General features: G+C 62.2%; 39 protein-coding genes and 2 pseudogenes. 18 read left to right on the top strand and 23 right to left on the bottom strand.

Annotation, left to right across the window (positions count from 1 at the left end; all coding sequences use genetic code 11):
• Positions 1–197: pseudogene (locus EOD15_RS01730) on the bottom strand (leucyl aminopeptidase family protein); the annotation flags it as partial.
• A gap of 116 nt (positions 198–313) precedes the next feature.
• Between EOD15_RS01730 and EOD15_RS01725 the strand changes: the two are divergent.
• A complete protein-coding gene (locus EOD15_RS01725; protein WP_127321198.1) occupies positions 314–1135 on the top strand; it encodes a tetratricopeptide repeat protein in 822 nt (273 codons plus the stop codon).
• 87 nt (positions 1136–1222) lie between these two features.
• Here the strand turns inward: EOD15_RS01725 and EOD15_RS01720 are convergent, their stop codons facing one another.
• The 9 genes from EOD15_RS01720 to EOD15_RS01680 form a co-directional block, all read right to left on the bottom strand.
• A complete protein-coding gene (locus EOD15_RS01720; RefSeq protein ID WP_127321199.1) occupies positions 1223–2245 on the bottom strand; it encodes a type II secretion system F family protein in 1023 nt (340 codons plus the stop codon).
• Between the two features lie 9 nt (positions 2246–2254).
• Positions 2255–3268, bottom strand: coding sequence for a type II secretion system F family protein (locus tag EOD15_RS01715; protein ID WP_127321200.1), 1014 nt, complete (start codon positions 3266–3268; stop codon positions 2255–2257).
• A 29-nt stretch (positions 3269–3297) separates the two neighbouring features.
• Positions 3298–4800 carry a CpaF family protein gene (locus tag EOD15_RS01710; RefSeq protein ID WP_127327689.1) on the bottom strand — a complete coding sequence of 501 codons (1503 nt, stop codon included), beginning with the start codon at positions 4798–4800 and terminating at the stop codon, positions 3298–3300.
• Between the two features lie 29 nt (positions 4801–4829).
• Positions 4830–6113: a CpaE family protein gene (locus EOD15_RS01705; RefSeq protein WP_127270395.1), complete on the bottom strand. Its 1284-nt coding sequence runs from the start codon at positions 6111–6113 to the stop codon at positions 4830–4832.
• Positions 6114–6138: 25 nt separating this feature from the next.
• Positions 6139–6873, bottom strand: coding sequence for a CpaD family pilus assembly protein (locus tag EOD15_RS01700; protein ID WP_127408251.1), 735 nt, complete (start codon positions 6871–6873; stop codon positions 6139–6141).
• A gap of 14 nt (positions 6874–6887) precedes the next feature.
• Positions 6888–8408 carry a type II and III secretion system protein family protein gene (locus EOD15_RS01695; RefSeq protein WP_127270396.1) on the bottom strand — a complete coding sequence of 507 codons (1521 nt, stop codon included), beginning with the start codon at positions 8406–8408 and terminating at the stop codon, positions 6888–6890.
• Positions 8405–9217, bottom strand: coding sequence for a Flp pilus assembly protein CpaB (gene cpaB / locus EOD15_RS01690; RefSeq protein WP_127408250.1), 813 nt, complete (start codon positions 9215–9217; stop codon positions 8405–8407). Before cpaB ends, EOD15_RS01695 begins: the two co-directional genes overlap by 4 nt.
• 214 nt (positions 9218–9431) lie before the next feature.
• On the bottom strand, positions 9432–9950 hold the full coding sequence (locus tag EOD15_RS01685; protein WP_127268812.1) for a prepilin peptidase: 519 nt from the start codon (positions 9948–9950) through the stop codon (positions 9432–9434).
• A gap of 172 nt (positions 9951–10122) precedes the next feature.
• Positions 10123–10305 carry a Flp family type IVb pilin gene (locus EOD15_RS01680; RefSeq protein WP_063171181.1) on the bottom strand — a complete coding sequence of 61 codons (183 nt, stop codon included), beginning with the start codon at positions 10303–10305 and terminating at the stop codon, positions 10123–10125.
• A gap of 334 nt (positions 10306–10639) precedes the next feature.
• Between EOD15_RS01680 and EOD15_RS01675 the strand changes: the two genes are divergently transcribed.
• The 3 genes from EOD15_RS01675 to EOD15_RS01665 all read left to right on the top strand — a co-directional run bounded on the left by EOD15_RS01675 (position 10640) and on the right by EOD15_RS01665 (position 12437).
• Positions 10640–11062 (top strand): pilus assembly protein N-terminal domain-containing protein, encoded by a 423-nt coding sequence (locus EOD15_RS01675; RefSeq protein ID WP_013533687.1) that lies wholly within the window; start codon positions 10640–10642, stop codon positions 11060–11062.
• A gap of 137 nt (positions 11063–11199) precedes the next feature.
• Positions 11200–11781, top strand: coding sequence for a TadE/TadG family type IV pilus assembly protein (locus tag EOD15_RS01670; RefSeq protein ID WP_127322255.1), 582 nt, complete (start codon positions 11200–11202; stop codon positions 11779–11781).
• Between the two features lie 38 nt (positions 11782–11819).
• Positions 11820–12437: a TadE/TadG family type IV pilus assembly protein gene (locus EOD15_RS01665; protein ID WP_127322256.1), complete on the top strand. Its 618-nt coding sequence runs from the start codon at positions 11820–11822 to the stop codon at positions 12435–12437.
• A 37-nt stretch (positions 12438–12474) separates the two neighbouring features.
• Here EOD15_RS01665 and EOD15_RS01660 read toward each other — a convergent pair whose 3' ends face one another.
• Positions 12475–13395, bottom strand: coding sequence for a PhnD/SsuA/transferrin family substrate-binding protein (locus EOD15_RS01660; protein ID WP_164761979.1), 921 nt, complete (start codon positions 13393–13395; stop codon positions 12475–12477).
• A 143-nt stretch (positions 13396–13538) separates the two neighbouring features.
• On the opposite strand from EOD15_RS01660, the gene EOD15_RS01655 reads away from it, so the two are divergent.
• The 9 genes from EOD15_RS01655 to EOD15_RS01615 all read left to right on the top strand — a co-directional run bounded on the left by EOD15_RS01655 (position 13539) and on the right by EOD15_RS01615 (position 23468).
• Complete coding sequence (locus EOD15_RS01655) at positions 13539–14780, top strand: phosphopentomutase (protein WP_127408249.1); 1242 nt, start codon at positions 13539–13541, stop codon at positions 14778–14780.
• Positions 14773–15663, top strand: coding sequence for a bifunctional DNA-formamidopyrimidine glycosylase/DNA-(apurinic or apyrimidinic site) lyase (gene mutM, locus EOD15_RS01650; RefSeq protein WP_127321822.1), 891 nt, complete (start codon positions 14773–14775; stop codon positions 15661–15663). The genes EOD15_RS01655 and mutM overlap by 8 nt, the downstream gene beginning before the upstream one ends.
• 127 nt (positions 15664–15790) lie before the next feature.
• Positions 15791–16564 carry an enoyl-CoA hydratase gene (locus tag EOD15_RS01645; protein ID WP_127321821.1) on the top strand — a complete coding sequence of 258 codons (774 nt, stop codon included), beginning with the start codon at positions 15791–15793 and terminating at the stop codon, positions 16562–16564.
• 182 nt (positions 16565–16746) lie between these two features.
• Positions 16747–17013 carry a 30S ribosomal protein S20 gene (gene rpsT / locus EOD15_RS01640; protein ID WP_027039558.1) on the top strand — a complete coding sequence of 89 codons (267 nt, stop codon included), beginning with the start codon at positions 16747–16749 and terminating at the stop codon, positions 17011–17013.
• A 925-nt stretch (positions 17014–17938) separates the two neighbouring features.
• A complete protein-coding gene (gene dnaA, locus EOD15_RS01635) occupies positions 17939–19414 on the top strand; it encodes a chromosomal replication initiator protein DnaA (protein ID WP_245463546.1) in 1476 nt (491 codons plus the stop codon).
• A 304-nt stretch (positions 19415–19718) separates the two neighbouring features.
• On the top strand, positions 19719–20837 hold the full coding sequence (gene dnaN, locus EOD15_RS01630; protein ID WP_127408248.1) for a DNA polymerase III subunit beta: 1119 nt from the start codon (positions 19719–19721) through the stop codon (positions 20835–20837).
• A gap of 205 nt (positions 20838–21042) precedes the next feature.
• Positions 21043–22188, top strand: coding sequence for a DNA replication/repair protein RecF (gene recF, locus EOD15_RS01625; RefSeq protein ID WP_127318963.1), 1146 nt, complete (start codon positions 21043–21045; stop codon positions 22186–22188).
• A 31-nt stretch (positions 22189–22219) separates the two neighbouring features.
• On the top strand, positions 22220–22975 hold the full coding sequence (locus EOD15_RS01620; protein WP_127318965.1) for a molybdopterin-synthase adenylyltransferase MoeB: 756 nt from the start codon (positions 22220–22222) through the stop codon (positions 22973–22975).
• 4 nt (positions 22976–22979) lie between these two features.
• Positions 22980–23468, top strand: a complete 489-nt coding sequence (locus EOD15_RS01615; protein WP_127318967.1) for a GNAT family N-acetyltransferase — start codon at positions 22980–22982, stop codon at positions 23466–23468.
• A 33-nt stretch (positions 23469–23501) separates the two neighbouring features.
• Here EOD15_RS01615 and EOD15_RS01610 read toward each other — a convergent pair whose 3' ends face one another.
• Positions 23502–24503: a D-glycerate dehydrogenase gene (locus EOD15_RS01610; protein ID WP_023811391.1), complete on the bottom strand. Its 1002-nt coding sequence runs from the start codon at positions 24501–24503 to the stop codon at positions 23502–23504.
• A gap of 218 nt (positions 24504–24721) precedes the next feature.
• Between EOD15_RS01610 and EOD15_RS01605 the strand changes: the two genes are divergently transcribed.
• Positions 24722–25282 (top strand): SH3 domain-containing protein, encoded by a 561-nt coding sequence (locus tag EOD15_RS01605; protein WP_127267923.1) that lies wholly within the window; start codon positions 24722–24724, stop codon positions 25280–25282.
• A 68-nt stretch (positions 25283–25350) separates the two neighbouring features.
• Here the strand turns inward: EOD15_RS01605 and EOD15_RS01600 are convergent.
• Positions 25351–25514: pseudogene (locus EOD15_RS01600) on the bottom strand (DUF4260 family protein); the annotation flags it as partial.
• A 19-nt stretch (positions 25515–25533) separates the two neighbouring features.
• The gene (gene irrA / locus EOD15_RS01595; RefSeq protein WP_024503471.1) at positions 25534–25965 is read right to left on the bottom strand and encodes an iron response transcriptional regulator IrrA; all 432 of its coding nucleotides are present in this window, start codon (positions 25963–25965) and stop codon (positions 25534–25536) included.
• Between the two features lie 243 nt (positions 25966–26208).
• Between irrA and fabA the strand changes: the two genes are divergently transcribed.
• The 4 genes from fabA (at position 26209) to EOD15_RS01575 (ending at position 30571) form a co-directional block, all read left to right on the top strand.
• Positions 26209–26724, top strand: coding sequence for a 3-hydroxyacyl-[acyl-carrier-protein] dehydratase FabA (fabA, locus tag EOD15_RS01590; protein ID WP_013527885.1), 516 nt, complete (start codon positions 26209–26211; stop codon positions 26722–26724).
• 50 nt (positions 26725–26774) lie between these two features.
• Entirely contained in the window at positions 26775–27995 is a 1221-nt protein-coding gene (gene fabB, locus EOD15_RS01585; protein ID WP_127318969.1) for a beta-ketoacyl-ACP synthase I, read from the top strand.
• 13 nt (positions 27996–28008) lie between these two features.
• A complete protein-coding gene (gene fabI, locus EOD15_RS01580) occupies positions 28009–28821 on the top strand; it encodes an enoyl-ACP reductase FabI (RefSeq protein WP_127318971.1) in 813 nt (270 codons plus the stop codon).
• A 205-nt stretch (positions 28822–29026) separates the two neighbouring features.
• The gene (locus EOD15_RS01575) at positions 29027–30571 is read left to right on the top strand and encodes a bifunctional diguanylate cyclase/phosphodiesterase (protein ID WP_127318973.1); all 1545 of its coding nucleotides are present in this window, start codon (positions 29027–29029) and stop codon (positions 30569–30571) included.
• Positions 30572–30586: 15 nt separating this feature from the next.
• Here EOD15_RS01575 and EOD15_RS01570 read toward each other — a convergent pair whose 3' ends face one another.
• From EOD15_RS01570 to EOD15_RS01530, 9 genes are all read right to left on the bottom strand, one after another.
• Positions 30587–31606 (bottom strand): class I SAM-dependent methyltransferase, encoded by a 1020-nt coding sequence (locus EOD15_RS01570; RefSeq protein ID WP_127318975.1) that lies wholly within the window; start codon positions 31604–31606, stop codon positions 30587–30589.
• Between the two features lie 106 nt (positions 31607–31712).
• Positions 31713–33860 carry a polyribonucleotide nucleotidyltransferase gene (pnp, locus tag EOD15_RS01565; protein ID WP_127318977.1) on the bottom strand — a complete coding sequence of 716 codons (2148 nt, stop codon included), beginning with the start codon at positions 33858–33860 and terminating at the stop codon, positions 31713–31715.
• Between the two features lie 276 nt (positions 33861–34136).
• A complete protein-coding gene (gene rpsO / locus EOD15_RS01560; RefSeq protein WP_281035278.1) occupies positions 34137–34448 on the bottom strand; it encodes a 30S ribosomal protein S15 in 312 nt (103 codons plus the stop codon).
• Between the two features lie 140 nt (positions 34449–34588).
• Complete coding sequence (gene corA, locus EOD15_RS01555) at positions 34589–35683, bottom strand: magnesium/cobalt transporter CorA (protein WP_127270701.1); 1095 nt, start codon at positions 35681–35683, stop codon at positions 34589–34591.
• A gap of 44 nt (positions 35684–35727) precedes the next feature.
• Positions 35728–36738, bottom strand: coding sequence for a tRNA pseudouridine(55) synthase TruB (gene truB, locus EOD15_RS01550; protein WP_127318979.1), 1011 nt, complete (start codon positions 36736–36738; stop codon positions 35728–35730).
• Positions 36738–37178: a 30S ribosome-binding factor RbfA gene (gene rbfA, locus EOD15_RS01545; RefSeq protein ID WP_127318981.1), complete on the bottom strand. Its 441-nt coding sequence runs from the start codon at positions 37176–37178 to the stop codon at positions 36738–36740. Before rbfA ends, truB begins: the two co-directional genes overlap by 1 nt.
• 125 nt (positions 37179–37303) lie before the next feature.
• Complete coding sequence (gene infB / locus EOD15_RS01540; RefSeq protein ID WP_127318983.1) at positions 37304–39874, bottom strand: translation initiation factor IF-2; 2571 nt, start codon at positions 39872–39874, stop codon at positions 37304–37306.
• Entirely contained in the window at positions 39871–40521 is a 651-nt protein-coding gene (locus EOD15_RS01535; protein WP_023811407.1) for an RNA-binding protein, read from the bottom strand. The genes infB and EOD15_RS01535 overlap by 4 nt, the downstream gene beginning before the upstream one ends.
• 38 nt (positions 40522–40559) lie before the next feature.
• Positions 40560–41053: helix-hairpin-helix domain-containing protein (locus EOD15_RS01530; protein WP_245463545.1), on the bottom strand; the 494-nt coding region annotated here is incomplete at its 5' end.

The following is a 41053-nucleotide window of genomic DNA, read 5'->3' as shown; positions in this document are numbered from 1 at the left end:
ATACCAAACAAGGCGCCGCCGAGCGCCCCGTTTTCGCCGGGCACGACCAGCGTCCTGCCTGCCTCGCCGGAAAAGCCGTTGGCCCTGGCCCAGGCGACAGCGGCCGGCGCAAGGCCGGCCGCGTCCAGACCGTCCCTGGCGACCAGATGGACCGGCAGCGCGCCCGGCAATGTCTTCCCGACGAGTTCGACAGGCATGCGATGTTCTCCGTGTGAGTCGCCGTTCTTAACCGTCCGTTAGGGTTAACAGAATATTTCTGCGGGAGGGAAGACGGCCACGCAATGGCCGCGCATGAATGGAGGCTTAGGTGGCCATGCCGACCAACCGCAGGATCAACGCCAGGGGAAAACGGCTCATCACCACGGCCCTTGTGCTGGCGCTGGCGGCGGGCGTCGCCGGCTGCGGAACCGACAAGCTCTCCACCGGCTCTATCGCACGCACCAGCGGCAAACCGCTGGAAAGCATGTCGGCCGGGGAACTGCACAATGCCACCGGCGCACTCGGCCAATCCTACGCGAAGAACCCCAACGACAAGCGGATCGCGACGAATTATGCGGCGGCATTGCAGATGGATGGCGACGCCGATCAGTCGCTGGCAGTGATGCGCAAGCTCGCCATCGCTTTGCCCAAGGATCGTGACGTTCTTGCCTCCTACGGCAAGGCGCTGGCCGCCAATGGCCAGTTCGAGGCGGCACTCGACGCCGTGCGCCGCGCTCAAACACCGGAATATCCCGACTGGAAGCTGGTGTCGGCCGAAGCGGCCATCCTCGACCAGACCGGCCAGAAGGACGATGCGCGCCAGCTTTACCGCAAGGCGCTCGACCTTAAGCCGAACGAGCCTTCCGTGCTCTCCAATCTTGGCATGTCGTATGTGCTGGAAGGTGACCTGCGCACCGCCGAAACCTATATGCGCTCGGCCGCGCAGCAGCCGAATGCGGACAGCCGCGTCCGCCAGAACCTGGCACTGGTCGTCGGCCTGCAAGGCCGGTTCGACGAGGCCGAGAAGATCGCCTCGCAGGAGCTCTCGCCCGAACAGGCGCAGGCAAACGTCGCCTATCTCAGGCAGATGCTGGCCCAGCAGAATGCCTGGAGCCAGCTCAAGGACCAGGACAAGCCGAAATCCGCGACCAACTGAGACCACAATCCCAACAACCTCAAACGAAGAAGCCGCGCTGCATGCGCGGCTTCTTCGTTTGAGGGAATGCAGGAATTTGCCTTGCCGCTACTGGGCGTTTGTTGCCGGCGCCGGATGATCGCCGAAGATACCGCGCTGGCTGACCTGAATGCCGGCGGGACCCAGGATGATGGCGAAGAGCACCGGCAGGAAAAACAGGATCATCGGCACTGTGAGCTTTGGCGGCAGGGCAGCGGCCTTCTTCTCGGCCGCATTCATGCGCATGTCGCGGCTTTCTGCGGCAAGCACGCGCAGTGCATGCGCCACCGGCGTGCCGTAACGCTCGGCCTGGACGAGCGCCTGCGACACCGACTTGACCGAATCCAGGCCGGTGCGGCTTGCCAGGTTCTCGTAGGCCTGCTTGCGCTCCGGCAGGTAGGAAAGCTCGGCGTTGGTGAGGATGAACTCTTCCGCCAGCGCCACCGATTGCGCGCCGATCTCGTCGGCGACCTTGCGCAGTGCCGCTTCCACCGACATGCCCGATTCGACGCAGATCAGCATCAGATCGAGCCCATCCGGCCATGCCATCTGGATCGACTGCTTGCGCTTGGTGGCGCGGTTGTTGACGTAGATGACCGGTGCGTAGAAGCCGCCGTAAGCAACGAGGATGCAGACGAACAGCCTGATGACCAATGGCTTGTCGGGCAGTCCTCCGAGCACGAAGATGTAGATTGCGGCCAGCGCGAAACCGACAAAAGGAAGCACGAGACGGAAGAAAAGAAACCGCGTCAGCGGATTCTGTCCACGAAAGCCGGCCACCTTGAGTTTCTGCAAGGTGCCTTCATCGGCGAGCGCGCGTCTCAGATCCAGCCGGTCGACAATGTTGCGCATGCCGATCGACTGTTCCTCGCGCAAGCCCTTGCGACGGCGGTCGGCCTCGACCGCAAGCCGGGCGCGCTGTTGCGCACGCAGTTCGTCGCGTTCCAGCGCAACGGATTTCATGCGTGACTTGAGCTGGTTTCCGCCAAACGCCGGCAGCAAGGTGAAGACGGTCGCAAACACCGCTATCGCGACCAGCATCGCGATCAGGAAGCTCGGATCCGTCAGGGTCTTGATGACTTGCTCGGTCATGCCAGCATCCTAGACTTCGAAGTTCATCATCTTGCGCATCACCAGGATGCCGATCGACATCCAGACCGCAGAGCAACCAAGGATCAGGTTTCCGACGCTGGTGTTGAAGAGCGGCATCAGGTAGGCCGGGCTCGACAGGTAGACGAGAAAGGCGACGATGAAGGGCAGCGCGCCGATGATCGCGGCGGACGCCTTCGCTTCCATCGACAGCGCCGCGACCTTGGCTTTCATCTTCTTGCGATCGCGAAGCACGCGCGAAAGATTGCCCAGCGCCTCGGAGAGATTGCCGCCGGCCTGCGACTGTATCTGGATAACGATGCCGAAGAAGCTTGCCTCGGTGCAAGGCATGGTTTCGGGCATGCGCAAGGTCGCGTCGGGGATAGAGAGGCCCATCTGCTGTGAATCGACGATGCGGCGAAACTCGGTCTTCACGGGTTCGGGCGATTCGTTGGCGATCAAGCGCACGGCGTCGTTCAGCGGCAGGCCGGATTTGACCGCGCGCACGATGATGTCGAGCGCATTTGGAAATTCGTTGAGGAATGCCTTGACCCGGCGGGCGCGACGAAACGTGACGAACCAGCGCGGCAGGCCCAGCCCCCCGGCCAGCAGCACGCCCGGCAAGGCGATCAGCGGGGCTCCGGCCACAAAGGCGACAATCGTCAAAACGACGCCGCATATTGCGGAATATATATAGAAACGCTCGATGGTGGTCTTGAGGCCGGCCTGACGAAGCTGGGCTTTCAGCGGCGGTTTCTTGACGCGGCTGTCCTTGGTTTTCTGCTTGGCGTCGAGTTCGTTGAGCGAATCCTGAACCGATTTGCGCCGCTTGACGGCTTCCGCCACGCGGTCACGCGAGGCCTTGACGACGGAGCGATCCGTCTCGGCGGTCTTGATCGTTTCGAGCCGCTTGCCGACCTGTTTCTCGTTGCTGATCCGGGTGAACAGAAATGCATAGGCGACGGCGCCGGCGCTGAAGCCGGCGAGCACGACAAACGCCAGTACTGTGCCGTCAATTCCAAACATTGGCCCGAACCCTTACACCCCAGCATGCGTCAGTCAGCGCGTTTCTCCATCGCCTCGAGCGCAATGGCGAGACGCTGCTCCTCGCCGTAATAGCGTGCGCGCTCCCAGAAATGCGGACGGCCGATGCCCGTCGATACGTGCTCACCCAACAGCCTGCCGTTGGCGTCCTCACCCTTGATGTTGTAGAGGACGATATCCTGCGTGATGATGACGTCGCCTTCCATCCCGATCACCTCGGTGATGTGGGTGATGCGGCGCGATCCGTCGCGCAGGCGCGCCGCCTGGATGATCACGTCGATGGAGCCGACGACGATTTCGCGCACTGTCTTCTGCGGCAGCGAATAACCGCCCATCGCAATCATGGATTCGATACGGTTCAGGCATTCGCGCGGGCTGTTCGAGTGGATCGTGCCCATCGAGCCGTCATGGCCGGTGTTCATCGCCTGCAGAAGATCGAACACCTCGGGTCCGCGCACTTCGCCGACGATGATGCGCTCGGGCCGCATGCGCAGACAGTTCTTGACCAGGTCGCGCATCGTCACCTCACCCTCGCCCTCCAGATTGGGCGGGCGGGTTTCGAGGCGCACCACATGCGGCTGCTGCAATTGCAGCTCGGCCGAGTCTTCGCAGGTGATGACGCGCTCCTCGCGGTCGATATAGTTGGTCAGGCAATTGAGCAGCGTGGTCTTGCCCGAACCGGTGCCGCCCGAGATCACGATGTTGCAGCGAACACGACTGATGATCTTGAGAACTTCGGCGCCCTGCGGCGAGATGGCGCCGAACTTGACCAGCTGATCGAGCGTCAGCTTGTCCTTCTTGAATTTGCGGATGGTGAGCGTGGCGCCATCGATGGAGAGTGGCGGCGCGATGACGTTGACGCGGGAGCCGTCGGGAAGGCGCGCGTCGCAGATCGGGCTGGATTCGTCGACGCGGCGGCCAACCTGGCTGACGATACGCTGGCAGATGTTGAGGAGCTGCTGATTGTCACGAAAGCGGATACCGGTCTGTTCGACCTTGCCGTTGACTTCGATGTAGACGTTCCTGGAGCCGTTGACCATGATGTCGGCGATGTCGTCGCGGGCGAGCAGCGGCTCGAGCGGCCCATAGCCGAGCACGTCGTTGCAGATGTCCTCGAGCAGCTCTTCCTGCTCGGCGATCGTCATTGCGAAGTTCTTGATCGCGATGATGTCGTTGACGATATCGCGGATTTCCTCGCGCGCACTTTCAGGATCAAGCTTGGAAAGCTGCGACAGATCGATGGTGTCGATGAGCGCGGAGAAGACCTGGCTCTTGGTGTCGTAATAAGTTTCGCTCTTTTCGCGCTGTGCCCGCTTCGGCTCAGGCGCCAATGGCGGTGCCTCGACGGCACGGCGCGCCGGCGGCGCGACAGGCGCGCTTGGCGCCGCCGCGGGCCGGGTCAGAACCGCCGTGTCCATGGAACTTGCAGCCGGCGGCGCAACCGGCGCCGGTGCTGGCTGGCGAAATTCCGGCGTGAACCGGTTGCCGTCGTCGCTGCCTCTTTTACCAAACATGATCGACTACCGATTCCACTGCTGAAGCGTCACTTCTTGTTGCGCGAGAGCTTGCCGAGCAGGCTGCCGAGCCCGGCCTTCTTCTTGATCTTGATTTCGCTGCGCCCGGTCAGCACATGCGCCATTTCGTTGATCATCGCGACGACCGGGTTCTTGGCATCCATTTCGCCAAGCATGCGTCCGTTGTTGGCGGCATTGCCGAACAGCAACGGATCAAACGCAATGACCGACATCGGCGACAGGCCGAGCGGCTCGGCGAAATCGGACGGCGAAATCTCCGGGCGCTTCGGCACGCCGGCCTGGTTGATGATCAGCTTGGGCGGCGGATCATTGGGACGAAGCCGCTTGAGCATATCGACGAGGTTCTTGGTGTTGCGCAGATTGGCGAGTTCCGGTGTCGCGGTGATGACGATCTCGTCGGCCTTGACCAGGGTGTTCTTGGTCCAGCCCGTCCAGGCATGGGGGACGTCGAGCACCAGAAGCGGCACGCTGCGCTGGGCGGTGTCGATGAGCTGCGCGAAGGCCTCGGGATCGAAATCATAGACCCGTTCGAGCGTCGAAGGCGCGGCGAGCAGCGACAGATGCTCGGCGCACTGGGTCAGCAGCCGGTCGAGATAGACTTCATCGATGCGTTCCGGTGAAAACACCGCCTCGGCGATGCCTTGCGCCGGATCCTGGTCGAAATTGATGTTGGCGGTGCCGAAAGCCAGATCGAGATCGGCGACGACCACTTCGGATTTGAACAGGGAGGACATCGCCCAAGCCACATTGTGGGCGATCGTCGAGGAGCCGACACCGCCCTTGGCGCCGACAAAGGCGATCGAGCGGCCGAGCGGCTCGGCTTCCGGATCGATGAAAATCGACGACACCACGCTGACGATGTCGGCCATCGAGACCGGAGCGATCACATATTCGGAAATGCCGTTGCGGATGAGCTCGCGGTAGAGGCCGACATCATTGTAGTGGCCGATCACCACCACCTTCGACGTCGGATCGCAATATTCCGAGAGCTGGGCGAGTTGTTCCAGCAATTGCTTGGGCTCGCTGCGCGATTCCAGCAGGATCAGGTTGGGCGTCGGCGCCGACTGGTAGAATTCGATGGCAGTGGGGACGCCGCCCATATGGACCTTGAGATGCGCCTTCGTCATACGGCGGTCCTCGCCGGCGCGCTCGACCGGGTTGGCAACACCCTCGGTCTCGCAGAATGCCTGGATCGAAATGCGCGGGATCGGCCGCAACGCCTGCATCGCGGCGATGTCCTGCTGCGAGGTATCGCTGCCGTCTACAGGAGTGTCATAGGCCAGATTGTTCATGTTCGTGTACTCCGAACTGCGATCGTTAGTAGCTAACTTCGCCTTCTGCTTCCCAATCAAAGAAGGGTTGATTTCGGTACCCATCGATGACTTTCCCACGCTGCTCGGCGTCGATAGGTGCCTGCTTGCGCGGTCCGAGCAGGTCGGCCGGATTGGCCATCTGGGCGGCGAGGTTGTTCTGATACGAGCAGCCGAAATCGGCGTAGTGCTTGTTTTCCGAGGTCTCCACCAGATCTTCGGGCCAACGCCCGCATTTGTCGGTCTGAGCTTTCACCGAGATATAGGCGACGCGAATCGGGGCCGAGGCTTCGGCGGAAGCGGACTGATAAGAGGTCATGACAATCCGGTTGCGTTTGATGCCGCTGGCAACCGCCAGCCTGACAAAATCGCGGCTGGCAGCGGCCGCCGCGATCTCGTTGGCCGAGCCCACAGGGATAGCGATCGTCACCGCCGGAGCGGCGCTCCTGTCGTAGCCGTCGAGAAAGCCCGAAAGCGTGTCACGCTGAGAGCCCGTCATGCCACGATCACCGGCGCCCACCGGCAGGTCTATCTTCTGGTTCTTCTCCGCGATCACGATCGGATGGTTGGTGCGATAATCGTCCGGGATGGCGCCGACCGTGACGCTGTCGCGCTGGGCGCAGCCGGTGAGCAGCGCCGCCACCGCAACCGCCAGGACAGGAACGAACCGCCGGCAGACCTGCGAGCCGCCAAAGCGCATCGATGCGGCGATGGTGCTTGCCTTCAATGCTGACTGAGACATGTCCGCTTCCCCGCTCACTTGTAGATGAAGCCGACGACGCCGTGGTAGCGGCCGTTGGGCTTGTCGGTCTGCATGGTGCCGTAGACGCGATTGACTCGGCCAAGGAACATGGCAGCGCCATCGCTGGCGGCGTTGAAATTGTCGTCCGGCTTGGCAAGGTCATTGCGCGCCACCGGCTTCACCAGATAGGGCGTGATGATGATGACGAGTTCGGTCTCGTTGCGCACGAAATCTCTGCTGCGGAAGAGCGCGCCGAGCACCGGGATCTTTGTCAGTCCGGGCAACCCGTTGACGGCTTGCCTGACATCGTCGCGAACCAGGCCGGCGATCATCATGGAGCCGCCCGAGGGGAGTTCAACGGTCGTATCGGCAAGACGTTTGCGCAGCGACAGTGCATTCATGCCGGGGCTCGTCACGCCTGAGGAGAGCGATACGGACCCCTCGGTTGTCGGCTCGGAAACCGACGTCCTAACTTTCAGGCTTATGCGACCGGGAGACAACACCACCGGCTGGAATTCCAGGCCGATGCCGTACTCGATCTTTTCGATGGTGTAGGTCTTCAGGCCGGTCTGGTTGTCCTGCGATACGTTTGCTGAGACACCTGAAACCATATTGTATTCACCGCCGACCTTGAAGGTCGCCTTCTCCCCGGATACGGCGGTCAAGGTCGGCTCGGCCAGGGTTTTCATGACCCCGGACTGCTCCATGGCGTTGACATAGGCCTGCAGCGCCGACGAGCCGATCTGAAAGCCTGAATTCGACAGCTGCTTGCCGAGACCGGTGAAATTGTCGCTGAGCGCACCGTAGCTGATGCCGTTGCTGCCGCCGCTGCCGACCATGTTGACGCCGAGCTGCTTCATCACGGAGCGGCTGACTTCGGCGACCGTGACCTTCAGCGTGACCTGGTCGTCGCCAATGATCTGCAGCAGGTTGACGATCTTGCTGGTGCGGCGCTCCTGGTCCGGGTTGTCGATGTCGACACCGCTCTGGGCCGAACCGCCGGCTGCGGTCTGCGAATATTGTCCTGTCGTCGCTTCACCACCCGAAACGAAGATCGTCGCCAGGTCGACCGCGCGTTTTGCGTCCAGCGGCGTGTCGACCGTTCCAGTCAGGACGACGTTGTCATTCAGAAGTTCCACCTTGATGGCCGACGTCGGCAGGAAGCGTCTGATATAATCCTCAAGACCGGCAACGTCGCGTTCGACCGCCAGGTCCAGGCTGACGATCTGCTCGCCATTCGGGCCGAAGACAAAGATGTTCGTCTCGCCGACCGACTTGCCGAACAGATAGATGCGCCTTGCAGTGCGGGTCACCGCGTCGGCAACCGCCGGGTTGGCCACGAGAATGTCGTAGGCATCGCTCGGCAGGTCGATGACCACCGACTTGTTGAGGCCGAGTTTGACGCGCTGAGTGGCCGTCGATGCCGTGACCTGCGCGTTCTTTGCCTCGACAACGCTGCCTTGCACATTCGTTCCGACGAGCAGCAGGCCGAATGCCGCGGCTACGATTGCCGGCAGTTTGCCACCTAGCCTCATTTCCTTGCCCCCACTTCGGAAACTTCGCCCGACTTGATCAGCCTCACCGTTCCTCTGCGGCCATTGCCGGAAACGAGATAGTCCGCCTCACTCAGATTTTTTTCCTGCGTGTCCGCGACCGCCCGCAACGCCAGGGTCAGGCGATCCGCCATCTGCTGGGCGACGGTGATGATCTCCGCCTGCTTGGGCGTCAGTTCCAGCGTGGCGGTCTGGCCTACCCTGGTCTTCTTGCCTTCCTCGTCCTCCTGAATGGTCTGGTCGATGGCCAGGACACGGATGTTCTTGAGGATGGTCTCGGTGTTGAAGCCGGCGGCGCCGCCGGCGGCATCGGCCCTGCGGGTCATGATGACGTCGACGAAATCGTTGGGAAGAATGAAGCCCCCGGCCGACGTATCGGCCGAGATGGCCGTGGCGACCGCCCGCATGCCGGAAGGCAGGATCGACGACATGAAGCTCTGCCCCTCGCCGATCAGCTTGGAGCGCCGCAGCGGTTCTCCGGCATACATCGCCACACGGGCAACGGAACTCTTCAGCTTGTCCAGCGCCTCGGGCTCGGCGGTGCGGGTGATGAAATTCGCGTTGACGCCGTCGGCGGGCCAGGATTGCCAGGCGATGTTGTTTTGGATCGGGTTGCCCATCGGAACGTCGCCTGAAAGCACAAGCACATCCTGGAGTGCCACCGCCGGGGCCTGGGGACCGGAATCGACGACGACCTGGGGCGGCGGTGCCACCATGTTCTTCGCGACATAGCCAGCGCCACCCGCCGCGGCCACCGCCACGCTCAGAATTATCAATCGCGATGCTGGCATCTGTCCGAACCCTTGCCCTGGCAAACCACGTAGCCAAGCCGGACTTTGCAGCGGCAATCGTCAAAACAAGGTTAATGTAATGCTTACGATCGTGATTAATTTAAGGTTTACATAAATTAGCCGGAATGTGGTCTGAACGGCCAAAATGGCCGGGCCGGCCCTGTTGAGAACGGGGTTTCGGCAATGCTGACAGACAATAAAAATAAGATCGTGCTCAAGTCGCCAGCCTGGCAAGCGCCCATACCATCAAAGGCGAATCCGGATAGGTCAGCAACCCGCCAAGGCCGAGGGCGACGCCATAGGGGACACCTTTTGCCTCGTCGGCGAAATGGCGCAGAAACGGATTTTGGCCGGTAACGGCCGCAAGCAGCGACTTCCGGTAGAGGATGATCGCGAGCGTCAGCAGGCCGCCGATGATTGTCGAGGCGACCAGATACTCCACGAGATTGATATTGAGGCCCATCCACATTGCGGTGGCGGCCAGAAGCTTGGCGTCGCCGCCGCCCATGCCGCCCATTGCAAACAGGCCGAACGTCACGGCCAGGACCAGGGCGCCGGCGGCGAAATGTCCGCCATAGGCCGCCCAGTCCATGCCTGTCAGGGGCGCGACCAGCGCGAAGACGACGACGAGCAGCACCGGCACGCGGTTGGCGATCGTCATCGACAGCATGTCGGAGATCGCGGCAAACAGCATGCAGAACGGAAAAACGACGAAGATCAGGGCTTCAAGCATCGGCGCCACGCCTATTGTCCGATTTCATAGGGCTCAATCTAAGCATGTTCGATTAACGATTGATGAGGCCAGGAACGAAAAGACGACCTATATTGGCAGCGGCATAGAAAAAGGGCCGCCACGCGGCGGCCCTTTTCCAGAAATGTAATGCAAGTGCTCGGCGATAAGCCGATCAGCTGCCGCTCGGCGTGCCGTTCAGGGTGCTGCCGATGTTGGTGAACTTGGCGTTCAGCGCATTGCCGAGCGTGCCGGCGCCAGTGATGATGGCGAGCGCGATGAGAGCGGCGATCAGACCATATTCGATCGCGGTCGCGCCGGATTCGTCCTTCACAAAACGTGCGATGAGATTAGACATTCGAGAGCTCCTACTCCACGTGTTACAGCACTTCCGTCAACTTCTGTGATGGTTGATCGGATGCTGCCAATCTAGGGAGAAGCTCTTTCGATCGACTTAAGAAACAGCCTTACCGATTCCTTTCCCGGTTCGAACATATTGCGTGGTTAACTTCGCGCTAAAGTACCGCCGCGCCTTCCAGTCCCGGGTTTGGCAGGCTTGCGAACCCGACCGGACCGCGCCTCGCGGGCGCTCTTGTCGGCCATTGCACGATTGGCGACATCGCATGCTTAACCGTTGGTTCACCAATCTCGTTCATGTTCCGTTGATCAGTCCGCCTGCGTGGAGCGCCTCAATGGCCCAGCCGAGATCGTCAATCCTGATTGCCGCGCTTCTTGCCGTCTCGAGCTTCGTCGCGCCCGCCATGGCCGGCGCCGGCATCGAGGTCACGATGAATCAGGCCAAGATCGTCAAACTGTCGCGTCCCGCCGACACCATTGTGGTCGGCAACCCGGCAATCGCCGACGCTTCGGTGCAGGACGCTTCGACGATCGTGCTCACCGGCAAAGGCTTCGGCGTCACCAATCTGGTCGTGCTCGATACCGACGGCAGTCCCATCGTCGATGAGCAGGTTACCGTCGTGCGGCAGGCCGCTTCGTCGGTGCGCATCTATCGGCGTGCCGAAATCCAGACGATGTCCTGCACGCCCTATTGCGAAAGCTCCTACAAGAGCGAAGCGGAGAAGTCTTCCGAAGCGGAGATGAGCGTCAGCCGATAGGTGGCGTGACCGGCTGCCGTTCCGGTTATTGTCTGGTTAAGAGGCCTGCGCCGACTTTAACGATCATCCAAACCGGACCTCAATCGGTTTGCGCTAATGCTCCTTCCGAGACCGCATAGAGATCGGCAGGATTGGACATGAGCACGGAATTCGGCTGCGCAGGCGACCACAGAGTGAGACGCCCAAGGTTTTTCGCCCGCTTCCTTCGTGACCGGCGCGGCGCCACGGCAATCGAATTCGCGATCCTTTCGGTCCCCTTCGCACTGCTTGTCTTTGCCATTCTGGAAAGCTGCATCTCGTTTGCCGGCCAGGAAGTGATGGCGAACGTCACCGACGATGTCGCGCGCAAGCTGCGCACCGGCCAGTTGAGGGCGGCTGACGTTGCCGGAACCAATTTGAGGGACATGATCTGCACGAAACTGCAGATCATCGTTTCCCAGGATTGTCCCAATCAACTGCTGGTGGATCTTCGCCAATATACGTCGTTCGCCGATGCGGCCACGGCTGGCTTCAAGATCCAGAACGGCGATGTCGTACTGACGAAAGGCACCGCAACCCAATCGTTCTCAGTGACAGCGGGTGCGGCGGAGTCGAGGAACATGCTGCGGGTCTTCTACAAGTGGCCGATCATGACCGACCTCATGGCGCAGTCGATGGGCGGCAACAAGACGCTGCATTTCGCATCGGTGACCTGGCAGAACGAGCCGTTCGACAACTGAGCGGAATGCACGAGCAGTATAAGAAAAGGGCAATGGGCATGATGCGTGCGGGGGCACATCTTATGATTACGGGAGTTTGGCGGAAAGCAAGTCGATTCTGGTCCGATCGGCGTGGCATCGCGGCGGTTGAATTCGCGTTGATCATGCCAATTCTGCTGATCATGTACTTCCTCACAATGGAAGCGTCGCAAGCCATCGAGACCAGCAAGAAGGTCAGCCGTATCGGCAGCATGGTGGCCGATCTCGTCACCCAGCAGACGAACGTCGCCAAGGCGGATGTCGACGCCATCATGCAGATCGGCAGCGTCACCCTTCAGCCCTACAACCGCTCGACCCCGACCATCACCATCACGGCGATACAGGTCTCGGCCGATGCTACGAAGGCACTGGTGGTGTGGTCACGCAAATTGGTCGCCGGCGTCGCCAGCCCTGGCGCCGCCGCCACCACCGAGACAACGGTCCCGGCGTCGCTCAGAGTCGCCAACACTTTTCTCATCCGCGTCGAAAGCAACCTCGGCTATACGCCGGTCATCGCGTGGAGCGCGAGCAGTCAACAGAAGCTTGGACTGACCTCGGCTTTCAGCAACATAACCATGGGCGAAACCTATTTTCTGCGCCCCCGCAGAAGCATGGCGATCCCTTGCAGCGACTGTTGAACACAGAAGCAGCCAGGCGCTGCGCAGGCCGCTCCAGCTACTGCTGCGGCCCACGCTCCGAAACGAAGCGCACGATAGCAGCGGCCATCTCGTAATCTTTTGGCGCCACGCGAGCGAAGCCGCCGGAATGTCTCGATTCCAGGAGATCGTAGATATCGGGCGTCGTCGACTTGAGGTTGGTGAGGAACACGGCAAGCCTGCGCTTGGCTTCCGGGTCGAGATCGCTGCGGACCGCATGGGGGCCGTATCTCAACAGGCCCGACGTCCATACGATCCGAAGCGCCGTCACCGAGAGCCCTGCCGCCTCCAGCCTGGCCTGCGTGCCCGACGGTTCTCGCGGGCCGTCGGCAGCGGCCGTCACCCAGCCGAACAGGCTATCGGCCTTGCCGTCGACCAGCATCGTCTCGGCCGCCGCGGCCGAATCGGCACGGGCCAGAAACGGTGCATCTTCCGCGATCTTGCGGCCTTCCGCGGCCAACGCCGCCAATGGCAGGAGAGAACCGCCGACGCTGTCCGAAGGCGCCATGGCGATACGATGGGGGTCCATCGCCGCCAGGGCAGGCAGCTTGCCGTCCCGCGTCAGCAGAACGGAGCGGATGCCGATCGCGCCGTCTGAATCAACCGGAGCGACAAGCGGCTCGATACATAAGCAGCGCTGCGAGGCCGTTGCATAGGCGGTGGCCGAATAGATCGCATATTCGATGCGGGAATCGGCCTGCGCCTCGATCAGCGCGGCATAGTTGCGGGCAACGACAAACTCGACCTTCATGCCCAAGGCCTTGGTGTAGGCGTCGGTCAACACAGCCAGCCCCGGAACGGCATTGCCGGCGCCTGGCTCGGCAACGATGCCGATACGAAACGTGCCGATATCATCGCGCCAGTCGGCATGCGCCGGGTTGGACCAGAGCCCGACGAGCGTCAGCATGAGAGCGGCATAAGTCTTCAGCGCAACCCTCATGACAGGAACCACAGTCTGTTGTCCTCGATCCATGCCCATCCCAGTACACTGGACTATCACGCCAAGCCGTTGCCGTTTGGTTTCCGAATTGCCAATGAAGTCGCGGAACCCTATGTCTGGTCGGTCAAACTGGCAACAACTCGATGGCGCGCGCTTTCCTCTTCGTTCTGGACTCCTTCGGCATCGGCGGCGCGGCCGACGCCGACCGCTACGGTGACGCGGGCGCCAACACATTCGCGCACATCGCAGAAGCCTGTGCGGAGGGCCGCGCGGATCGCGAAGGGCTTCGCAGTGGACCGCTGTTTGTCCCCCACATGGCCTCGCTCGGCCTTGGCAAGGCCGCCGAAACCGCGACGGGACTGGGGTTTGCCAACAGCGGGGCGGATCTGCTCCCAACTGCCTTTCACGGCGCCGCACAGGAGGTTTCGAGCGGCAAGGATACGCCATCCGGCCATTGGGAAATCGCCGGCCTGCCGGTGCGCCTCGACTGGGGCTATTTCCCGGATACGATTCCCGCCTTTCCGGCCGAACTGACCGAGGCGATCATCCGCGAAGGCAAGGTGCCGGGCATTCTCGGCAATTGCCATGCGCCGGGCACCGAGATCATCGAGCGCTTCGGTGAGGAGCACATCCGGACCGGCAAGCCGATCTGCTACACATCGGTCGACTCGGTCCTGCAAATCGCAGCGCATGAAGTCCATTTCGGCCTCGACCGGCTTTATGAATTCTGCCAGGTGGTGCGCAGGCTGGTTGACCCGCTGAGGATCGGACGGGTGATCGCGCGGCCGTTCGTCGGCGAAACCACCGTCACTTTCGAGCGGACATACAACCGTCATGACTACGCCGTGCCCCCGCCGGAACCGACCCTGCTCGACCGGCTGACGGCGCGTGGCAGCCGTGTCATCGCCGTCGGCAAGATCGGCGACATCTTCGCCCATCGCGGAATTTCGCAAGTGCGCAAGGCGGCAGGCAACATGGCGATGTTCGACGAGGCGCTGGGTGCGATGGATGATGCCGGCGACGGTGACCTCGTCTTCGCCAATTTCGTCGACTTCGACACCGAATTCGGTCACCGCCGCGATGTCGCAGGCTATGCTGCCGCGCTCGAGGCCTTCGACCTGCGGCTGCCGGAGGCATTTGCGAGGCTGCGGCAGGGCGATCTTCTCATCCTGACGGCCGACCACGGCAACGACCCGACCTGGGGCGGGACCGATCACACGCGCGAGCGCATTCCGGTGATCGGCATCGGACCGGGCTTCAAAGGTGGCGACATAGGCTTGAGAACGACATTCGCCGACATTGGCGAGACCGTGGCCGAGCATCTCGGGCTGGCGCCCGGACGCTACGGCACGTCTTTCTATACGGCGATCGGCGGTCATGCCTGAATTGCCGGAGGTCGAAACCGTCCGGCGCGGGCTGCAGCCGGTTCTGGAAGGCGCTACCATCGCCCGCGTCGAGGCGCGCCGACCGGATCTGCGCTTTCCATTTCCCGAGAAATTCGCGCAGCGGCTGACCGGCAAGACGATCACGGCACTCGGCCGCCGGGCCAAGTATCTGACGATGGACCTGGAAGGCGGCCCCATGCTGATCTGCCATCTCGGCATGTCGGGCTCATTCCGCATAGAGGCGGCCGATGGCAGCGACATGCCCGGCATCTTCCGGCACGACCGCTCGAAGAGCTCCAATCACGACCACGTCGTCTTCCATGTCGTGTCTCCGGCCGGTGCCCGGTCCCGCGTGATCTTCAATGATCCGCGCCGCTTCGGCTTCATGCTGTTTGCGGAAGGGCTGCCGGACGTTCATCCGATGCTGGCTGGACTTGGCGTCGAGCCTACGGGCAACACGTTGGACGGTGCGATGCTTGCCTCATTGATGAAGGGGCGGCGATCGCCGCTGAAGGCAGCGCTTCTCGACCAGAGGCTGATCGCCGGGCTCGGCAATATCTATGTGTCGGAGGCGTTGTGGCGCGCCGGCCTGTCGCCGCTGCGCGAGGCGGGCACGATCGCCAGGCCCGGAAAGAAAGCCCAGGCCCAAAGCGAACACCTCGCGCAAGCCATTCGGTCGGTGATATCCGATGCGATCGCAGCCGGCGGTTCCTCACTGCGGGACTATATGCAGACCGACGGGTCGCTGGGCTATTTCCAGCACGCCTTCGCCGTCTATGACCGCGAAGGCGAGGCCTGCTCCAAGCCCGGTTGCGGCGGCCACATCGAACGTGTCGTGCAGAGCGGCCGATCGACCTTTTATTGCCGGACGTGTCAGCGATGAGTTAGAGCAATTCCAAGTGTGAAACTGTTTTCCGTTCGGAATTGCGTCAAGACAGGGACATGGAGCGGTTCTGCTCTGCGTGAAACGGTGAACCGCTCCAGACGAGCGTGAGCAAGGAGAAGCAGCCATGGCCTATGACACGATCATCACCGAGACGCACGGCAAGGTCGGGCTGATCACGCTGAACAGGCCGCAGGCGCTCAACGCGCTGAACTCCCAGATACTGACCGAACTGGTGGCGGCCGTGAACGGTTTCGGTGCCGATCCCGGTATCGGCGCCATGGTCATCACCGGTTCCGAAAAGGCTTTCGCCGCCGGCGCCGACATCAAGGAGATGCAGTCCATCTCCTACGCGGACGCCTACGCCCAGGACTTCTTCGTCGGCTGGGAGGAACTGACGCGGGCGCGAAAGCCAATTATCGCGGCGGTGGCGGGCTATGCACTCGGCGGCGGCTGCGAGCTGGCGATGATGTGCGATTTCATCATCGCCGCCGACACGGCCAAGTTCGGCCAGCCAGAGATCACCCTCGGCGTCATTCCAGGCATGGGCGGGTCACAAAGGCTGACCCGCTTCGTCGGCAAGTCGAAGGCGATGGACATGTGCCTGACCGGGCGGATGATGGATGCCGCCGAGGCCGAGCGTTCTGGCCTGGTGTCGCGGGTCGTGCCCGCCGGCGAACTTGTCGAGGAGGCGTTGAAGGCGGCAGCCAAGATCGCGGCTTTCTCGCTGCCATCCGTGATGATGGCAAAAGAGGCTGTCAACCGCGCCTTCGAGACGACGCTTGCCGAAGGATTGCGGTTCGAGCGCCGGCTGTTTCACTCGCTGTTTGCATTGGACGATCAGAAGGAAGGCATGGCGGCCTTTGCCGAGAAGCGGAAGCCGAATTTCACCAACCGCTGACACCAATCCCTTGGCTGCGAAGAAGATGACTGTTGGCCGCCAAAAAGAAGGCCAGGCAGCGTTGACGCGCCGGAAAAGCTGAACTATAAGCCGCACCAACCGAGGCGGCCCCGTGGCTGCCCGTTTGTTTTTTGCGCCCTGCGGCATCCCGCATGCGCCGACCAGATCAGAAGAGAGGCATCATGGCCAATACATCCTCGGCCAAAAAGGCAACGCGCAAGATCGTCCGCCGCGCAGCGGTCAACAAGAATCGCCGCTCGCGCGTCCGCACCTATATCCGCCAGGTCGAAGAGGCTCTTGCCTCCGGTGACAAGGCTGCCGCACAGGCCGCCTTCAAGATCGCGGAGCCGGAATTGATGCGCGCCGCGACTAAGGGCGTAATTCACAAGAACACGGCGTCCCGCAAGGTGTCGCGACTGGCTCAGCGGGTCAAGGTACTGTCGGCCTGACATTACTTGCCTAGACTGACGTTCTTCGAACCCGGCCGTTTGTGCCGGGTTTTTTCGTTTGCCGGCAAGCACTTAAAAAGAATGTCCGGAAACGGCGTCTTAGGCGGATTTCACAATTGGGAATAGTTTGCCGGCATATGCATGCCTGCTGTTGATCGGCATGCTTGAAAAGGGCAGACCTAAAGATTCTTAACTGTCAGAAATAGATTATATTTTTCAAACAGTTACGGATGGTGTTCCACAGCTTGTCCACACCGGGTCGACCCGATCGGGGACAAGTCGCTGTCAAGCGAATTATTTCAGAATATTTCTGTCAGCGCCCGGTTTTTCATATTCGCCGGAAAAGGGTTTGAATCACAATGGCTTTGTAAAATTGTGCCGTTGCGGCACGCCACTCGAACCCGCCTCCAGTAACCAGATTCCTTAAAAATCCGTTAGACGTGGCCTTGCCCTATCCACAGCGATTTCGGTAGTGTCGATCTATCGAAAGGGACGGGCTCTGGCTCTTAACCCAAGCCTGAATCGGCCAGCTTAAATTGGCGGGATTTGCAACGCGGATCAAGTCCGCGGACGGTTTTGGTTTGTCTTTTTCGATACGGTAGGGGACTGGCGTAACTAGACATGGCAGGTAGACGGCGCGCCGGCGCTCTTTTCGCCGGACGGTGTTGTATTGCCCTGACATACCCAACGCGGACTGGCTTCCATGGGCCGGCACCGGTTCCCGCGGATAATGGGCGACGTTCATCTGCCGGCGGCGGTAGCGGACAGCGTAGCAAAGACTTAGGTCGCCGGAACCGGATGCAGGAGGCGCATCCCCGGTGGAAAACAGGTACGGAAGGACAAGGAAAAGATCATGCAGAGCGGCATTGAAAGGGAACTTACGGGCGACCTCCCATTTCCTGGAACTTTGATCGGAGCAAACGACATGGCGGTGTCCAGCGACGCGGAACAGAAATTCGACCGGGTCAAGACCCAGTTGAAGGCGCGCCTGGGAACCGAAGTCTATTCGAGCTGGTTTGGCCGCATGAAGGTCGCCGAGGCTTCCAAGGGCATCGTCCGCATCTCCGTGCCTACCGCCTTCCTGCGTTCATGGATCAACGGCCACTATCTCGACCTCATTTCAGAGCTGTGGAAGCAGGAGGATGCCGATCTCCTCAAGATCGACATCGTCGTGCGCACGGCAACTCGTCAGGGACGCAGCCAGGCCGAGCCAGAGGTAACGCCAGCACGCAGCAAGATGACACGGCAGACGCAGACGGCACTTGCCGCCGGCACAGTCAGCCCCAGCCGGGTGGAGCGCGCACCGGCTCCGCGTCCGGGCACACCGATCGAGAGCGAATTTCGCCACAACGTGCTGGGGTCGCCGCTCGATCCGCGTTACACGTTCGGCTCCTTCATCGAGGGACCGTCGAACCGGGTGGCCTTCGCCGCCGCCAAGGCGGTAGCGGAATCGCAATCGAGCGCAGTGCGCTTCAATCCGCTTTTCCTTCACGCAACCGTCGGGCTCGGCAAGACACATTTGCTGCAGGCCATCGCTGCGGAATCGCTGAAACAGAACCCCAAGTCGCGCGTCGTCTATCTCACGGCCGAGTATTTCATGTGGCGCTTTGCCACCGCGATCCGCGACAACAACGCGCTGACGCTCAAGGAACAGCTGCGCGACATCGACCTGCTCATCATCGACGACATGCAGTTTCTGCAGGGCAAGTCGATCCAGCATGAATTCTGCCACCTCATCAACATGCTGCTCGACAGCGCCAAGCAGGTCGTCGTCGCCGCCGACCGGCCGCCATCGGAACTGGAATCGCTCGAACCGCGGGTCCGTTCGCGCCTCAATGGCGGTGTCGCGCTTGAAATGTCGGCGCCCGATTTTGCCATGCGCCTCGGCATGCTCAAATTGCGCCTTGCCACGGCCAGGGGCGACGACGCATCGCTCGACATTTCGGAGGAGATCCTCAATCACGTCGCCCGCACCGTGACCGGCAGCGGACGCGAGCTGGAAGGCGCCTTCAATCAGCTTTTGTTCCGTCAATCCTTCGAGCCGCAGATCACCATCGACCGGATCGACGAAATCCTCGGCCACATCTATCGCACCGGCGAGCCGAAGCGTGTCCGTATCGAGGACATCCAGCGCATCGTGGCGCGTCACTACAATGTGTCGAAGACCGAATTGCTGTCCAACCGGCGCACGCGCACCATCGTCAAGCCGCGGCAGGTCGCCATGTACCTGTCGAAGGTGATGACGCCGCGCTCGCTACCCGAGATCGGACGGCGTTTCGGCGGCCGCGATCACACCACGGTGCTGCATGCCGTGCGCAAAATCGAGGACCTTTCCGGCAACGACAACACGCTGGCGCAGGAACTTGAGCTTCTGAGGCGGTTGATCAACGACCAGGCCTGATCCTCCGGGGATGGCTGAGCCGGAACAATACCGGAATTCAATGGCTTGCCAGTGCGGCGCTGGGCCTGGATCGGGCTCGTGGCGCCGCCTGGAAGCGATCTGGATTTCGGTTTTACGACACTGGCTCGCGGACTTCGGGCGCGTTATCCCCAGAAAGCCCGCGTAGCCGGCCTGAACCGGTGGCGCGGGCTTGCGTTTGCTGGTTTTTTCCTGTCAGTTTACGCAGATTCTGAGCCTGTTCAGACCTTTCGCGGGACGCCGCTCACTGGTGACCCGTCATTCATTCAAGCGAGCCTGTTTCGTCATGCGTGTTATCCTGGAACGGTCCAATCTCCTGAAGTCGCTCAACCACGTCCATCGCGTGGTCGAGCGGCGAAACACCATACCGATCCTGTCCAACGTGCTGCTCAGCGCCGAAGGCGCCAGCCTTGAAATGAAGGCGACCGATCTCGACCTCGAGGTGACCGAAGCGACACCCGCCAAGGTGGAGCGCGGCGGGGCGACGACAGTCCCGGCACATCTGCTCTACGACATCGTGCGCAAGCTTGCCGATGGCGCCGAGGTGATGCTGAAGACGGACGAGGACGGCAACGCCATGACGGTGACGTCTGGCCGCTCGAGCTTCCGCCTTCAGTGCCTGCCGCAATCCGACTTCCCGGAGCTCTCGGCCGGATCGTTCTCGCATATCTTCCGTCTCGACTCGGTTGCCCTGAAAGGCCTGATCGAGAAGACCCAATTCGCCATCTCCACCGAGGAGACGCGTTATTACCTGAACGGCATCTATCTGCACACGCATGAGGTCGGCGGCAAGTTGAAGCTGCGCTCGGTAGCGACCGACGGCCACCGCCTGGCGCGCGCCGAGATCGATGCGCCAGCGGGTTCCGAAGGCATGCCGGGCATCATCATTCCGCGCAAGACGGTGAGCGAGCTGCAGAAGCTCGTCGACGATCCGGATGTCGCGGTCACCACCGAACTGTCGGACACCAAGATCCGCTTCACGATCGGCAGCGTGGTTTTGACCTCGAAGCTGATCGACGGCACCTTCCCCGACTATCAGCGGGTCATTCCGACCGGCAACGACAAGAAGCTGATCATCGACCGCCAGAGTTTTGCCGCCGCTGTCGACCGCGTCTCGACCATCTCTTCCGAACGCGGCCGCGCGGTGAAGCTCTCGATCAGCGAGGGTCAGGTGACGCTTGCGGTCAACAATCCCGATTCAGGCAGCGCCACCGAAGAGCTGTCCGCCGACTATTCATCCGGTCCGATCGAGATCGGCTTCAACGCGAAGTACCTGCTCGACGTTGCCGCGCAACTGACCGGCACGGAAGCCAAGTTCATGCTGGCCGACGCCGGCTCGCCGACGTTGATCCACGACATGGCCGACGAGACCGCACTCTATGTGCTGATGCCGATGCGGGTGTAGCGGCGCGGTGTCAGCACTTCGGTCCTGTTGTGGACCGGCAAGCGCGATATTTACGGCAACTTCTAGAGCAATTCCAGGAAAAGTGTGAAGCGGTTTTCCCGGGAAAGGCGCATAGCGCTTTCCCTTGGGAATTGCGTTAAAACAAAGAGATAGATTGGTTTTGCGTTTCCGTGAAACGATGGAACGCTCTATAGGCGGATAGCGGTTGCCGGCACAGAACCACATAAGTAAGCTTACACTTACCAATTTCCGAAACTACGCGGCGCTGACGATCGATCTGGCGCCAGGTGCCGTGGTTTTTTCCGGCGACAACGGCGCCGGCAAGACCAATCTCCTCGAAGCAATCTCCCTTTTGACACCGGGGCGTGGTTTGCGCCGCGCCCCTTACGTGGATGTCGCACGCGACGGCGGCGACGGCGGCTTTGCATTGCATGCCCGGCTCGACGGACCTGACGGCCAGGTCGAGATCGGAACAGGCATTTCCGGCGGCGACACCGCCGGCGAAGGCGGCAGGCGGGTGCGCATCAACGGAGCGTCGGCGCGCTCGGCCGAGGACATGCTGGAATGGCTGCGCGTGGTGTGGCTGACGCCAGCCATGGACGCGTTGTTCACCGGACCGGCCGCGGATCGCCGGCGATTTCTCGATCGGCTCGTGCTGGCGATCGATCCCGGGCACGGGCAACGTGCGATCGACTACGAGAAGGCTATGCGCGGTCGTAACCGGCTGCTTACCGAAAACTCCCGGGACGACCGCTGGTTCGACGCTATCGAGACGCAGATGGCCGAAACCGGTGTGGCGATAGCCGCGGCGCGGGCCGAAATGGTGCGGCTGCTCGCCACCATGATCGACAGGCTGCCCGACACGGGACCATTTCCGCGGGCCGATATCGGCCTTTCGGGCGATCTGGAAGCCGAAATCGCCGCCGCGCCGGCGGTCGATGTCGAGGAGCGCTTCCGTCGGACGCTTGCCGGGGGCCGTGAGCGCGATCGCGCCGCCGGGCGCACCCTCGACGGCCCGCACCGTTCGGATCTGGTGGTTCGACACCGCCCCAAGGCGATGCCGGCCGAACTCTGCTCGACCGGCGAGCAGAAGGCACTGCTGGTCGGCATCGTGCTGTCGCATGCAAGGCTGACCGGCGAAATGTCGGGCATGACGCCGATCCTGCTGCTCGACGAGATCGCCGCGCATCTCGACAGCCGGCGGCGCGCGGCGCTGTTCTCCATCCTGGAGGAACTGAACTGCCAGGCGTTCATGACAGGAACCGATGCTGCGCTGTTTTCCAGTCTCCAGGGACGCGCGCAATTCCTGACTGTCGACCATGGGACGGTTGGGCCAACCGAAGGCCCCTGACAAGGTTTTTCCGTCCCTGTATGATCAGGCAATGACCACTGCCGCCCTGACCGCAGACGAGATCGAACGCTATGCCCGCCACATCGTGCTGCCGGAGATCGGCGGCGCCGGCCAGCAAAGGCTGAAACAGGCCCGGGTGCTGGTCATCGGCGCTGGCGGACTGGGCGCGCCGGTGCTTGAATATCTTGCCGCCGCCGGCGTCGGCACACTCGGCGTGATCGATGACGACACCGTTTCGCTGTCCAACCTGCAGCGCCAGGTCATTCACGGTACCGACACTGTCGGCCTGCTGAAGACCGATAGCGCCAAGGCGGCAATCGCTCGCATCAATCCCAACACCACAGTCGAACCGCATACGTTCCGGCTGACCACGGACAATGCGCCCGCCCTCGTCGCCCGCTATGACATCGTCGTCGACGGTTCCGACAATTTCGAAACGCGCTATGCCGTGGCCGATGCCTGCGCGAGCGAAGGCAAGCCGTTGGTGCATGCCGCCGTCGGACGCTTCGATGGTTCGGTGACGGTGCTGAAGCCATTCGAAGACGCCAAGGACGGCAAGCCCAACCCAAGCTATCGCGATCTGTTTCCCGAGGCGCCGCCTCCGGGCCTGGTGCCGTCCTGCGCCGAAGCCGGCGTGCTTGGCGCGCTGACCGGCGTCGTCGGCACGCTGCAGGCCATGGAGGCGATCAAGCTGATCACCGGCGTCGGCGAACCGCTGGTCGGCCGGCTGCTGCTCTATGACGGGCTGGCAGCGCGCTTCGACACCATCCGCTACAAGAGAAGCTGAATTCTTGGACCGGAACGAAGCTGTCTCCATCACGCGGATCCCGGTCGATTTCGACCGGTGGGACGATGTGCTCGCACTGATCATGCGTGCCTTCGCCTCGATGGACGGCATCATCGACCCGCCCTCCTCGGCCCACCTTTTGACCGCCGACAGCCTGCGGGACAAGGCGCGGCAGGAGACCGGCTTCGTGGCGCTCAAGGGCGACAGGATCGTCGGCTGCGTCTTTGCCCTTGAAAAAGTGACAGAGTTTTATGTCGGCAAGCTCGCCGTCCCGTCGGACTGCCAGGGACAAGGCATCGGCCGGCGGCTGATGCAGGCGGTCGAAGACCTTGCTCGCAGCCGCGGCAAGGCCGCCATCGAGCTTCAGACACGGATCGAGCTGACCGGGAATCATGAGGCCTTTGCTCGCCTCGGCTTTCGCGAAACTGAACGGACGGCGCATGAGGGCTATGCCAGGCCGACCTCGATCACCATGCGCAAAGCTATCTCGTAAGGTTTATCTTACGGTTTGTGGGCCGCGACAGCGTCAGGTCCTGAGCGGCAGCACCCGATCCGGCGGGCGGTGGCCGTCGACGAAGGCACGGATATTGATGATGACCTTCTCGCCCATATCGATGCGGCCCTCGAGCGTCGCCGAGCCCATATGCGGCAAAAGCACGACCTTGTTCTTGGCGGCGAGCTTCAGCAGCTTGCTGTTCAAAGCCGGCTCATGCTCGTAGACGTCGAGGCCGGCCCCGGCGATCTTGCCGTCCTGAATCAGCTTGACCAGCGCTTCCTCGTCGATGATGTCGCCGCGCGCGGTGTTGACGACATATGCGGTGGGCTGCAGCAGCGCCAGCCGCCGCGCTGAAAGCAGATGGAAGGTTGCCGGCGTCGAGGGACAGTTGACCGAGATGATATCCATGCGGGCCAGCATCTGGTCGAGGCTTTCCCAATACGTCGCCTCCAGCCCGTCCTCCACGGCCGGCAGCACGCGGTGGCGGTTGTGGTAGTGGATCGACAGGCCGAAGGCCTTGGCCCGTCTGGCGACGGCGGTGCCGATTCGCCCCATGCCGACAATGCCGAGCCGCTTGCCCCAGATGCGCCGGCCCAGCATCCAGGTCGGAGACCAGCCGGCCCATTTCTTGTCACCGGTGAGCACATTAGCGCCTTCCGCCAGCCGCCGCGGCACCGCCAGCATCAGCGCCATGGTCATGTCGGCGGTGTCCTCGGTCAGGACATTCGGCGTGTTGGTGACGGTGATGCCCCTCTTGGCCGCGGCCGCGACATCGATCTTGTCGACGCCATTGCCAAAATTCGCGATCAGTTTGAGGTTGTCGCCTGCCTGGGCGATCAGCGCGGCGTCGATCTGATCGGTTACCGTCGGCACCAGCACGTCGGCTTCCTTGACCGCGGCAACCAGCTCCGGCTGCGTCATCGGCCTGTCCTCGACATTCAGCCTTGCGTCGAACAACTCGCGCATGCGGGTCTCGACCGGGTCGGGCAGCTTTCGCGTGATGACGACGAGAGGCTTCTTTTTGCCTGCCATTGTTTCCCTCCCGAGTACTTGCCGCAATTCCGAACGCAAACCGCATCACACTTTTGCTGGAATTGCTTCTAACCCGATCTCGTTGAGACCTCTTTAACCAAGACCGGCGAAACTGAAAGCCGGTCGCGGTGCCGATTACTCCCTGTAACAAGCGGTGCCGCCGAAGACAAAGAAAAAGGGGCGCCGAGGCCGATGGGCAAGCGCCGAAAGGAATGAAAGTGTCTGGTTTCGCGTCGCTTCGCCTGACCCTCAGCGCAGCATTTCTCGGCGCTCTGCTTTATTCTCCGCTTGCCGTGGCGCAGAGTGCCGCTGCACCTGCCCAGGGCGTCGTCACGCTTGGTCCGAGTGGCCTGCCGCTGCCGCGGTTCGTCAGCCTGAAATCCGGCCGCGTCAACTCGCGCGTCGGTCCCGGGGCCAACTACTCGGTCGACTGGATGTATATGAAGGCCGGCCTGCCGATGGAGATCATCCAGGAATTCGACACATGGCGCCGCGTGCGCGATGCCGATGGTTCGGAAGGCTGGATCAACCAGTCGCTGCTGTCCGGCCGGCGCACGGCAATCGTTGCTCCGTGGCAGCGCGGCAAGGGTGCCCAGATCAACCTTCTCAACAGCCCCAACAAGGACGCAAGGGTGGTCGCGATGGTCGAGCCGGGCGTCATGGGCACGATCAAATCCTGCGACGGCCAGTGGTGCGAAATGACATTCGATGGCCACACAGGCTGGCTTGCCCAGTCGATCGTCTGGGGCGCCTATCCCGGCGAACGGGTCAAGGACTGATTCTTGACCCAGAATCTTAACCCCGATCCTTCACGGCCCGGTTTGGGTGTGTTGAAATTCAGGTCAGCCTAGCGCCCGATACGGCCGAGATGGGTGTCCTGAAAGCCGGTGGCAGCTTCAGGCCATAGGCCAGCGCACGGTCGATGGCGATGTGCGCGATCCAGATCAGCGCAACCGCCATCGCGGCCGCATTGCCCCACATGTGCCCGCCGAGCAGCAACAGCACGGGCACGGTAAGGGGGCCTCGCCGGTCATTCGCGGCGTTTGGGGCGCAGCCTCACCACGATATCGACATTGGCGATCTCCATCCCTTCCGGCGGCTCCGGCAGGTTGGCGACCGTCACCGGACCACTGTCGATGTCGAATATGCGGTTTTCGCCTTCGATGTAGAAATGGTGGTGGTCGGAGGTGTTGGTGTCGAAATAGGTTTTCGCGCCCTCCACGGCGAGGATGCGCAAAAGTCCCGCCTGGGTAAACTGGTGAAGGGCATTGTAGACGGTGGCCAGCGACACCGGCACGCCGGCGGCAACCGCCTCCTCGTGCAGTTCCTCGGCCGACAGATGCCGGTCGCCCTTGGCGAAAAGCAGATCGGCCAGCGCAATGCGCTGACGCGTCGGCCTCAGGCCAGCTTCACGGACCCGCTTGTCCACAGCGACATTTTCCTTCCGGCCGTCCAGGTCCATCTTCTCGTCGAACCCCACAGTTCCGCCCCAAGACAAGCCCAGAATGGCAAAAAAATGAACGTCTGCCGAAACCGGACCTCTCAGGACATATATTCTGTCGTCCGAATGCGATCAATAGCGCGCATTGACCCAGGCAGACGAGCAGGCTAAGCGCAAACGCCGGTTTCCGGCCTGAAACAGATTGTGTTAGGAAACCAACGACAAGGGCACCCGATAGCCCGGAACGATATGGGGATGAGATTGATGGCGGGTAAATCCAGCTACGAGTACGACGAATTGCTGGCCTGCGCCCGCGGCGAACTGTTCGGACCGGGCAACGCCCAGCTTCCCTATCCGCCGATGCTGATGTTCGACCGCATCACCGAGATCAGCGAGACGGGCGGCGCCTTCGAGAAGGGTTTCATCCGCGCGGAGTTCGACATCAAGCCGGACCTGTGGTTCTTTGCCTGCCATTTCATCGGCAATCCGATCATGCCGGGGTGCCTCGGCCTCGACGCCATGTGGCAATTGACGGGCTTCTATCTTGGCTGGCTGGGCGAACCCGGCAAGGGGATGGCGCTGTCGACCGGTGAAGTGAAATTCAAGGGCATGGTCACGCCCTCGGTGAAGAAGGTCGAATATGGCATCGACTTCAAGCGCGTGATGCGGGGCCGGCTGGTGCTCGGCATCGCCGATGGCTGGCTGAAGGCGGATGGCGAACCCATATACGCGGCAACGGATTTGAAAGTCGGTCTGTCCAAGCAGTCGGCGGTTGGCTGACCGGCATCCCTGGCCAGCTCTCTGGCCAGCACCCCTGGAAGGAGTTGCGAATGAGACGTGTCGTAGTCACAGGCATCGGCATTGTGTCGTCGATCGGCAACAATGCCAACGAGGTGCAGACCTCTCTGCATGACGCCAGATCCGGCATCAGCTTCTCCGATTCCTTCGCCGAACACGGCTTCCGCTGCCAGGTCTGGGGAGCGCCGACGCTCGATCCATCGGCCATGATCGACCGCCGTGCGATGCGCTTCCTGAGCCAGGGGGCTGCCTGGAACCATGTCGCCATGGATCAGGCGATCGCGGATGCGGGCCTCGGCGAGAGCGACATCACCAATGAGCGCACCGGCATCGTCATGGGATCGGGCGGGCCATCCACCCGCACCATCGTCGAAGCTGCCGAAACGACGCTGAAGAACGGCAGTCCCAAGCGCATCGGTCCGTTCGCGGTGCCGAAGGCAATGTCGTCGACCGCATCGGCGACGCTTGCCACCTGGTTCAAGATCCACGGCGTCAACTACTCGATCTCGTCGGCCTGTTCGACCTCGGCGCATTGCATCGGCAATGGCTATGAATTGATCCAGTGGGGCAAGCAGGACATCATCTTTGCCGGCGGCCACGAGGATCTCGACTGGACGATGTCGGACCTGTTCGACGCCATGGGCGCCATGTCGTCGAAATTCAACGACAAGGCATCGACCGCTTCCCGCGCCTATGACGCCAATCGCGACGGCTTCGTCATCGCCGGCGGCGCCGGGGTGCTGGTGCTGGAAGAGCTTGAGCATGCCAAAGCGCGCGGCGCGAAAATCTATGCCGAGATCGTTGGCTATGGCGCGACGTCGGATGGTCACGACATGGTTGCCCCTTCAGGCGAGGGCGCGGTCCGCTGCATGCGCCAGGCGCTGGCCACGGTTTCCACACCGGTCGACTACATCAACACCCATGGTACCTCGACGCCGGTGGGAGATTCCAAGGAAATGGGAGCGATCCGCGAGGTGTTCGGCTCAGAGATGCCGTATATCACCTCGACGAAGTCGCTGACCGGCCATTCGCTGGGCGCGGCCGGCGTGCAGGAATCCATCTATTCGATCCTGATGATGCAGGGCGGCTTCATCGGCGAAAGCGCCCATATCGAGACCCTCGACCCCGAATTCGAGGGCATGCCGATCGTGCGAAAGCGCATCGACGACGCCAGGATCGACACTGTCCTGTCCAATTCGTTCGGCTTCGGCGGCACCAACGCCACGCTCGTTTTCCAGCGCTATTCCGCATAAGGATTTGCCGGCCATGGACGGATTGATGAAGGGCAAGCGCGGGCTTGTCATGGGTGTCGCCAACGATCACTCGATCGCCTGGGGCATCGCCCGGAAATTAGCCGAACATGGCGCGGAACTCGCCTTCACCTATCAGGGTGATGCCTTCGGACGCCGGGTCAGGCCGCTGGCCGACAAGCTCGGCGCCTCGCTGGTCGTGCCGTGCGACGTCGAGGACAGCGATTCTGTCGCGGCCACGTTCGAGACTCTGGGCAAGGAATGGGGCGGGCTGGATTTCGTCGTCCACGCCATTGGCTTTTCCGACAAGAACGAGCTGAAAGGCCTCTACGCCGACACCAGCCGTGACAATTTCGTCCGCACCATGGTGATCTCCTGCTACTCCTTCACCGAGGTCGCCCGCCATGCGGCCACCTTGATGAAGGACGGCGGATCGATGATCACGCTGACCTATGCGGGGTCGGTCCGCGTCATGCCGAACTACAATGTCATGGGCGTCGCCAAGGCAGGGCTTGAGGCGAGTGTCCGGTATCTTGCGAACGACTACGGTCCGCGCGCCATCAGGGTGAACGCCATATCGGCTGGACCGGTGCGCACGCTTGCCGGCGCCGGCATTTCCGATGCGCGCCACATGTTCTCCTACCAGCAGCGAAACTCGCCGCTGCGCCGCACGGTGACCATCGACGAAGTCGGTGGCTCGGCACTTTATCTGTTGTCGGATCTGTCTTCCGGGGTTACCGGCGAAATCCACTATGTCGATTCCGGCTATCACATCGTTTCCATGCCGACGCTCGACGAATTGAAGCAGACAGACGGCGCACGAGACTAACGCCTGCCGCCCAAAGATGCGCGGCGGTTTTAAAATGGCGACATTTGAAGACACGAAGCTTAGGCGCGCCAGTTGAATCCGTTTCAGCGCCATGCGCGTTGATCCGCTCAAGAAATACTTTCGGTCCAATAAAATTGGATTCATTCGCGGAAACTCATTTTAAGGAGATATCCGCTAGAAAGCCCCGTACTCAGGGGAACTTTCAATGCTCGCCGTCAGCAACCCGAAGCGAACACCGGTGTTCCGACTGCTCACCATAGCGAGTTCGGGTCTCGGCAGTTTCGTCCTCGGGCTCTGGGGCCTGAAGCTCGGTCTCGGCGATGGTTTTGCCGGCATCTCCGCGGACTTGATGGTCCCGGTGATGGCCGCTCTTTGCGCACTGGCGGCGTCGGTCGCCGCGATGTCCTTCTTCGCCGGCGTCGATGAATCGGCGGATTTCGTCTTCACGGAAACCCATTTCGACAAGCTGACCGGCCTGGTGGCACGCCCGGCGATGGTCGGCAAGATTGCCGAGGCGGCATGCGCGACCAGCCGGACCGGCGAGCCGATGTTCCTCATCGATATCGACATCGACCGCTTCAAGCAGATCAATGACGCCATCGGCTACAGCCAGGGCGACGAGTTGATCCGCGCCTTCACCAAGCGCTTGAAGACGTGCGTGCCACCGCGCGCGCTGATCGGACGCATCGGCGCCGGTGAATTCGCGATCCTGCTCCCTGACAACCAGGTCTCAGGGTCCTTGGAAAGCACCATAGAGAGGCTCATCGACGAGATGATGGAGCCCTATGATCTCGGTACGCACCTGCAATCGGTCAGCCTGTCGGTCGGCATCGTGGCGATGCCAAAGGACGGCGTCGATCCGGTCCTCATCCTGCGCCGCTCTAATCTGGCGCTGCAGAACGCGCGCGCCAGCGGCGTCGGCAACTGGTCGGTCTTCCATGCCGAAATGGGCAGGGTCGCCGACCATCGCCAATGGATCGAATCCGAACTGCACATAGCCTTCGAACGTGGTGACTTCGACCTTCATTACCAGCCGCAGCTCGATCTCCCGACCGGCCGCATCGTCGGGTATGAAGCGCTTATCCGCTGGCGGCATCCGGAATGCGGCATGATCCCGCCGATGGAGTTCATTCCGATCGCCGAGGAAACCGGCATGATCGGCCCGATCGGCGAATGGGTGCTGCGCAAAGCCTGCAGCGACGCCCGGCATCTGCCCGACGACTGCTTCGTCGCCGTCAACATCTCGCCCGTCCAGTTCATGACCAAGGATTTTGTCGGCATCGTGCGCGACGCCATGACGAGCACCGGCATCAAGCCGTCGCGGCTGGAGCTGGAAGTGACCGAGACGGCGATGATGCAGGACCGCGACCGCGCTGCCGCCATCCTGAAGGAGCTCGCGGATATGGGCATCTCGGTCGCCGTCGACGATTTCGGCACCGGCTATTCCAATTTGAGCTACCTGATCGATTTCTCGTTCGGCAAGCTGAAGATCGACCGGTCCTTCGTCAGCCGCCTCGACACCGATTCCAGCTCGGGTGCGGTCGTCTCGACCATCGTCGGGCTGTCGCGCGCGCTCGGCGTCAGCATCATTGCCGAAGGCGTCGAGACCGAAAGCCAGGCGACGCTGCTCAGGGCAGCCGGCTGCGAGGTGGTGCAAGGCTACCTGTACGGCAGGCCGGCCCCCCTCAGGATCAGGGTCGGCGACGTGCATGTCACCGATGAGGTCCGACGCGTCGCCAATCTGCATTGAACGCGGTGCATTGTATCAACGACGAGCGACAAGCACCTTGAACATGCCGTCGCGGGCGAGTTCGGCATGGCTCGAAAAAGCGGCCGCCAGGATCGGCTCATAGGGAAGCTGGCGGTTGGCGACCATGAACAGCCGCCCACCTGGTTTCAAGGCCTTGGCCGCCGCGCGGATCATGCCGGCGCCGATCTCCGGCTCGGCCGCCCGGCTGCGGTGAAAGGGCGGGTTCATGGCGATCGCGTCGTAGCGCTTCTCGACCGGTTCCTTCAGCAGATCGATCCAGAAGAAATTCCTGGCGATCGACTGGCCGACCCCTGCCAGATGGAGCTTTGCGGCTTCGAGCGAGGCGAAATCGGCCTCATAGAGGTCGAGCTCTGAAATGCCCGGTGAGCGGACGGCGATCTCGGCAGCCAGATACCCCCAGCCGGCGCAGAAATCGGCAATGTTGCCACGCAGATCATTGGGCAGGTTCTCGACCAGCAATTTCGAGCCGGTATCGATCCGGTCGAAGGAAAACATGCCGGGCGCGGTGCGGAACCGGTTTTCAACCAGCAGAGCGGGATTGGCGGCGCGCAGTTCTTCCGCGGCGGCGAGGTCCGCGGGACGGCGTAACCAGAAGGCGATGCCGTGATATTTTGGCAGATGGCCCTCCAGCGGCACAAGTTCGCCGACGCGCTTGCGCAGGCTGGCAATGCCATCGTCCTTGCCGCCGCCAACGACGACTAAGCCGCCCGGCGCCACACGCTCAAGCGCCTCCGCGAGGCGCACTTCGTTCAGACCCCGATGCCGGCCGGCAAGCACAAGTGCCATATCGAAGCCATCGCCTTCCACTTGCGCGGTGACGACGCAGCCAGACGCCTGCAGCGCGCTAAAATGCGGCCGGAAGCCCTGCACGAGGTGAAGCGTCGCCTCGAAGCCTTCAGGCAGGCGAAAACCCGGCTCAGCGCCGAGAAACAGGGCGCGCGTAGCCTTTCCCGGCAAAGAAACAGCCTCGGCCTCGAAGGGATGGAAAAGCGTCTTCAACGGCTCGGCGGACATTGTTCGATCTCGACTTGTCTGGGCGATTTGAAAGTGAAAACCGGGGCTGAAATGAAAACGGGCGCGACATAAGCCGCGCCCGCTTCAATTCATGAACTCAAGACGTTCAGGCGGCGTTTTCTTCGCCTTCGGTCTTCTTGTCGCGGGCGAGTTCCTTGCCGGTGGCCTGGTCGACGACCTTCATCGACAGGCGGACCTTGCCGCGCTCGTCGAAGCCCATCAGCTTGACCCAGACCTTGTCGCCTTCCTTGACCACGTCCGAGGTCTTGGCGACCCGGTCGTTGGCAAGCTGCGAGATGTGGACGAGGCCGTCACGCGGACCGAAGAAGTTGACGAAAGCGCCGAAATCCGCGGTCTTGACGACCGTACCTTCGTAGATCTCGCCGACTTCCGGCTCGGCGACGATGGTGTGGATCCACTTCTTCGCCGCCTCGATCTCCTTGGCGTTGGACGAAGCGATCTTGACCGTGCCGTCGTCCTCGATGTTGATCTTGGCGCCGGTCTTTTCGACGATCTCGCGGATCACCTTGCCGCCCGAGCCGATCACGTCACGGATCTTGTCGGTCGGGATGTGCATCACTTCGATGCGCGGTGCGAACTCACCCAGTTCCGAACGCGCGCCGGTCAGAGCATGCGCCATCTCGCCGAGGATGTGCTGGCGGCCATCCTTGGCCTGGTCCAGCGCGATCTTCATGATCTCCTCGGTGATGCCTTCGATCTTGATATCCATCTGCAGCGAGGTGATGCCGTTCGCGGTGCCGGCGACCTTGAAGTCCATGTCGCCGAGGTGATCCTCATCACCAAGGATGTCGGACAGAACGGCGAAACGCTCGCCTTCCTTGATCAGGCCCATGGCGATACCGGCGACCGGCTTTGCCAGCGGCACGCCGGCATCCATCAGCGCCAGCGAGGTGCCGCAGACGGTGGCCATCGACGACGAGCCGTTGGACTCGGTGATCTCCGAGACGACGCGCAGCGTGTAGGGGAACTGGTCGGCACTCGGCAGCATCGGGCGAATGGCGCGCCAGGCGAGCTTGCCATGGCCGATTTCGCGACGGCCCGGCGAACCCATGCGGCCGGTCTCGCCGACGGAGTAGGGAGGGAAGTTGTAGTGAAGGAGGAACTTCTCCTTGTACATGCCGGTCAGCGAATCGACATACTGCTCGTCCTCGCCGGTGCCGAGCGTGGCAACGACCAGCGCCTGGGTCTCGCCGCGGGTGAACAGCGCCGAACCGTGGGTGCGCGGCAGGACGCCGACTTCGGAAACGATCTTGCGGACCGTCTTGAGGTCACGGCCATCGATGCGCGAGCCGGTGTCGAGAATGTTCCAGCGCACGACCTTGGCCTGGAGTTCCTTGAAAACCGAACCGATCTGCTCGGAGGTGTACTTGGCGTCTTCGCCTTCGGCCGGGGCGAACGCTGCCTTGACCTTCGCCTTGACGGCGTCGACGGCGGCGTAGCGCTTCTGCTTGTCGACGTTCTTGTAGGCATTGCTGAGTTCGTCGCCGACGATCTTCAGCATCTCGGCTTCAAGCGCGGAATAGTCCGGCGCGGTGAAGTCGCGCGGCTCCTTGGCGGCGACTTCGGCCAGCTTGATGATGGCGTCGATGACCGGCTGGAAACCCTTGTGGCCGAACATGACGGCGCCGAGCATCAGCTCTTCGCCCAATTCCTTGGCCTCGGACTCAACCATCAGCACGGCGTCGGTGGTGCCGGCGACGATCAGGTCGAGCTTCGATTCCTGCATCTCGTCGACATGCGGGTTGAGCACGTATTCGCCGTTGATATAGCCAACGCGGGCGCCGCCGATCGGGCCCATGAAGGGCACGCCCGAGAGCGTCAGGGCAGCCGAGGTGGCCACGATCGACAGGATGTCGGGATCGTTCTCGAGGTCATGCTGGACGACGGTGACGACGATCTGCGTGTCGTTCTTGTAGCCGGAGGCGAAGAGCGGGCGGATCGGGCGGTCGATGAGGCGGGAAACCAGCGTTTCCTTCTCGCTCGGACGGCCTTCACGCTTGAAATAGCCACCCGGGATCTTGCCGGCGGCGTAAGTCTTTTCCTGGTAGTTGACGGTCAGCGGGAAGAAATCGAGGCCGGGCTTCGGCTCCTTCATCGAAACAACGGTGGCGAGAACCTTGGTCTCGCCGTAGGTGGCGAGCACCGCGCCGTCAGCCTGGCGTGCGATCTTGCCGGTTTCGAGGATGAGCGGACGGCCGCCCCATTCGATTTCCACTTTGTGGTGATTGAACATGTCTTGTCCTTAATATGAGGAAAGGGCCGCGCCGTTTCACGGTGCGCGGATGCCCTTTCCCTGGCTTCCTTTCTCGGGCAGCCACGGGCAAGACAACGGGAAGCTCGGGTGATTTCGGCGCACTGCGCGCGCGAGCGTCCTGCAATCCTGCCCCATGACCGTCCATGGGCGGTTTCGAGTGCCCTCTGCACGATCGAAACCGGGTCTGGCCAGTCGATACGACTGGCAGAATGCGCGACCGGCGGGCTCTCCTTCGAAAGCCCGCCGGTCAATTCGTCAACGACGCAGACCGAGCTTCTCGATCAGCGTCTGGTAGCGCGCGTCGTCCTTGCGCTTGAGATAATCAAGCAGGCTGCGGCGCTGGGAGACGAGAGCAAGCAGACCACGGCGGGAATGGTTATCCTTCTTGTGGTCCTTGAAATGGTCGGTCAGGTTCTTGATGCGCTCGGAAAGGATGGCCACCTGGACTTCCGGAGACCCGGTATCGCCCTTGGCGGTTGCGAATTCACCCATCAATTCCTGTTTGCGCTCGGCAGTAATCGACATCGTGCTTTTCCTTATCTGTTTGAGGAAACGGGTCGCCCTCAGCCGGGATGTCGTCCAGCAGGGGCCGGTGCAAGCAAAGCGTCACAGCGCTATGCTGCGGCGCATATAGTGCAATTCCCCGGAAAACACCAGCCCAATTCACCAGCCGGCTTTTCAGGCCCAAAATGGCAGGTTTATCCTTGTCAAAGCCATTTCTTCCATTTGAAGAAGGCGATCAGCCCGAACGCGACAAGCGCCATGAACAGCAGCGACAAGGGATAGCCATAATAGGCCTTCAGTTCCGGCATGTTCCAGGGCGAAGACTCCGGGTCGAAATTCATGCCCCAGATGCCGACCAGGAAGGTGAGCGGCATGAAGATGACCGATACGATGGTGAGATAGCTGATGACGTCGTTGGTGCGCGCCTGGCTCAGCGACAGGTGCATCTCGATCAGGCCGGTCAGCATGTCGCGCTGGGTTTCGACCAGTTCGATCAGCCGCAGCGCATGGTCGAGCGTGTCGTTGAGGAAGATCTTGGTCTCGGCCTTCACATAGGGCACATCGTTGCGGATCAGCGTCGCCAGCGCATCGCGCATCGGCCAAAGCACGCCTTTCAGCACGTTGGCGTCGCGCCGCAATTCATGCAGTTGCCGCATCTGATGCTTGTGCGGCGAATGCAGCATCTCGTCCTCAATGCTGTCGACCGTATCGCCGGCGGCCTCGATCGGCGGAAAGTAGCTGTCGACGATGGCATCGATCAGCGCATAGGCGAGGTAATCGGCGCCGCGGGCGCGCAGCCGGTTGGGCGCCGAACTTTCGATGCGCTTGCGCACCGGATCGAACGGATCGCCTTCCCGCTCCTGGAAGGTGACGACGAAGTTGCTGCCGAAGAAGACGGCGATCTGCTCATAGCGATGCGAGGTGACGTCGTCGATCATCCTGACGACGACGAAGGCATGGTCCTCGAAGAAGTCGACCTTCGGCCGCTGGCCGGTGTTGACGACGTCCTCCAGCGCCAGCGGATGCAGGCTGAAAATGCGGCCGATCTCCTCGATCAGCGGGATGTTGGCGAGGCCGGTGCAGTCGAGCCAGAGGACCGGCCATTTGTCGCAATGAGTGTTGAGGTCGTCGATGCTGGCATTTTCGATGGTTTTGAATTTTTCGGGCGAGATCAGCGTCAGCCTGAGTTCGCTGCGACGCGCCGAGGGATCGGCGATCAGCGTGCCAGGCGACGCACCGACCGGCGGCCGGCGCGTTTTCACCGGCGCCCGTTTGTTCACCGCTTCGGCCTTTGCCATGTGCCCCTCGAGCGTAGAGTCGAACTGAAGTTAGACGAGAGCCGTCACCCGGCAAAGACCCGCTTGGGCTTGAACATGCCTTGCTCGATGGCACCGATGGCGACCAGCTTGCCGCGCGCCGTGGCGCAGGCTTCCTCGGCTTCCACCGGTGCATCGCGGCCGCGGATGATGACTGGGTTGCCAAGGCGGATCTTGGTCGCCGCATCGTCGCTGATGGCGATCTGCGGCAGGCAATCGAGGGCAGCCGATGTGTCGACCAGGAGCGCATCGATGGCATCGAAGTCGATTGGCACTTCCACCTTGTCGGCAGCCTCTGCCGTGTCGGCGGCTACCGTAGCGTCGGCGATATCAGTCGCGTCCGCGTTTCCCTCCACCACGCCGAAACGGGCAGCTTCCAACTCGGCGATGGTAACGAAGTCCTCCGAGGTGAACGGTTCGACCTCGACCCGGCGCAATTCTCTGATATGGCCGAAACAGCCCATGTCGCGGCCCATGTCGCGGGCCAGCGAGCGCACATAGGTGCCCTTGCCGCATTCGACCTCGAAAACAGTGTGGTCGGCGCCATGCTCGACAACGTCCAGACGGCCGATCTCGATCTCTCGCGCGGGTATGTCGACCGTCGCACCGTCGCGGGCCAGATCATAGGCGCGCTCGCCGGCGATCTTGATGGCCGAGAATTGCGGCGGCGTCTGCATGATGACGCCGGTGTATTTCGGCAGCAGGGCGAGCACCTCGGCTTCCGACGGACGCAGATCGGACTCCTTCGTCACCGGACCTTCGAGGTCATCGGTGGAGCGCTCCTGCCCCCATGCGACGGTGAAGCGATAGATCTTGGCGCCGTCCTGCACGTAGGGAACGGTCTTGGTGGCCTCGCCAAGCGCGATCGGCAGCATGCCGGACGCCAGCGGGTCGAGCGTGCCGGCATGGCCGGCCTTTTCGGCCTGGAACAGCCATTTGATCTTGGAGACGGCTTCGGTCGAGCCCATGCCGACCGGCTTGTCCAGGATCAGCCAGCCCGAGATCGGCCGGCCCTTCTTCTTGCCGCGGCGCGCCACTATTCGGTGTCCTTGTTGTCGTCTTTGTCCTGGTCCGCGTTTTGCTGGCCCTCAGGATCCAGATCGCGCGCCACTTCCGGGGATTTCAAGAGGTCGTTGATCCTGGCGAAATTGTCGAAGGAGGTGTCGAGTTTGAAGCGAAACTCCGGCATGAATTTCATCTGCCGCAGCGCGCCGGAGACACGGCCACGGATGAATTTCGCATGCTTGTTCAGCGCCTCGACCACCGCATCGGTATCCTTGGCGCCGAGTGGCGAAACGAAAGCGGTAGCGACCTTCAAATCGGGCGACATGCGCACTTCCGAGACCGACACCACGGTGTTCTCGATCAGCGGATCGATGATCTCGCCGCGCTGCAGGGTTTCGGACAGCGCATGGCGCACCTGTTCGGCGACGCGCAGCATGCGCTGGGATGGGCTGGATGTGGTTGGACGGGGCATTTTTCTCTATCCTGAAGCGTGAGGCGCGGGATGGGACCGTGCCGCATGTCTCATATGGGTCGTTCTCAATAGACCTCGGGCGGCGGCCTTTCGGCCACCGCCCGGTATGGACAAGTCACTCGAACTCAGAGTGTCCGGGTCACCATCTCGACGCGGAAGCACTCGATGACGTCGCCGACGCGCATGTCCTCGTAGTTCTGGAAGGCCATGCCGCATTCCTGGCCGCCGGGAACTTCCGAAACTTCGTCCTTGAAGCGCTTCAGGGTCTTCAGCGTCCCTTCGTGGATGACGACGTTGTCACGGATCAGGCGCACACCCGCGCCACGCTCGACCTTGCCTTCGGTGACACGGCAGCCGGCGATCTTGCCGACTTTGGTGATGTCGAAGATTTCGAGGATCTGCGCATTGCCGATGAAGGTCTCGCGACGCTCCGGCGACAGCAGGCCCGACAGAGCCGCCTTCACGTCATCCACAAGGTTGTAGATGATCGAGTAATAGCGGATCTCGATGCCAGCCGCCGCTGCGGCGGCACGCGCCTGGACGTTGGCGCGGACGTTGAAGCCGATGATCGCGGCACCCGAAGTCTCCGCCAACGACACGTCGCTTTCGGTGATGGCGCCGGCGCCGGCATGGACGATGCGCGCACGGACTTCGTCGGTGCCGAGCTTGTCGAGCGCGGCGTTGATCGCCTCGATCGAGCCCTGCACGTCACCCTTGATGACCAGCGGAAATTCCTTCAGCCCGCTTGTCTGCAATTGCGACATCATCTGCTCGAGCGAACCGCGCTGGCCGGCATGCTTGGCAACGGCCTTCTCGCGCGCCAGACGCTGGCGGTATTCGGTGATCTCGCGGGCACGGGCCTCGTTGTTGACCACGGCGAAGCGGTCGCCGGCCTGCGGGGTGCCCTGCAAGCCAAGCACTTCCACCGGCATCGCCGGCGGCGCTTCCTTGATCTGCACGCCACGATCGTTGACCAGCGCACGCACCCGGCCCCATTCGTTGCCGGCAACGAGGATGTCGCCCGGCATCAGCGTGCCGGTCTGCACCAGCACGGTGGCAACGGGACCACGGCCCTTGTCGAGCTGGGCTTCGATGACGACGCCTTCGGCGGTACGATCCGGATTGGCCTTCAGGTCGAGAATTTCGGCCTGCAGCAGGATCGCCTCGAGCAGCTTGTCGAGGTTGGTGCCCTTGGTCGCCGACACTTCGACGTCCAGAACTTCACCGCCCATGGATTCGACGAAAACCTCGTGGCGCAGCAGTTCGGAGCGCACTTTCTGCGGATCGGCATCATGCTTGTCGATCTTGTTGATCGCCACGATGATCGGAACGCCGGCCGCCTTGGCATGGCTGATCGATTCGATCGTCTGCGGCATGACGCTGTCGTCGGCGGCAACCACCAGGATGGCAATGTCGGTCGCCTGGGCGCCACGAGCACGCATCGCCGTGAAGGCGGCGTGGCCGGGCGTGTCGATGAAGGTGATCTTGTGACCGTTCTTCTCGACCTGGTAGGCGCCGATATGCTGGGTGATGCCGCCGGCTTCGCCGGAGACGACATTGGCGTTGCGGATCGCGTCGAGCAGCGAGGTCTTGCCATGATCGACGTGACCCATGATCGTCACGACCGGCGGACGCGAAACCAGGTCCTCGGCATTGTCGGCGATGTTGAACAGGCCTTCCTCGATGTCGGACTCGGCGACGCGGCGGACCGTGTGGCCGAATTCGGTAGCAACCAGCTCGGCCGTGTCGGCATCGATGACGTCGCCCGGCTTCAGGATCTGGCCCTGCTTCATGAAGAACTTGACCAGGTCGACCGCGCGCTCGGACATGCGTTGCGCCAGTTCCTGGATGGTAATGGTCTCTGGCAGGATCACTTCGCGCATGACTTTCTCGCGCGGCTCATTGTGCATCGCGCGCTTGAATTTTTCCTGGCGGCGACGCATCGACGACAGCGAACGGGCTCGCGCATCTTCGTCGGACAAGGCTGAATTCAGCGTCAGCTTGCCGCGGCGGCGGTCTTCCTCGGCCTTGGTCGGTTTGGCCGGACGCGCCACTTCGGGCGTGACCGGACGGCGCACCGGTGCGCCGGCACCAACACGCTTCGGCTTGGCCACTTCCTCGTCATCGACCGTTGCCAGTTCGGCAGCCAATGGCGCGCGTCGACGGGCCTCTTCCTCAGCCCGACGGCGGGATTCGGCCTCGGTCTGCAACCGCGCCTCTTCCTCGGCCTGGCGGCGTGCGGATTCATCGCGTTCGCGCTTGCGGCGCTCTTCGTCCTCGGCGCGACGCTTGGCATCCTCGGCGGCGCGCTGGCGGTCCTCGACCTCGCGAACCTTCGAGCCCTCGAGCGCCCTGCGGCGTGCTTCCATTTCACTGCGCGAAAGCTCGTTCAGCACCATGCCGCTGCGTTCGACCGGGGCCGGTGGCGGTGGTGGCGCCTTCGGTGCTTCCGGCACGACAACGGTTGCGGCCACGACCGCCGGCTTCGGTGTGAAGACCGGGGCGGCAACAGGCTCCGGCTTGTCGCCGGGCATCGAGAACTTGCGCTTCTTGGTTTCGACGACGACCTGCTTGGTGCGGCCGTGCGAGAAGTTCTGGCGCACAGTGCCCTGTTCCATACCGGGGCGCTTCAGCGTCAAGGTCTTCTTCGGCGTCACACTCAGCGTATTGTCGTCACCCGATTTCGTATCGCTCATTCCATATCCTCTGCGGCATCATCTTCGTCAGCAACAGCCGCAAGCATTGCCAGATCGTCCGGGGAACCGCCCCGATACCGGTCGAGCGCAACCATGCGCTTCTGGACCGCCCTGCCCGCGTCTCCCGCGAGAACGGCAGCATGTATCACATTTGTACCCCCCAATGCCAAGCTCAACTCGGCCTCGGAGAAAAGTTTGTAGGCAAGGATGGCGGGCCCGCCGAGATGGACTGTCGCCCGTCGCGCCTGGCTGATCTTGCGCACGCCGTCATCGGACGCCTCGGTCGCGTGGAGCACGAAAAGCGCCAATCCGCCGCGAACAGCACTTTCGACCTTGGTAGCACCAAGCGAAATTGCGCCTGCCTTACGGGCAAGACCAAGCATGCCCAGAGCGTGCCTGGAAAGCAGCCCGTCGATCATGCCGCCAAGATCGGGCGGCACGACCACCTGTGCCTTGAAGGCGCGGGCAAAGAGGTTCTTCGCCGCAGCCTTGTCGATATGTAGGCGGTCGGCGCTCACCCAGCAACCGCGGCCGGGCAGATTTCTCTTGATGTCGGGAACGACGGCCGAATCCGGGCCGACGACGAACCGGATCAGATCATCCGGTTCGGCTTGTTTGCGCGTAACGATGCAGGTGCGATCGTTCATCTCGTCCAGGGGCGGGTTCGGTGCGATGCGGTTTCACCTCACGCACCAACGGCTTCGTCAGCCGAGACTTCTTCGGCTGCAAGCTCGTCTTCGGTGATCCAGCCGGCCTTGAGGCGGGCGGCCAGAACCATCTGTTCGGCGTCCGCGCGGGTCACGCCATGATTGGCCAGCACGCCCGGATAGACCTTTGTCTCGCCGTCCTTGCGTTCCTTCCAGCCGGTCAGGTCGTCGGCGGCATAGCCGGCGAAATCCTCGATCGTCTTCACGCCGTCCTCGCCAAGCGTCACCATCATGGCGGTGGTGACGCCGGGAATTTCGCGCAACTCGTCCGAAACACCGAGCGCCTTGCGCTTGTCATCATGCTCGGCCTCGATCTTCTCCAGATATTCGCGGGCGCGGGTCTGGATTTCCGAAGCGGTATCCTCGTCGAAACCGTCGATCGAGGCGATCTCGCCGGAATCGACATACGCGACTTCCTCGACGCTGGTGAAGCCTTCGGAGGCCAGCACCTGGCCGACCATCTCGTCGACGT

The sequence above is a fragment of the Mesorhizobium sp. M7A.T.Ca.US.000.02.2.1 genome, assembly GCF_003996995.1.
Classification (GTDB): Bacteria; Pseudomonadota; Alphaproteobacteria; order Rhizobiales; family Rhizobiaceae; genus Mesorhizobium.
This window is presented reverse-complemented; position numbering and strand designations above follow the sequence as displayed.

Excerpts from the sequence above, each read along its gene's own strand:
- dnaA (WP_245463546.1), top strand. The coding sequence starts at position 17,939 with ATGGCGGTGTCCAGCGACGCGGAACAGAAATTCGACCGGGTCAAGACC.
- EOD15_RS01675 (WP_013533687.1), top strand. The coding sequence starts at position 10,640 with ATGGCCCAGCCGAGATCGTCAATCCTGATTGCCGCGCTTCTTGCCGTC.
- EOD15_RS01570 (WP_127318975.1), bottom strand. The coding sequence starts at position 31,606 with ATGTCCGCCGAGCCGTTGAAGACGCTTTTCCATCCCTTCGAGGCCGAG.
- EOD15_RS01705 (WP_127270395.1), bottom strand. The coding sequence starts at position 6,113 with ATGAACAATCTGGCCTATGACACTCCTGTAGACGGCAGCGATACCTCG.
- EOD15_RS01680 (WP_063171181.1), bottom strand. The coding sequence starts at position 10,305 with ATGTCTAATCTCATCGCACGTTTTGTGAAGGACGAATCCGGCGCGACC.
- EOD15_RS01610 (WP_023811391.1), bottom strand. The coding sequence starts at position 24,503 with ATGGCAGGCAAAAAGAAGCCTCTCGTCGTCATCACGCGAAAGCTGCCC.
- EOD15_RS01710 (WP_127327689.1), bottom strand. The coding sequence starts at position 4,800 with ATGTTTGGTAAAAGAGGCAGCGACGACGGCAACCGGTTCACGCCGGAA.
- EOD15_RS01715 (WP_127321200.1), bottom strand. The coding sequence starts at position 3,268 with ATGTTTGGAATTGACGGCACAGTACTGGCGTTTGTCGTGCTCGCCGGC.
- rbfA (WP_127318981.1), bottom strand. The coding sequence starts at position 37,178 with ATGCCCCGTCCAACCACATCCAGCCCATCCCAGCGCATGCTGCGCGTC.
- cpaB (WP_127408250.1), bottom strand. The coding sequence starts at position 9,217 with ATGCCAGCATCGCGATTGATAATTCTGAGCGTGGCGGTGGCCGCGGCG.
- EOD15_RS01535 (WP_023811407.1), bottom strand. The coding sequence starts at position 40,521 with ATGAACGATCGCACCTGCATCGTTACGCGCAAACAAGCCGAACCGGAT.
- fabA (WP_013527885.1), top strand. The coding sequence starts at position 26,209 with ATGGCGGGTAAATCCAGCTACGAGTACGACGAATTGCTGGCCTGCGCC.
- EOD15_RS01725 (WP_127321198.1), top strand. The coding sequence starts at position 314 with ATGCCGACCAACCGCAGGATCAACGCCAGGGGAAAACGGCTCATCACC.
- corA (WP_127270701.1), bottom strand. The coding sequence starts at position 35,683 with ATGGCAAAGGCCGAAGCGGTGAACAAACGGGCGCCGGTGAAAACGCGC.
- EOD15_RS01620 (WP_127318965.1), top strand. The coding sequence starts at position 22,220 with ATGACCACTGCCGCCCTGACCGCAGACGAGATCGAACGCTATGCCCGC.
- pnp (WP_127318977.1), bottom strand. The coding sequence starts at position 33,860 with ATGTTCAATCACCACAAAGTGGAAATCGAATGGGGCGGCCGTCCGCTC.
- mutM (WP_127321822.1), top strand. The coding sequence starts at position 14,773 with ATGCCTGAATTGCCGGAGGTCGAAACCGTCCGGCGCGGGCTGCAGCCG.
- fabI (WP_127318971.1), top strand. The coding sequence starts at position 28,009 with ATGGACGGATTGATGAAGGGCAAGCGCGGGCTTGTCATGGGTGTCGCC.
- EOD15_RS01695 (WP_127270396.1), bottom strand. The coding sequence starts at position 8,408 with ATGAGGCTAGGTGGCAAACTGCCGGCAATCGTAGCCGCGGCATTCGGC.
- rpsT (WP_027039558.1), top strand. The coding sequence starts at position 16,747 with ATGGCCAATACATCCTCGGCCAAAAAGGCAACGCGCAAGATCGTCCGC.
- EOD15_RS01720 (WP_127321199.1), bottom strand. The coding sequence starts at position 2,245 with ATGACCGAGCAAGTCATCAAGACCCTGACGGATCCGAGCTTCCTGATC.
- infB (WP_127318983.1), bottom strand. The coding sequence starts at position 39,874 with ATGAGCGATACGAAATCGGGTGACGACAATACGCTGAGTGTGACGCCG.
- dnaN (WP_127408248.1), top strand. The coding sequence starts at position 19,719 with ATGCGTGTTATCCTGGAACGGTCCAATCTCCTGAAGTCGCTCAACCAC.
- EOD15_RS01660 (WP_164761979.1), bottom strand. The coding sequence starts at position 13,395 with ATGAGGGTTGCGCTGAAGACTTATGCCGCTCTCATGCTGACGCTCGTC.
- EOD15_RS01685 (WP_127268812.1), bottom strand. The coding sequence starts at position 9,950 with ATGCTTGAAGCCCTGATCTTCGTCGTTTTTCCGTTCTGCATGCTGTTT.
- EOD15_RS01670 (WP_127322255.1), top strand. The coding sequence starts at position 11,200 with ATGAGCACGGAATTCGGCTGCGCAGGCGACCACAGAGTGAGACGCCCA.
- EOD15_RS01655 (WP_127408249.1), top strand. The coding sequence starts at position 13,539 with ATGGCGCGCGCTTTCCTCTTCGTTCTGGACTCCTTCGGCATCGGCGGC.
- EOD15_RS01575 (WP_127318973.1), top strand. The coding sequence starts at position 29,027 with ATGCTCGCCGTCAGCAACCCGAAGCGAACACCGGTGTTCCGACTGCTC.
- EOD15_RS01645 (WP_127321821.1), top strand. The coding sequence starts at position 15,791 with ATGGCCTATGACACGATCATCACCGAGACGCACGGCAAGGTCGGGCTG.
- EOD15_RS01700 (WP_127408251.1), bottom strand. The coding sequence starts at position 6,873 with ATGTCTCAGTCAGCATTGAAGGCAAGCACCATCGCCGCATCGATGCGC.
- EOD15_RS01665 (WP_127322256.1), top strand. The coding sequence starts at position 11,820 with ATGATGCGTGCGGGGGCACATCTTATGATTACGGGAGTTTGGCGGAAA.
- fabB (WP_127318969.1), top strand. The coding sequence starts at position 26,775 with ATGAGACGTGTCGTAGTCACAGGCATCGGCATTGTGTCGTCGATCGGC.
- irrA (WP_024503471.1), bottom strand. The coding sequence starts at position 25,965 with ATGGACCTGGACGGCCGGAAGGAAAATGTCGCTGTGGACAAGCGGGTC.